The organism is Pseudomonas salomonii, from assembly GCF_900107155.1.
In the GTDB taxonomy this organism is placed as follows: domain Bacteria; phylum Pseudomonadota; class Gammaproteobacteria; order Pseudomonadales; family Pseudomonadaceae; genus Aquipseudomonas; species Aquipseudomonas salomonii.
Genome location: NZ_FNOX01000006.1, coordinates 1 through 57553, shown reverse-complemented (window position 1 = coordinate 57553; position 57553 = coordinate 1). Strand labels below are relative to the sequence as shown.

Below are 57553 nucleotides of genomic sequence, written 5' to 3'. Positions count from 1 at the left end.
CCGCGCGCAGCACAAAAAGCGCGCTTGAAACCGCTCTGGCCTGCCGCTTTGCGCTGAGGGCGGGCCAGACTTTCATCACTGAAAAGCCGATTTCGCGGGTGACGCAGCCGATTTCGCTGCATTGCGCTTTTTAACAGCGCAATTTGCGCTTTATGCACGGGGTAAACGACACAAAAAACGCACCACCATGAAGCATTCTCTGCTCCCAGCGATTCACTGCCCTGACATCAATTACAAAATATAGGGACTGTCACATGACTCCATTGCGATCACTCTTCGCCGCGTTGCTGTTGCCACTGTGCGCCAGCGCCGCCCACGCCCAGGACTGGAAAGAAATCCGCTTCGGCGTATTCCCCGAGTACCCGCCCTTTGAGTCCGTCGCCGCCGACGGCAGCCTGCAAGGTTTTGATATCGAACTGGGCAACGCCATCTGCGCCAGGCTTGAAGTCAAATGCACCTGGGTGCACAACGAATTCGACGGCATGATCCCGGCCCTGCGCGCGCGCAAGTTCGACGCGATCATGTCGTCCATGGCCGTAACCCCGTCGCGTGAGAAAGTCATCGACTTCAGCGACCGCCTGTTTCTCAGCCCCACCTCGGTGATCACCCGTAAAAACGCCGACTTCGGCGACACGCCGGAGTCGCTCAAAGGCAAGCAGGTGGGCGTGCTCCAAGGTTCGCTGCAGGAAGCCTATGCACGTGCCCACCTGGCCAGGCTCGGCGCGCAGATCAAGGCGTACCAGTCCCAGGAGCAGAACTACGCCGACCTGCAAAACGGCCGCCTCGACGCCACCCTGACCGACAAGCTCGAAGCCCAGCTCAACTTTCTGTCCAAGCCTGAAGGCGCCGACTTCAAGACCGGCCCGGCCTTCAAGGACCCGACCTTGCCGCTGGATATCGCCATGGGGCTGCGCAAGAACGACGCTGAACTGCGCGCGCTGATCAATAAAGGCATCGCCGCCGTGCAGGCCGATGGCACCTACGCACAGATCCAGAAGAAGTACTTCGGCGATCAGGATATCTACAACGAATAGGCCCACCCCGGCCCCTGTGGGAGCTGGCTTGCCTGCGATGGCGGTGGGTCAGCCACTGTAGATGTTGGAGGGTAGGCCGCCATCGCAGGCAAGCCAGCTCCCACAGTTAATCTCTGTGCTTGATCGAGATCCCCTCAATGAACGAACTCCTCAACCTGCAAGGCTACGGCCCGATGCTGGCCCAGGGTGCCTGGATGACGCTCAAGCTGTCGTTGCTGGCGCTGGCCCTGAGCCTCGCCCTGGGCCTGATCGCCGCCGGTGCCAAGCTTTCGAGCGTCAAATGGCTGCGCGTGTCCGCCACCCTCTACACCACACTGATCCGCAGCGTGCCGGACCTGGTGCTGATCCTGTTGATCTTCTACAGCCTGCAACTGTGGCTCAACGACCTGAGCGAAGTGTTCAGCTGGAATTACTTTGAAATCGACCCGTTTACCGCCGGGGTGATCACCCTGGGGTTTATCTACGGCGCGTATTTCACCGAGAACTTTCGCGGCGCCATTCTCAGTGTGCCGGCCGGGCAACTGGAAGCCGCCACCGCCTACGGCCTGAGCCGCTGGCAGCGCTTTCACCTGGTGCTGTTCCCGCAACTGATGCGCTTTGCCTTGCCGGGCCTGGGCAACAACTGGCTGGTGCTGCTCAAGTCCACGGCGCTGGTGTCGATCATCGGCCTGTCGGACCTGGTCAAGGCTGCGCAAAACGCCGGCAAGACCACCAATGAGCCCCTGTACTTCCTGATCCTCGCGGGCCTGGTGTACCTGCTGATCACCACCCTCTCCAACCGCCTCTTCAAGCGCCTCGAACGGCGCTACAACCTCGGCATCAAGGGGATGGCGCGATGATCGAACTGTTCCAGCAATACGGCCTGGCCTACCTGTTCAGCGATGGCTCAGGGTTGTCCGGGGTCGCCATGACGTTGTGGCTGTTTATCATCTCGGTGGTCGCAGGCTTTGTGCTGTCGATTCCACTGGCGCTGGCGCGCGTCTCGCAGCACGTGTGGTTGCGTTGGCCGGTGGAGGTCTACACCTACCTGTTTCGTGGCACGCCGCTGTATATCCAGTTGCTGATTTGCTACACCGGGCTGTACAGCCTGGAGGTGGTGCAGGACAACGCGCTGCTCAACCAGTTTTTCCGTAATGCGCTCAACTGCACATTGCTGGCGTTTGTGCTCAACACCTGCGCCTACACCGTGGAAATCTTCGCCGGGGCGATCCGCAATATTCCCCATGGCGAAATCGAAGCCGCGCGCGCCTACGGCCTGCACGGCTGGCGCCTCAACCTGTTTGTGGTGGTGCCCGCCGCGCTGCGCCGTGCGCTGCCGGCCTACAGCAATGAAATGATCCTGATGTTGCACGCCACTTCGCTGGCGTTTACCGCCACCGTCGCCGATATCCTCAAAGTGGCCCGTGACGCCAACGCCGAAACGTTCCTCACGTTCCAGGCTTTTGGCATCGCCGCCCTGCTCTACATGCTGCTGTCCTTTGCACTGGTGGGCCTGTTCCGACTGGCCGAACGTCGCTGGATGCGTTTTCTTGTTCCTACCCGAGGCTAACCCATGAATCAGTCCGCGCAGGCCCTGGCCGCTTACCCTGTCGACGAACCCGTTGCCCAACCGGCAAGCGCTGCGATCAAGCTTCAAGTCGAAGGCATCCACAAACGTTACGGCGACCACGAAGTGCTCAAGGGCGTGTCCCTCAACGCACGCAACGGCGACGTCATCAGCCTGATCGGCGCCAGCGGCTCGGGCAAAAGCACGATGCTGCGCTGCATCAACTTTCTCGAACAGCCGGATGCCGGGGTGATCACCCTGGACGGCATCAGCATTGAAATGCGCCAGGGCCGCGCCGGGGTCCGTGCCCCCCATCAAGAGCAGTTGCAAAACCTGCGCACGCGCCTGGCCATGGTGTTCCAGCACTTCAACCTGTGGAGCCACATGACTGTGCTGGAAAACATCACCATGGCGCCGCGCCGGGTGTTGGGCCTCAGCGCGGCCGAAGCGGAAAAACGCGCACGCCTGTATCTGGACAAAGTTGGCCTGCCCGGCCGCGTGGCCGATCAATACCCGGCCTTTCTGTCCGGTGGCCAGCAACAGCGTGTGGCCATCGCACGGGCATTGGCGATGGAGCCGGAAATTATTCTGTTCGATGAACCGACCTCGGCGCTGGACCCGGAACTTGTAGGGGAAGTGCTCAAAGTCATACAGACGTTGGCCGAGGAAGGTCGTACCATGCTGATGGTCACCCACGAAATGGGCTTTGCCCGCCAGGTGTCCAGCCAAGTGCTGTTTTTGCACCAGGGCCGGGTCGAGGAACAAGGCGGCGCCGAGATTCTCGACCACCCCAACAGCGAACGCTTGCAGCAATTTCTTTCCAACCGTCTGAAGTGAACTCATGGATACCAAGGCCCACGGACCCCATTCTTCCCCCTCGCTGGACCGCATCGATGAAGCCATCATCGACGTGTTGCGTCACCAGGGGCGTATCACCTACGAAAAGCTTTCATCTCTGGTGCACCTGACACCCAGGCCGTGCCTGGAGCGGGTGCGCAAGCTGGAGCGACGCGGGGTGATCCGTGGTTATGGGGCGATCATCGATGTGCAGATGGTCTCGCCGGGGCTGTCGCTGCTGGTGCTGGTGGCCTTGTCCAATCAGAGCGGGCGCTCGGCGCAAAAGGCCTTTGAGGCCTGCGTGAAAGCGTGCCCCCAGGTGTTCGAGTGCCAACTGATCAGCGGGCCGTTCGACTACAGCCTGCGCATGCGTTGCCGGGATATGGAGCATTACCGGGTGCTGACGGAGACCTGGTTGAATAACGATGAGTTGCACATTGATAAGTTGGTGGCGCATCCGGAGTTGGCGGTGGTCAAAAACACCGCGACCGAGCTGGCATAGAGCGATAGATCGTTCCCACGCTCCGCGTGGGAATGCATCCAGTGACGCTCCGCGTCACGACGTCAAAGCGGACGCGGAGCGTCCAGGGCGGCATTCCCACGCAGAGCGTGGGAACGATCATCGAGCCAGCTCCCCCATTTTTCAAGCGTGCCCGCTTGAGATTTTCTTGCCCGGCCTGGCCCCGATCAGCTTCGCCTGCCCATCCTTCTGCTTGCCCGTGCGCGCCTCGCTGATCAACCCCGGTATCAACTTGCCCTCCGGCAGATTCTTCCAGAACCGGCTGGGCAAATGCCCTTCCATCACCTTGGGGTTCAACCGCGCCGGGTTGAAGATATGGCTGTAATAGGTCAGCCACATCGCGCTGTGGGGGTCTTCGACATTCTGCGCCAGCTGTTGCCAGGCTTCAGGGCACTGGCGTTGATGAATCAACTGTTCACCGTCGTAATACACGCCGTCCAGGGGTGTTGCGATCATCCAGCGATGACGGCCCATGCGTCCGACAAAATGCTGGCTGGCGGATTTCAAGATGTCATGGGCCGGCTCATGCCACGCCACATACTCCGGCAGCTGTGGCCCAGCCTCCGCAGGTAGAGCAATAAACCGCACAAACGCATGCAAGTGATGGGCCTCGCGGCTGACCTGCTTGATGCGCCGTTGCAACTCACTGCCCAGCTTGTCCCCGGCCAGCATCGCAGTGCGGTCGCCGTGGCTGACACGCCACAACACTTCGTACAACAGGCTCCAGCGCTGATCACCGTGGTAACAGGCGGCCGATTCCAACAACTCCAGCAACGCCTTGGGGATTCGCGCCTGAAACGGCCCGAGCTGTTCAGGTACAGGCTCGTCCGTGGCAAACAGGTCCGCCACCTCGGCCTCGCCCCAGCTCACCTGGCTGGGGTCGACCTGATGGCTGAGCAGCCAGCGCGCCTGCTCGCGCCAGGTGCTGAAGAGGTTGTCGCATTCCAGGCTGATCATCCCCACAGCCCCATCTGTTGCGGCTGCGGGCGGTCGCGCAGTTGCTCGCGCAGCAGCACGCTGGTGCTGTCCGCCTGTTGCGGGTGGTAGTCGCTGGTGATGAAAAACGGCTTGGCCTTGGCCAGCACGCAACGCATGCGGGCCAGGTCTTCGAAACGGATCTTGCGTTCGCGGCGCAGGTCGACCAGGCGCTGGGTGGTGCGCAGGCCAATGCCGGGGATACGCGCGATCAGCGTGGGTTCGGCGCGGTTCAGGTCCAACGGGAACACCTCGCGGTGCTCCAGCGCCCAGGCCAGCTTCGGGTCGATATCCAGGGCCAGATGGCCGGGGCCTTCAAACAGTTCATTGGCGCTGAAACCGTAACTGCGCAGCAGAAAGTCGGCCTGGTACAGGCGGTGTTCACGCATCAACGGCGGCGCGGCCAGCGGCACACTTTTGGGGCTGTTGGGAATGGGGCTGAACGCCGAGTAATACACGCGCCGCAGCTTGTAATTGCCATACAGCGCCTCGGCGCCGTGCAGGATGGTGCTGTCATCGGTGTCATCGGCGCCGACGATCATCTGCGTGCTCTGCCCCGCCGGCGCAAAACGCGGTGCGCGCGGTTCGTTGAACACCGTCTGCTCGCCGGTGTAGATGGTCTGCATGGCTTGCTTGATCGAGCCGATCTGCTTCTCTGGCGCCAGGGTTTGCAGGCTGGCGTCGGTGGGCAACTCGATGTTCACGCTGAGGCGATCGGCATAACGCCCGGCTTCGGCGATCAGCGCAGGGTCGGCCTCGGGAATGGTCTTGAGGTGGATGTAACCGCGAAAGTCATGCTCTTCGCGCAACAGTTTGGCGACCCGAACCAGCTGCTCCATGGTGTAGTCGGCCGAACGAATGATGCCGGAGCTCAGAAACAGCCCGCTGACGCAATTGCGTTTGTAAAAGTCCAGGGTGAGGGTAACCACCTCCTCCGGGCTGAAACGCGCACGAGGCACGTCGCTGGAGCGGCGGTTGACGCAGTATTGGCAGTCGTACAGGCAGAAGTTGGTGAGCAAGACCTTGAGCAACGACACACACCGCCCGTCCGGCGTGTAGCTGTGGCAAATGCCCATGCCATCGGTAGAACCCAGCCCGGCCTTGCCCTCGGAGCTGCGCTTGGGCGCACCGCTGCTGGCGCATGAGGCGTCGTACTTGGCGGCGTCGGCGAGGATGCTGAGTTTTTCGATCAACTGCATGAAGGGCTACCGATACTGGTTTTTTGTACAGTATCAGGCAGCCCCACCAGTCACAAGTACAGCTTGTCAGCTGGCCGTGGCCAGCAGCAAATCCTGCACCGAGCGTGCCTTGCCACGGTGACGATCGTTTTCATACAGCGAGGCGGCAATTTCATCGGCCCGAATCGGCAGTACCGACAGCAAGGTGTCGCTCAACCCATGGCTGGCCTGGCTGAAGCCCTGGATATAGATACCGGCCTTGCAGCGCTCGTCGGTGACGATCCGATAGTCGCGCGCCACTTCGAAGTCGCCCATATAGGCTTGCAGGGGCGCCAGCAGTTCGCGATGCATCTGGCGCTCGTAGCCGGTGGCCAGGATCACCGCGTCGTAATGGCTGACGCTGGTGTCGCCGTTGGCGTTGTTGCGCAGTGCCAGTTCGATGCCCAGCGGCCCGGCTGTGGCTTTCTCGACCACGGTCATGGTGCGGAAGGCCTGGCGGTTGATGCCGGAGACTTTCTGGCGGTAGAAAATCCCGTAGATGCGCTCGATCAGGTCCAGGTCAACCACCGAATAGTTGGTGTTCTGGTACTCGGCCACCAGGCGCTCACGCTCGGCGCCGACTTGCTGGAACACCAGGTCGGTAAAGGCCGGCGAGAACACTTCGTTGACGAACGGGCTGTCATCCGCCGGTTTAAGCGCCGAACCGCGCAGGATCATGTCCACCTGCACCGACGGGAAGCTGTCGTTGAGGTCGATAAAGGCTTCGGCCGCGCTCTGCCCGCCGCCGATGATCGCAATGCGCATAGGCTTGCCCTCCACGCACGGCTGCCGGGCCATGCGCTCGAGGTATTGGGAATGGTGGAACACTCGGCCGTCTTCCTTGAGCGCGTTGAACGCCTCCGGCACACGTGGCGTGCCGCCGGCGCTGACCACCACCGAGCGGGTGGTGCGCACATGCTGTTCGCCCTGGGCATCACGGGAGATCACGCGCAGCGCTTCAACCTGCTGCTGGTGCAGGATCGGCTCGATGGCCAGCACTTCCTCGCCATACCGCGCCTGGGCCTGGAACTGCCCGGCGACCCAGCGCAGGTAGTCGTTGTACTCCATGCGGCACGGGTAAAAGGTGCCCAGGTTGATGAAATCCACCAGGCGGTCGTGGGCCTTCAGGTAATTGACGAACGAGTACGGGCTGGTGGGGTTACGCAGCGTCACCAGATCCTTGAGGAACGAAATCTGCAGTTCGCTCTGGGTCACCAGGGTATTGCCGTGCCAGCGGTAGTCGGCCTGCTTGTCGAGAAACACCACGTCCAGTTTGCCCTGGGCTTTTTCACGCTCCTGCAGGGCGATGGCCAGCGCCAGGTTCGAAGGGCCGAAACCGATCCCGATCAGGTCGTGAACCGCGGGCGAAGCAATTGCCTGTGTCATTCCAGTGTCCTCTGGATAAGCCCCTTGGCGGTGGGGCGGGAATACCTGCAAAGCCTGAACAACAGGCCATGTGTTGATAGGAAACGAGGACAATGAAATAAAATTTAACTAATCTGCGATCAGTGCGCGTCCCACTCGCGCATGCGCACCCGGCAATGCTTCATGGCATTAACGATATGTTTTTCCACCAGGCTGCGGGAAATGCTCAGGCGCTCGGCGATTTGCAGGTGAGAAAGGCCGTCGAGCTTGCGCAGCAGGAAGCTGTCGCGGCAGGCGCTGGGCAGCTCGGCCAGGGCTCGTTCGAGCAGGGCCAGGCGCTGGGCCTGATCGTGACTGGCGTGGGGCGAACAGGTGGCGAAGCGCTCTTCACTGTCCAGCACCTCCAGGGACTCGGACTGGCGCAAGGCATTGCGCCGATGGCCGTCGATCACCAGGTTCAGCGCAGTACGGTACAAAAATGCGCGCGGCTGTTCGATCGGCGTATCGCTGGCGCGCTCCAGCACCCGCACATAGGCGTCATGCACCACATCTTCGGCCACCTGACGGTTGCCCAGCTTGGCGTTGAGGAAACACACCAGCTCGCGATAGTAGTTTTCCAACATGACTCCCGACCGTCCTGGGGGGACGGCATCAGTTCCTTGAGTGCTAACGACGACAGGCCATGGATGATGGCAGTTTGAGTGTGTGCAATTTATAGTAATTCTCATCTACTTTTAAACAAGTCTTGCATCAACCGTCGATTTTTTTATTCGACAGAGCTGTTACTACCTATGTAAGCGCCTAAATCGTCGGGCAATTTTCTCGTATAACTGTCAGCCCTCCGCAACTGCGGCCCACATTCCCGGCTGGAAACAACGCATGAAACGCCCTCGCCCCGCCCGACGCGCCCTGCTGGTTGTCGCGTGCCTGATTCCCATCGCTGCACTGGCGGCCTGGCAGATATTGCCGCCGGGCCGCGACAGCCTCGCCACCGTCACCGTCACCCGTGGCAATATCGAAAACAGCGTCACGGCGCTGGGCACCCTGCAACCACGCCGCTATGTCGACGTGGGCGCACAGGCATCCGGGCAAATCCGCAAGATCCATGTCGAGGCCGGTGACCAGGTCAAAGAAGGCCAGTTGCTGGTAGAAATCGACCCCGCCACGCAACAGGCCAAGCTTGACGCCAGCCGCTATGCCATCGACAACCTCAAGGCCCAGTTGCAGGAGCAGAAAGCCCAGCACGAACTGGCGCGCCAGAAATACCAGCGCCAGCAGCGCCTGGTGGCCGGTAACGCCACCCGCGAAGAAGACGTGCAAACCGCCAGGGCCGAGCTGAGCGCCACCCAGGCACGGGTCGACATGTTCCAGGCGCAGATCCGCCAGGCCCAGGCCAGCCTGCGCAGCGACGAGGCCGAACTGGGCTATACGCGCATTTTCGCGCCGATGAGCGGCACGGTGGTGGCGGTAGACGCACGCGTCGGCCAGACCCTCAACGCCCAGCAGCAGACCCCGCTGATCCTGCGCATCGCCAAGTTATCGCCGATGACTGTATGGGCCGAGGTTTCCGAAGCCGATATCGGCCACGTCAAACCCGGCATGACTGCCTATTTCACCACGCTCAGCGGCGGCGGCCGGCGCTGGACCAGCACCGTGCGCCAGATCCTGCCGATCCCGCCCAAGCCCCTGAATGAAACCAGCCAGGGCAACGGCAGCCCCAGCAGCACCAGCAAAAGCGGGAGCGGCCGTGTGGTGCTGTACACGGTGCTGCTGGATGTGGACAACACCGACAATGCCCTGATGGCCGAGATGACCACCCAGGTGTTTTTTGTCGCCAGCCAGGTCAAGGATGTGCTCACCGTGCCGGTCGCGGCCTTGCTCGGCAGCCACGGCACCGACAAGCAAACCGCCCGCGTGGTGGCAAAAAACGGCTCGATCGAAGCGCGCGACGTGCGCCTGGGTATCAGTGACCGTTTGCGCGTCGAAGTGCTGGACGGCCTCAGCGAGGGCGATCACGTGTTGATCGGCCCAGCCGACGGCAACGGGGGTTGAGTTGACCACGCCGCTGATCGAACTCAAAAACATCCGCAAATCCTACGGCGGCGGCGACAGCCCGCAGGTCGACGTGCTGCGCGGGATCGACCTGTCGATCCATGCCGGGGAATTCGTCGCCATCGTCGGCGCTTCCGGCTCGGGCAAATCCACGCTGATGAACATCCTCGGCTGCCTCGACCGCCCTTCCGAAGGCGACTACCTGTTCGCCGGCGAAAACGTCGCGCACTTGGGCAGCGACGAACTGGCCTGGCTGCGCCGCGAAGCCTTTGGTTTTGTGTTCCAGGGCTACCACTTGATTCCGTCCGGTTCGGCCCAGGAAAACGTCGAGATGCCGGCGATCTATGCCGGTATCAGTGCCACCGAGCGGCATGCCCGCGCCAAAGCCCTGCTCACGCGCCTGGGCCTGGCCGACCGCACCGCCAACCGCCCACACCAACTCTCCGGCGGCCAGCAGCAACGGGTGTCGATCGCCCGCGCGCTGATGAACGGCGGGCATATCATCCTCGCCGACGAACCCACTGGTGCCCTCGACAGCCACAGCGGCGCCGAGGTGATGACCCTGCTGGACGAACTGGCGAACCAGGGCCATGTGGTGATCCTGATTACCCACGACCGCGAAGTGGCGGCGCGGGCCAACCGCATCATCGAGATCCGCGACGGGCTGATCATCAGCGACTCGGCGCACAGTGACACCCATGTGCCGGTCACCGCCAACAGCGACGCGCTGCAAGCCGTCGACCTGCGCCAGCGCCTGGCCGACGGGGCCGAGCACAATGGTGCCTGGAAAGCCGAACTGCTCGATGCCATACGCGCAGCCTGGCGGGTGATGTGGATCAATCGCTTTCGCACCGCGCTGACGCTGCTGGGGATTGTGATTGGCGTGGCGTCCGTGGTGGTGATGCTGGCCGTCGGCGAAGGCAGCAAGCGCCAGGTGATGGCGCAGATGGGCGCGTTCGGCTCCAATATCATCTACCTCAGCGGCTCCTCGCCCAACCCGCGCACGCCGCCGGGTATCGTGACCCTCAACGATGTCGCGGCACTGGCGATGTTGCCCCAGGTCAAGCGCATCATGCCGGTCAACGGCAACGACGCCGGGGTTCGTTTCGGCAACCTGGACTACCTGGCCTATGTAGGCGGCAACGACGTCAACTTCCCCGAGATTTTCAACTGGCCGGTGGTCGAGGGCAGCTATTTCACCCAGGAAGACGAGCGCGCCGGGGCGACCGTCGCGGTGATCGGTCACCGTATCCGCGAAAAGCTGTTCAAAAACGTCGCCAGCCCGATCGGCCAATACATCCTGATCGAAAACGTGCCCTTCCAGGTCATCGGCGTGCTCGCCGAAAAAGGCTCCGCCTCCGGCAATAAAGACAGCGACGACCGCGTAGCGATCCCCTACACCGCCGCCAGCGTGCGCCTGTTCGGCACGTACAACCCCGAATACGTGGCGATCGCCGCCGCCGATGCACGCAAGGTCCATGAAGCTGAAATGGCCATTGATCAACTGATGCTCAAGCTGCACAACGGTAAGCGTGACTACCAGTTGACCAACAACGCCGCGATGATCCAGGCCGAAGCCCGCACGGCCAACACGCTGTCGCTGATGCTCGGTTCGATTGCGGCGATTTCCCTGCTGGTGGGCGGGATCGGTGTGATGAACATCATGCTGATGACCGTGCGCGAGCGCACCCGCGAAATCGGCATTCGCATGGCCACCGGCGCGCGCCAGCGCGACATCCTGCGCCAGTTCCTCACCGAGGCGGTGATGCTCTCGGTGGTCGGCGGCTTGTTCGGCATCGCCCTCGCGCTGCTGGTGGGCGGCGTACTGATACTGGCCGAGGTGGCGGTGCAGTTTTCCCTGGTGGCGGTGTTTGGCGCGTTTGGCTGTGCGCTGGTCACCGGTGTCGTATTCGGCTTTATGCCGGCCCGTAAAGCTGCCCGGCTCGATCCGGTTAAGGCGTTGACCAGTGAATAAACGATCTTCCCTGCTGGGCGTGTGCCTGTTGCTCAACGCCTGTACCGGCAACCCGCCAACCGTCGACAGCGGCCTCGCACCGCCGCCCGCCTGGCAGTACGCCGAACGCGATGCCACCCAGGCGACCAACCAACGCTGGTGGACACACTTCGCCAGCCCGCCGCTCAACCGCCTGATCGATCAGGCGCGACGCGACAGTTATGACGTGGCCGCCGCCATGGCACGGGTGCGCCAGGCCCAGGCGAGTGCGGTAATTGCCGGGGCGCCGTTGCTGCCTGAGGTCAAGTTCAACCTCACCGCCAGCCGTGAAAAGCTGCTGCGCGGCAGCGGCAATGCCTCGTTGGACGCCACCGACAGCAACAAGACCGTCGACAGTTTCGGTGCCAACCTCACCGCCAGCTATGAACTGGACTTCTGGGGTGGCCGCGTTGCCGCCCGCGACAGCGCCCTGCAAAGCCTGCGCGCCAGTGAGTTTGACCAGGCCACCGTGGAGCTGACCCTGCTCGGCAACGTCGCCGACCGCTACGCGCAAACCCTCGCCGCGCAGCAACGCCAGCAGATCGCCGAGCTGAACCTGGCGAATGCGCGCAGTGTGTTGAACCTGGTGCAAACCCGCTACGACGCAGGCGCAGCCACCGCCCTGGAGCTGGCCCAACAGAAAAGCCTGGTGGCCGGCCAGCAACGGCAATTGCCGCTGATTGCGCAGGTGGCCGAAGAATCGCGGATCACCCTCGCCGCCCTGCTCGGTCAGCCGGTACAAGCCCTGGACCTGGGTACCGAGCCGTTCCAGGCGCTGACCTGGCCAACCATTGGCCCCGGCGTGCCGAGCCAATTGCTCAGCCGCCGCCCCGACCTGGCCCGCGCCGAGGCGCAACTGGCGGCGGCCAGTGCCGACGTCACCGTGGCACGCGCGGCGATGCTGCCCAGCGTGACCTTGGGCGCGACAGTCGGCTCCGGCGCCTATAAAGCTGAAGATATCCTGCGCAGCCCGTTCTACACCCTGACCTCGGGGTTGGTGGCGCCGATCTTCAACAATGGCCGTTTAAGCGCCGAACGCGACAAGGCCCGCGCCCGCCAGGACGAGCTGCTGCAAGCCTATCGCGGCGCCATCATCAACGGCTTTGCCGATGTGGAGAAAGCCCTCAGCAGCATCACGCGCCTGGACCAGCAACGCCAATGGCAGGCCGAAGAACTGCAACAGGCCCAGGCCGCCTTCCAGATCTCCGAGAGCCGCTACCAGGCAGGCGCCGAGGACTTGCTGACGGTGCTGGAAACCCAACGCACCTTGTTCGCCGCCCAGGACTTGAACGTGCAGTTGCGGCTGTCACGGCTGCAAGCCAGCATTGCCTTGTACAAAGCGCTGGGCGGCGGCTGGAATACGGATATCCGACAATAAAACTGTAAACTCCTACACAAAGCGTTTATTCGCCCTACATTCTTTGACCCTGGGTCCTTGGTAAAAAAGCCGCCCTCACACGGCAGCCCGGACCCTCTTGATGAAACCCAGCGTTCTGGTAAAAAACCTGGCGTGTATCGGCCTCTGGCTGCTCGCGGGCCAGGCGTTGGCCGAGCCGCTGATCGCGCCCACCGCGATCGACTGGCTGCTGGATTGCCCCTTCCCCGCCCAGGAGCGCCCGGACCCCGAGGTGCTGGAACGCACTCAATGCGCCAGTGTGAGCGTGCCACGCGACCATGCCGCGCCCAAACGCGGCAGCGTGCGCCTGGCCCTGACCCGCGTGGGCGCCCGCCAGCCGCTCAGCCGTGAAGGTGTGGTGTTTATCCAGGGTGGCGAGCCGCCAAAGGGCCAGGGCGCAACCTTCGCCCTGCACCTGACCAGCCGCTGGGAGTCCTATTCAACCCAGGCCTATCGCACCCTGACCAACCGCTATGACGTGATCGAACTGAGCCCCCGTGACCTGAGCCAAGCCAATGGCGTTGAGCAAGCGGCGCTCGACATGGAGTATGTGCGTGCCCAACTCGGGGAGGCCCAACTCAATTACCTCGGCAACGCGTTGGCCACCCGCCTTGGCAGTCGTTATGCCGCGCTGTTTCCCGAGCGCGTCGCACGCATGGTGCTGGTCAATGCCGAGCAGGCCGAGCCGGTCGCCGCCGGCATCGAGCAATTGCTGCTCAAGGAGCCGGCCCGCCCTGGCACCGGCGCCGGGTGCATCAACCGCTGGGTCGGCGATTTTCTCGTATTCGGGAAACAGCCGCCTGCTTCCACACGTTGCCTCGACCTCGGCAGCTGGGAATAACCCGCGTATTTGCGACCACCTCAGGCCGAAAACGACACCTTGCGTTGACGCTCCGGCTCAATCGTTATTAAGTGCTATTAATCCGCATTAATAGGATCAATAAAACAACATGCTCAGCCGCCCGCTACGACGCAAACGCCAGAAGCTGTCCGATGTGATTGTCGAGTCGGTCAAACGCTCGATCGTCACCGACGCGCTCAAGCCCGGCGACCGCCTGCCTACCGAGCGCGAGTTGATGGAAAGTTTCCAGTGCTCCAAAGGCTCGGCCCGTGAAGCACTCAAGGCCCTGGAAGTGGAAGGCTTGGTGAGCACACGCACCGGCCCCAGTGGTGGCGCGTACCTGAACCAGGCCGGCACTGAACCGGCCAGCCGCGCGTTGCGTAACTACCTGCACTTCCAGCACCTGGATGGCGAGCAGGTGTACCAACTGCGCAAGGTCATCGAGGTGGAGTTGGCAGTGTCGGTGCTGGGGCGCTTGAGCGAAGACGACTATCAAGCCCTGCAAGACAACGTGGATTTTTGCAGCGCCCCCGAAGACAGCGAAGCCGGCCAACGCGAACAGCGCCTGGCCGAGTTGGAATTTCACAACCTGCTGGCCAAGGCCTGCCCCAACCCGCTGCTGAGCTTTATGGCGCAGTTTCTCAACGACCTGCTACGCGACCTGGTGGTGCTGAAAAAAGCCTACAAGCCCAAGCGCAAACAGTTCGACGCGGCCAACCTCGATTACCACAAGCAGTTGCTGCTGGCCTTTCGCGCCGGGGATGAAACCGCCGTGCGCAACCTGATGCATGAACATATGTGCGACGCCGAACACCACATGACGGCGCTGGAAGGCGAGGTCAGCCCGCACTTTTTGCTGGAGTTTGATCACTCTTAAGAACACCCAGGATCCCAAACTGCAAACCCATTCATTGTGGGAGCCGGCTTGCCTGCGACGCGGGCACCTGGGTGTATCAGTTGAACCTGGCTGATGCCATCGCAGGCAAGCCAGCTCCCACATTTTGACCCGGTTCCAAGCGTTAGACCGTTTCACTCAATTCAATAACAGGCCTGCCCACAGGCCCTTGCTCCACCGTATCGCCCTTGCCGCTCCTGCCAATAACTAAACCAGGGAGTCACCCCATGCAGCGTCGTACGTTGTTGAAAGCCAGTCTCACCGCCGCCGCCGCGCTCAGCCTTCCGCTGAGTGTGCGCTCTGCATTCGCCGCCGAGCCTTTTACCTTTTACGGCCTCAAGTCCATGTCCGGCGCGTTTGCCAGCTATGGCAAATTTGCCGACATGGGTTCGCGCCTGGCGGTGGAACAGCACCCCGAGATTCTCGGCCGCCCGCTCAATTACAAGGTCATCGACACCGAAGGCAATGCCGGCAAAGCCGTGCGCAAGGTCCAGGAGGCGATCCAGCAGGACGGCGCACGGTTCTTCCAGGGCTGCACGCTGTCGTCCTCGGCACTGGCGGTGGCCAAGGAAGTCGACAAGGTCGGCGGCGTATTCATGACCCCGGTGGGCGCCGATGAAGTCACCGGCAAAGACTGCAACAAGGCGACCTTCCGCTGGTCGGTGCCCACCTACGGCGCGATCCGCGAAACCCTGCTGCCGCTGATCAAGCTGCTGCCCGACGCCAAGCGCTGGTACACCATCACGCCGCAATATGTGTTTGGCGAAGCCTTGCTCGAAGGCGCAAAAACCGTGCTCAAGGACAATGGCCTGGAACATGTCGGCAACAGCTATCACTCGCTGCAGGAACAGGAATTCTCCGGCTACCTGACCAACGCCATCGCCGCCAGGCCCGATGTACTGGTGCTGCTCAACTTCGGCAGCCAGTCGTCCAACACCCTGCGCCAGGCGGTGAACTTCGGGATCAAGGAGCGCATGAAAGTGCTGCTGGTATGGTCCGCCGGGCTCGACCAGTTCCAGGAACTGGGCAGCGACGTGCTCGAAGGCGTGTACCTCGGCGCCCAGTATTGGCACCAGGTCGACACCCCGCTCAACCGTGAACTGGTCAAGCTCACCCAGGCCAAATACGGTATCAACCCCACCTACCCGCTGGCGGCTGATTACATCAGCACCAAAGTCATGCTGGAAACCATCATCAGCACCGCCAGCTTCGACGGCCCGACCGTGGCCAAAGCCCTGCAAGGTTTGAGCTACGAAGGCCCGACCGGCAAGGAGTCGATCCGCGCCGGCGACCATCAGGTGATCAAGGATTACTACCTGCTGATCGGCAAAGCCGCCGGCGACATGGCCGACAAGGACGACCTGGCCAAGGTGCTCAGCGCCGGGCAATCGTTCCCGCCGGTCGAGGCGACGGGCTGCACGCTCGCCTGATCCTCTGAATTGCTTAGCGCAGGGCCGCGCGAGCGGCTGCCTGCCGAGGGTTACTGCATGCTTAATCTTTACCTGTTCCAGATCCTCAACGGCCTGGGGTTGGGGATGATCTATTTCCTGATCGCGGTCGGGCTGACGATCATTTTCGGCCTGCTCAACTTCGTCAACTTCGCCCACGGCGCATTCTTTCTGCTGGGTGCGTATATCTGCTACACCGCCGTAAGCCTCACCGGCAACTTCTGGCTGGCGCTGCTCATTGCACCGCTGGTGGTGGCCGCGCTGGCGTGGGTGATCGAGCGACTATTGATCCAGCGGATTTACCACTTGCCGCACATGTTCCAGATCCTGGTGACCCTGGGGATCGCGCTGATCATCCAGGAAGCCAGCGTGATGATCTGGGGCCCGGTGGGCAAAAGCGTCGCCGTGCCGGAACTGTTGCGCGGGGTACTGGTGGTGGGTGACTTCGTCTACCCCTACTACCGCCTGTTCCTCATCGTATTTTCCGCGCTGATCGGCCTGGCCTTGTGGCTGCTGCTGGAGCGCACGCGCTTCGGCGCCCTGGTGCGCGCCGGCAGTGAAAGCACCGAAACCGTGTCGCTGCTGGGCACCAATATCTTCCGGCTGTTTTCCATGACCTTTGCCCTCGGCGTGGCCCTGGCCGGTGTTGCGGGTGTGCTGTTTGCGCCCTTGCGCGGCGCGCAACCCTTTGTCGGCCCGGAGATCCTCGGGGTGGCCTTCGTGGTGGTGGTGATCGGCGGCATGGGCTCGTTCAGCGGTGCGCTGGTCGGCGGTTTACTGGTGGGCGTGGTGCAAAGCCTGATGACCACACTCTGGCCCCAAGGCGCGAGCCTGATGATCTACGGCGCGATGGCCGTGGTGATTCTGGTACGCCCTTACGGCCTGTTCGGGAGAGCCTGACATGAGCGAGAAAAACCCCCTGCCGTTTGCCAAGACCCAATCCAAGGCCATGTTGCTGTGGGTGCTGGCGGTGCTGATCGGCTTGCCATTGATTCTGCCCTCGGCGACCCTGGCCACCGAGATCCTGATCTTTGCCCTCGCCGCGCTGGCCTGCAACCTGTTGCTGGGCTACACCGGGCTGTTGTCGTTCGGCCAAGGCATCTTCTTTGGGGCCGGTGCGTATTGCGCGGCGCTGCTGATGATCCACCTGCAACTGGGCTTGTTCAGCGCATTGCTCGGCGCGGCCCTTGCCGGTGGTTTCCTGGCGTTTCTGGTCGGTGCGCTGGCGATCCGGCGCACCGGCATTTACTTCGTGATGCTCACGTTGGCGTTCAGCCAGATGGCCTACTTTGTCGCCTACACCTTGAGCGACTGGACCGGTGGCGACAACGGCCTGCTCAGCGTGCCGCGCCCGGAGATCCGTATCGGTGACACCGTGCTGCTGTCGCTGGCCGACGCCCGCGTGTTCTATGGCTTTGTGGCGGTGCTGTTCCTGTTGATCTTTATCGGCGCGCGCCGGGTGATCGCCTCGCCGTTCGGCAGCACCTTGATGGCGATCCGCGAAAACGAAACCCGCGCCTCGGCCATCGGTTATGACACGCGGCATTTCAAGATCCTGGTGTTCGTGCTGTCCGGCGCGGTCACCGGTATTGCCGGCGCGCTGTACGCCATGCTGCTGCACTTTGTGCCGCTGTCGAACATCGACCTGGCGATGTCCGAGAACATTCTGATCATGACCATCGTCGGCGGCACCGGCTCGCTGTTCGGCTCATTGCTGGGCGCAGGTTCCATCGTGCTCTTGGGGGACTTCCTCTCCGATCTGTGGCCGCGCTGGCTGATGTTGCTCGGCGTGATCCTGATCTTCGTGGTGATCTTCATGCGCGGTGGTTTGTGGGGCGGCCTCGCGTCGTTGTTCGAACGGGTACGCGGCAGCCGCAAGAGCGCCGTCGTCGCCAAGGAGGAAGGGCTATGAGCATCCTGCTGGAAACCAAGGACCTGGAACTGGCCTATGGCGCGTTCCATGCGGTCAACGGCGTCAACCTCAAGGTCGAAGCCGGCACCATTCACACCATTATCGGCCCCAACGGCGCGGGCAAGACCAGCCTGTTTCACTGCCTCACCGGCGAGCGCCAGGCCACCGCCGGAGCGATTCATTTTGGCGGCAAGAACCTGATGCGCAAACCGGCCCACGGCCGCGTCGGCCTGGGCATGGCGCGCTCGTTCCAGCTCACCAGCCTGTTCCAGAACCTCAGCGTGCGCGAAAACCTGCGCCTGGCCGCCCAAGGCCGCGACGGCGCGCGGGCGCTGAACTTCTGGCGCCGCGTCGACAGCAAGCGCGAGCATCTGGAGATGGCCGATCAAGTGTTGGAGCGTCTGCAACTCACCCGTCGCGCCGACACCCTGGCGGGCGAGTTGTCCCACGGCCAGCAACGGGTGTTGGAAGTCGGCATGTCGATCTGCTCCAAACCCAAACTGCTGATGCTCGACGAACCGACGTCGGGCATGGGCATCGATGACATTCCGATCATGACCCAGCTGATCAGCGACCTCGGCCGCGACCACACGGTGCTGTTGATCGAACACAACATGAGCATTGTCATGTCCATCAGCCAACGCATCACCGTGATGAGTCACGGGCAGATCCTGGTGGAAGGCACGCCGGAGTTTGTGCGTGCCGATGAGCGTGTGCGTACGGCTTATCTTGGGGAGGCTGCCTGATGCTGATTGTCGAGAATATCCATTCCTACTACGACAAGAGCCATGTGCTCGAAGGCGTGTCGCTCACGGTCAATCCCGGCGAACTGGTGACGCTGCTCGGCCGTAACGGCGCCGGCAAGACCACCACGCTGCGCAGCATCCTCGGGATTATCTGCCCGCGCCAGGGCCAGATTCACTTCAATGGCCAGGCGCTGGTGGGCCAGAAGATCTTTGAGATCGCCCGTCAGGGTTTGGCGCTGGTGCCGGAGAATCGCGGGATTTTCCGCCTGCTGACCGTTGAGGAAAACCTGCGTATCGCCGTGCGCAAGACCAGCCGCTGGCAGCTTGAAGACGTGTACGGCATGTTCCCGCGCCTCAAGGAGCGGCGTAAAAACGCCGGCCACGCGTTGTCCGGCGGCGAGCAACAGATGCTCGCCATCGCCCGTGCGCTGCTCAACGACCCCAAGCTGCTGATCCTCGACGAGCCCGCCGAAGGCCTCGCGCCGGTGATCGTCGACGAGTTGGTGAAGATCCTGCGCAAGGTCAAGGACGACGGCCTGCCGGTGTTGCTGGTGGAACAGAACCTGATGGTCTGCGACAAGCTTGCCGACCGCCATTACGTGCTCGAACAGGGCCGCGTGGTGTACGAGGGCAGCGCCGCTGACTTCCGCGCCGACCCGAGCATCAAGAACCGCTACCTGGCCCTGAGTGCCTGACCGGAGATTTGCACATGAATAGTTTTGCGCAACCGCTCAAGAGCAATGCCCCGCTGATCAACCGCGACCGCTTGTGGCAATCGTTGATGGACCTGGCCCAGCTTGGCGCTACGGCCAAAGGCGGCGTGTGCCGCCTGGCCCTTACCGACCTCGACCGCCAGGCCCGTGACCTGTTTGTGCAATGGTGCGAGGCCGCCGGGTGCAGCGTCAGTGTCGATGCCATCGGCAATATTTTTGCGCGGCGTCCAGGGCTTGATCCGACGCTGGCGCCGGTGATGACCGGCAGCCATATCGACACGCAGCCCACCGGCGGCAAGTTCGATGGCTGCTACGGCGTGATGGCCGGGCTGGAAGTGATCCGCACCTTGAATGACCTGAATATCCAGACCCAAGCCCCCATCGAGGTGGTGGTGTGGACCAACGAAGAAGGCTCGCGCTTCCCGCCGTGCATGATGGGTTCCGGGGTGTTTGCCGGCAAGTTCGACTTGCAGGACACCCTCGACAAACTCGATGACCAGGGCCTGTCGGTAGGCGCCGAATTGCAGCGCATCGGCTACGCCGGTTCGCGCGCGGTACTCGGCCACCCGGTTGGCGCGTATTTCGAGGCGCATATCGAGCAAGGCCCGGTGCTGGAAGACCGCGCCACCACCATCGGTGTGGTCATGGGTTGCCTCGGCCAGAAATGGTTCGACCTGACCCTCACCGGCGTCGAAGCCCACGCCGGCCCGACGCCCATGCACCTGCGCAAGGACGCCCTGGTGGGCGCCGCCGAGGTGATCAGCGCGGTCAACCGCATCGCCCATCAACAGCAACCCCACGCCTGCGGCACGGTTGGTTGCCTGAACCTGCACCCCGGTTCGCGCAATGTGATTCCCGGCCAGGTGCACATGACCATCGACCTGCGTCACCTGCAGGCCGACAAGCTGCAAGCGATGGTCGATGAAGTGCGCGGCGTGATCGAAGCCACGTCTGCCCGGCACGGCTTGACCTTTGAACTGACGCCCACTGCGGACTTTCCGCCGCTGGACTTCAACCCCGCCTGCGTCAACGCCGTGCGTGACGGTGCGCAGGCGCTGGGCTTGAGCCATATGGACATTGTCAGCGGCGCCGGGCATGACGCGATTTTTGTCGCCGAACTCGGCCCGGCCGGGATGATCTTTGTGCCGTGCGAAGGCGGCATCAGCCATAACGAAATCGAAAACGCCGCGCCGGATGACCTGGCAGCGGGCTGCGCCGTGTTGCTGCGCGCCATGGTCAACGCGGCGCAGGGAGAAGCGGCATGAGTGAGATTGGCCAACTGACGGCGGTGCAACTGCTGCAGCATTTTCGCGACAAGACCTTGTCACCGGTAGACGTCACTGAAGACGCTTTGCTGCGGATCGAGCGCTATAACCCGGTGGTGAACGCCTACTGCCATGTCGACCCGCAAGGCGCGTTGAACGCGGCGCGGGCCTCGGAACAACGTTGGCTCAAGGGCCAACCCTGCGGTGCCCTGGACGGCGTACCGGCCTCGATCAAAGACCTGACGCTGACCATTGGCATGCCGACGCGCAAGGGTTCGCGCACCACATCTGGCGAAGGCCCGTGGGATGTGGATGCGCCCTTCTCGGCCTTTATGCGCAAGGCCGGCGCGGTGTTGCTGGGTAAAACCACCACGCCGGAATTCGGCTGGAAAGGCGTCACCGATAACCCGCTGTACGGCATCACACGCAACCCGTGGGACACGCGCACCACGGCGGGCGGCTCGTCGGGTGGCGCCGGTGCGGCGGCGGCGCTGAACCTGGGCGTATTGCACCAGGGCAGCGATGCCGGCGGCTCGATCCGTATTCCGTGTGCGTTCACCGGTACCTTCGGCATCAAGCCGACCTTCGGCTATGTGCCGCAGTGGCCGGCCAGTTCCATGACGATTCTGTCGCATCTGGGGCCGATGACGCGCACCGTGGAAGACACCGTGCTGATGCTGCAAACCGTGGCGCAACCGGATGCGCGCGATGGCCTGATCGGCGCGCCGCGCAATACGCCGTGGTTGTCGGGCGCTATGGATTTGAAGGGCTTGCGTGTGGCCTACAGCCCCACGTTCGGCTATGTGGACGTGGACCCGCAAGTGGCCAACGTGGTTGCCCAGGCGGTTGAGGGTCTCGTGCAACTGGGGGCTCATGTCGAGCAGATCGACCCAGGCTTCAGCGACCCTCTGGAGGTGTTCAGCACCTTGTGGGCAGCCGGTGCGGCGCGCCTGACGGGCTCCATGAGTGATGCGCAAAAACAATTGCTCGACCCCGGTTTGCTGCGTATTGCCCAACGCGGCCAGCAGTTGAGCCTCGGCGCTTTCAACGATGCCCTTGAAGCACGCGCGGCGTTGGTGGCGAGGATGGCGGCGTTTCATGAGCACTACGACCTATTGGTCTCGCCGATGATGCCGATTACCGCCTTCGAGGCTGGGCATAATGTGCCGCCGGGTTCTTCGATGACAGAGTGGATGGAGTGGACGCCGTTTACTTATCCGTTCAATTTGACCCAACAACCGGCGGCGTCGGTGCCCTGCGGGTTAGCGGCGAATGGCTTGCCGGTGGGCTTGCATGTGGTGGGTGCGCGGTTTGCGGATGAGCAGGTGTTGAGGGTGTGTCAGGCCTATGCCAACGCCTTCCCTACCGAACACCTTGAAGCGCCGCGCGGGCTCTGAACCGTGCATGTGCGGTGGCATCGGGCTTATAATCCGCGCTTCATTTTTTGTTGCGCGGATTGTTTCAGATGCGATTTACAAGGACTTTTCTGGCGAGTGCAGTGCTCGCCGTCTTGCCGGCCATGGTCCATGCCACAGCGTTGGACTTGAGCTACGAAGCGCCTGAGCTTGAGGCAGTGCCACACGATGCGCCGGTAACGGCCAAATCGCTGTTTCCGGTTCAGACACAGGCGCCGGTGACGTTCGAGTACAAGTGCAAGGGGCCGCGTTGTCAGTATGAGGATGACCTGGAGCAGCGGCACGAAGACCAGACCACGCAAAGTTGGTCCATCGGTATTCACTAGGGTTCGGCCTGCCTTGAGCTGAAATGCAATCATCAATTGTGGGAGCAGGCTTGCTCGCGAATGCGGTGGGTCAGTCAATTCATCTATAACTGACATACCGCATTCGCGAGCAAGCCCGCTCCCACATTTAAACCGAGTTGCATCAGGTAGATAGGCTTTTGCTTTGCATTTGATCTGGCTCTTGATCTGAGGCGCCCCGTCAACCACGATGGCCGCACTCCGGCTTGAATCCGTGGGCCGTCGCGCTGGGCCATCCTTGGCTCAGCGTGGCTAACCCGGCGTATACACCCAGCACCCCAACACCCCCCCACACCCCAGTCCCAAGCACATTCCATTACACTGTCCCCCATTCATCCCCGGGGGCTTCATGGACATCGAACTGGCACGCACCTTCCTCGAAATCACCCGCTGCGGCAGCCTGGCCGCGGCCGCCGAGAAACTGCACGTCACCCAGACCGCCATCACCGCACGGGTCAAGAGCCTGGAGAGCCAGTTGGGCAGCACGCTGTTCGTGCGCAACCGCGCAGGCGCCAGGCTCACCGCCGATGGCGAAGCGTTTGTGGTGTACGCCAACCAATTGCTGCAAACCTGGGAAGCCGCCAAGCGCGACCTGCCGTTGCCCGATGGCTACCGCAATGTGCTGCATATTGGCGGCGAAGTCAGCCTGTGCAACCCATTGATGCTCGGCTGGGCCAAGGCCTTGCGCGAACAGATCCCCGGCCATGCGCTGCGCACCGAAGTGCGTGAGGGTGAATACCTGTTGCGCCAACTGGAACTGGGCGTACTCGATGCCGCGCTGGTATTCCAGCCGCAATACTGGCCGGGCCTGCAGGTCGAACAAGTGCTGGAAGAAAAACTGATCCTGGTGCAGTTAACCAGCAAACCCGCCCCTTACGTGTATATCGACTGGGGCCAGGGCTTTCGCCAGCAACACGACGCCGCGCTGCCCGACAAGGCCCGCGCCGCGCTGAGTTTCAACCTCGGGCCGCTGGCCTTGCAGTACATCCTGGAGAACGGCGGCGCCGGGTACTTTCGCACGCGGGTGGTGCAAAGCTACCTGGACAGCGGCGTCATGCAGCGCGTCCCGAAAGCGCCGGAATTCAGCTTCCCGACCTATCTGGTCTACTCACGGGCGCGGGATTCAGCGGTACTGCAGCAGGCGCTGGGGCTGCTGCGCGAAGTGGTCAAGGCCGAAAGCGACTGGTCACAACGCTGGGACCCGCTGATTTGAATCACCCTACGCCCGCGCGCATGCTAGCCTGCGGATGTTTCCCAGCGCAGCCTTACCGATGAACAAGAAAAAGTCCGTCACCATCAGCGACATCGCCAAACGGGTGGGCATGACCACCATCACGGTGTCCCGCGCACTGAGCAAGCCCGACCTGGTCAAGCCCGCCACCCTGGCGCGCATTCTCGAGGTCGCGCGCGAGCTGGACTACGTGCCCAATGCCTTCGCACGCGGGCTCAAGCGCAGTGAAAGCCTGATCATCGGCGTGATCACGGCGTCGGTCGACAACCCGTTCTACAGTGAGATGATCAAGGCGATTTCCCGCGAGGCGAAAAAGCACGGCTACACCATCATGCTGGTGGACACCGATGAGCTGGAAGAGCTCGAAAGCAAAGCCGTCGATACTCTGCTGGGCTATCGCGTGGCGGGCATCATCTTGTCGCCGGTCTCCGACGAGCCCAGCTACCAACCCGACTACCTGGAGCGCCTGGGCAACGGCAAAACCCCGGTGGTGCTGCTCGACCGCACGCTCCACGACAGCCCGTTCAGCCGCGTGGTGCTCGACAACTACCACAGCGGCATCCAGGCCGCGCACTACCTGTTGCGCCAGACACCCGACCTTAAACGTCTGCTGGTACTGACCGGCCCGGAGCATTCACGTATCACCGTGGAACGCCTCAAGGGCCTGCGCGAAGTGCTGGCTGAGCACCCCCATATTCAGGTCGAAGTGCAGGCCGGCGACTACACGCTGATGCCGTCTTACCTGCACACCCTCGATTACCTGGCCGAGCAGGCCGCGCCCGATGCGATCATGGGTTTTAACCAGCTGATCACCCTCGGCGCCCTGCGTGCCTTGCGCATGCACAACATCGCCCACGACAGCCTGACCATCTGCGGCATCGACCGCCTGCCCTTCGCCGATATCTTCGGCGTGCCGATCGCCTGCGTGGCCCACGACGCCTCACTCGCCGGCAGCAGCGCGGTACGCCTGCTGCTTGACCGCTTGCAGGACCCGCACAAGCCACGGGACAAAGTGGTGATCGCCGGCGTGCTGGAAAACGGCTAGCGGCTGGTGTAGCCCCCATCGATCGGCAGGCTCACGCCGCTGATCATGCTGGCGGCATCGCTGAGCAGGAACAGCACCGGCAGCGCGACTTCCACGGTTTGTGCGAAACGCCCCAACGGAATGGCCGCCAGCGCCGGGTCGCGTTTGGCCGGGTCAGACCAGGCCTTGGTCGCCATGGGCGTCAGCGTGACGGTGGGGTTGACGCTGTTGACGCGAATACCAAAGCGGCCCCACTCGGCGCACTGCACGCGGGTGATCGCGTCCAGTGCAGCCTTTGAAGCGCAGTAACCGAGGTGATCGTCCAGCGCCACCAGCGAGGCTTGGCTTGAGACATTGACGATGCTGCCGGCGATGTTGGCTTCGATCATTTTTGCCGCCACTCGGCTGGCGACCTGTGCGGCGGCGCGGGCGTTGACCTGCATGACTTGATCGAACGCATCAGCGCTGATGGCCACGGCGGGTTCCAGACGCGAGATGCCGGCGCAGTTGACCAGGCCGTGCAAGGGCGGCAAATCTGCCAGGGCTTTATCCAGGGCGATGCTGTCGGCGATGTCCAGGCATAGGCTGTTGCAGCCCAGCTGTGACAAGGCTTCGGCGTCGCGGCCAAGGGCGAACACCTCGGCACCGGCGGCAATCAGCTGTTGGGCGATTTCGCGACCGATGCCGCTGCTGGCGCCGGTGACGAGGATGCGCTGGCGGGTGAAGTTGAAGGTGGTGGTCATGGATCACAGTCTCGAAAAAAGTGGAGATCCAGTGTGGGAGCGAGCAAGTCCGCTCCCACTTTTGGACCGCGTGAATTCAGTTGGTTTGCAGGTTGTGCATGATCGGTTTGAGGGCTGGATACAGCTTCAAGTACTCGGCAAACGCCCGGTCATACGTCATGACATTCTCGCGTTTGGGCTGCGCCCGCAGTTCCAGCTGCACCCAGCCTTTGTCCATCTGGTCATCACTCACCAACCCCACCGTATGCGCCGCCAGCAACGCCGCGCCCAAGGGCGCTTCCACCTCCTGCACGATGGTGTAAACCGGGTAGCGGGTGACATCGGCAATAATCTGCATCCACAAATCCGAATGGCTCGCGCCGCCCACCACAATCAAGCGTGGGTCCAGTGAATGTGCGCCCTGGGTACCGGCTTCAATGTTGTGACGCAGGGCAAAACTCACGCCTTCAAGCACCGCGCGGTACAGGTGAATACGGCTGTGGTACAGGTTCAGCCCGACGAAACTGCCACTGGCGCGGTCATCCCACACCGGGCTGCGTTCGCCCATCAGGTACGGCAAAAACAACAAACCTTCGCTGCCCGCCGGCACCTGGGTGGCGCTCTGTTCCAGCAACACCAGGCTGTCCTGGCCGCTGGCCTGGGCCTGCTGTTCTTCGGCCTGGCAGAACTGCTCGCGAAACCAGCTGACCGACGCCCCGGCGGTGATCGCGCCGCCAAAGATGTACAGGTCCCGATGGCCGTTGTAGACGTGCGGCATGCTCACCAACCCATGGTGTGCGTCCACGTGCTGGTTCAAGTAACCCCAGCACATGCTGGTGCCGATCATCGCCACATGGTTGCCCGGCTGCGTAACACCCGCCGCCAGCGTCGCCATGGCTGCATCCACACCGCCGGCCAGGATTGGCGTACCGGCCTGCAAGCCCAGGCGCGTGGCCCAGCTTTCGAGCAAACCGCCCACCACGTCACCGGAGTACACCAAGCGCTCGGGCATCATGGCCTGTGGAATGCCCAGCGCATCGAGCATCTCGGCAGACCAGCCGCGCGCCTTCACGTCGTAAACCCCGCCAATATTGCCGGCGCTGCTATGGTCCACCGCCAATTCGCCGGTAAGGCACCAGTTGATATAGCTGTTGGGCGGCAGCAGGTAGCGCGTGTCAGCCCACACCTGCGGCTGATGCTGCTTGAGCCAGAGCATCTTGGTGAAGCCGTAGTAGCTGTCCACCGAGTTGCCGGTGATTTCGAACAAGCGCTCCAGATCCAGGTGCTCACGCACCCACGCCACCTGCTCGCCCGCGCGGCGGTCCATCCAGATCAGGCACGGGTGCAGCGGCGTCATCTGCGCGTCAACGGCGATCCCCGAACCGCCGTACAGGCTGCTGATGCACAGCGCCTTGACCTGCCCGGCCGCCACGCCGGACTTGGCCATGCACTGCGCCACACACGCCTCCACCGCCTCCAGCCACACCTGCGGCCATTGCTCGGCCCAGCGCACTTTCGGGGTATCGACGCGATACCCCTGGCTGTGCTGGGCAATGATCGTACCTTGACCATCCACCAGCAGCGCCTTGGTGCTCTGGGTTCCTATGTCGACACCCATTACATAGTTCATAGATCAAATCACCGGTTTCAACAGCACCTTGATCGACTTGGTTGAGTTGGCCAACGCGAAGGCCTCGGCGAAATCATCCAGCGGGAAGTCATGGGTCACGATGCCCTTGGACGTCACCAGGCCGCGCTCGAACAGGTCGATAGCGATCGGGTAGCAATACGGGCCCAGATGCGCGCCGCGCACGTCCAGCTCCTTGCGGTCGCCGATGATCGACCAGTCGACGCTGGTTTCGGCGCCAAACACACTGAACTCGACAAAACGCCCGAGCTTGCGGATCAGGTCCAGGCCTTGGGTCACGCCCGCCGGCACGCCGGTGGTTTCGATGTACACGTCGCAACCATAGTTATCGGTGAGGCCATTGATGATCTCGCGGGCATTGTCGCGGGACGGGTTGATCACCACGTCGGCGCCGAACTGCTTGGCCAGCTCCAGGCGCTCGTCGACCATGTCGATCACCACCAGTTTTTTCGGGGTTTTCAGCGCGGCGACCTGGACCATGCACAGCCCCAGCGTACCGGCACCGGCGATCACCACCACGTCGTCGAGCTGGATTTCGCCACGGTTGACGGTGTGGATCGAACACGCCATCGGCTCCACCAGCGCCGAGTCTTCCAGCGACACCGACTCGGGAATCCTGTGCACGATGGCAGTCTTGGGGATGCGCATGTACTGGGCCATGCCGCCTTCGGCGACTTCACGCTGGAAGCCGAAGATATTGTGCACTTCGCACATCCAGTACTTGCCCGACTTGCAGAAGCGGCACTTGCCGCACGGTACGATCTGCTCGGCGATCACCTTGTCGCCCACCGCCACTTCAAAGTGCTCGCCGGCGCCCTCGCCCACTTCCTCCACGTAGCCGAAAAACTCGTGGCCCGGCACCACCGGCGCCTTGACCCACGGGTTGTCGCCGCCCCAGAACATCGCCGCGCCGGAGTGGCATTTGCAGTCGCTGGCGCAGATGCCGCAGGCGGCAATGCGGATCACCAGTTCATTGGGGCGCGCCTTGGGTTTGCCGATGCGCTCCAGGCGGTAGTCTTTGGGGCCGTGGCAGACGACGGCTTGCATCTCGGTGTGCTTGTCCATGTGTTCGGTCCTTTCTTGTCAGGTGTTTATTTATGGCGCTGACGGCTGATGAAAATCGCCAGCAAAATGATCCCGCCCTTGATCACGCTCTGGACGTAGGGCGAGACCCCGAGCATGTTCAAACCGTTATTGAGTACGCCCAGCAGCATGGCGCCGAGCAAGGTGCCGACAATCACCCCGCGCCCGCCGGCAATCGACGCACCGCCGAGTACCACGGCCGCAATCGCATCCAGCTCGAACGACACACCGGCATTCGGCTGGCCGCTCATCAAGCGTGAGGTGAGCACCAGCCCGGCAATCGCTGCGGTCAGGCCGCTGATGCCGTACACCAGCAACTTGAAGCGCGCCGCCCGTACGCCCGACAAACGCACCGCTTCTTCATTGCCGCCGATGGCGTAGATGTAGCGGCCGATACGCGTGTGTTGCAGCAACACATAGGCGGCAAAGTAGGTGACCAGCATGATCAGGATCGGCACGTCGACGCCGAACAGGCTCTGGCGGCCGAAGAAACCGAACCACTCCGGCAACCCCGAAATCGGGTAGCCGTCGGTGTACATCAGGCCCAGGCCACGGGCGATGCCCATGGTTGCCAGGGTGACGATGATCGGCGGCATGTGCAGGTAGGCGACGAACACGCCATTGCCGATGCCGAAGGCCACGCCGATCAGCAGGCCGGCGCCAATCGCCAGGCCCGGCGGCAGGCCTGCGACCATAAGGCCTGCGGTCAAGGTGCCCGACAGTGCCATCACCGGCCCCACCGACAGGTCGATGCCACCGGTGAGAATCACGCAGGTCATGCCCACCGCGATAATCGCGTTGATCGACACCTGGCGCGCAATGTTCGACAGGTTGCTGGTGGTGAGGAAGTTGTCGCTGGCGAAGATCATCACCAGGGTCACCACCACCAACCCCACGAAGGGATAAAACGCCGGCGAGCGCAGCAGCCGCGCCAGGTTCAGGCGCAGACGGCTGGTGTCGGCGGTATTAATGGACCTGTTCACTTGAGCCCCCTGTTGCATGGCGCATGACCTCTTGTGGGTTGACGGCGGCCGCTTCCAGCAGCTTGACGATGGCGCCCTTGTGGAACACGGCGACGCGGTCGCACATGCCGATGACTTCGGGCAGTTCGGAAGAAATCATGATGATCGCGTAGCCTTGTTCGGTGAGGCTGCGCATCAGCGCGTAGATCTGCGCCTTGGCGCCGACGTCGATGCCGCGTGTGGGTTCATCGAACACCAGCACGTCGCAGTGGTGGTTGATCCAGCGTGCGATCACAACCTTTTGCTGGTTGCCGCCACTGAGGTTGAACACCCGGCTTTCGCCGCTGGGCGCCTTGATCGACAGCTGGCGCATCAACGCCTCGACGCTCGCGCATTCCTTGGCCTTGTCGATCAGGCCCGAGGCGTTCTGGTACTTGGGCAGGTTGTTCAGGGAGATGTTTTCGCGAATGCTGAAATCGGTGATCAGCCCTTCGCTCTTGCGGCTTTCCGGCAGCAGGCCGATGCCGTGGGCCAGAGCCTGCGCCGGGTCATCGAGGGTGACTTTCTCGCCGCGCAACCACACGTCTTTGCTCACCGACGGCAGCGCGCCCATCATGCCCAGCGCCAGCTCGGTACGACCGGAGCCGACCAGCCCGGCAAAGCCGAGGATCTCGCCCTTGTGCAGCTGAAAGCTGTTGTGCGGACCATTGCGTACCAACTGGATGTCCTTGACCTCCAGCAACAGCGGGCCACGGTCTTTCGTGGGTTTGGGTGGAAAACTGTTTTCCAGGCGCCGGCCGACCATCATTTCGACGAGCCGGTCGATATCACTGTCGGCCACATCGGTCACGCCGACGTTACCGCCATCGCGCAATACGCTGATGCGGTCGCACACCTGGAAAATCTCCTCCAGGTGGTGAGAGATAAAAATCACCGCCACGCCCTGGCGCTTGAGTTCGCGCATGATCTCGAACAGCAGTTCGGCTTCGCTGGGTGTGAGGGTGGCGGTCGGTTCATCGAGTACCAACAGGCGTGCATCCAGGGCCAGGGCCTTGGCAATTTCGACGAATTGCTGCTCGGCCACGCTCAGGTGCTTGACCGCGCATTGCAGGTCGATACTCACACCCAGGCGCTTGAATAACGCCTGGCTGGCCTCGACCATTTCGCGCTTGCGCAGCAGGCCGAAGCGGTTGCTGAGCTCATGGCCGAGGAAGATGTTTTCCACCGCCGTGAGGTAGGGAATCAGGCTGAATTCCTGGAACACGATGCCAATACCGGCAGCGATCGCGTCGCGGTAAGTGGCAAATTTTTGCGCCTGGCCGTCGATCAAAATTTGCCCTTCGTCCTGATGCTCGACACCGCCGAGGATCTTCATCAGGGTCGACTTGCCCGCGCCATTTTCACCCAGCAACGCATGGATTTCGCCGCGCTCGACCTGCAGGTTGATGGACTTGAGGGCCTGTACGCCCGGGTAGCGCTTACAGATATTTTCCAGCTTCAGAAGACTGCTCATACCGCCGACCTCGTATTCAGAAGGAGACCTCAAGCCCCACGGTTCACGTGGGGCCGGGGCGATTTACCAGCTGAAATCCTTGGCCTTGGCCTGGTCGATCAAAGTGATGTCGACGGGAATGGTGGTCGGCACTTGCGAGCCCCACTTCTTGGCCAGGGCGATGCCCAGGGCCAGGCGAATCTGATCGCGCGGGTATTGCGCCGAGGTGGCGATGAACTTGCTGCCGGGCTTCTGGATCGCCTTGATGGCTTCCGGCGCGCCGTCGACGCTGACCAGTTTCACGTCCAGGCCGCTGGCTTCGATGGCCGACAGGGCGCCGAGCGAGCCGTTGTCATTCACGCTGAAAATACCCTTGAGGCCCGGCTGGGCCTGCAGCATGTTTTCGGTGACGGTCAGCGCCTGGTCACGTTCCTGCTTGCCGTTCTGGATGCTGACAATCTTGATGTCCGGGTGCTTGGCCACCGCCTCTTTGCAGCCGCGCACACGCTCAAGGATCGGCACCACGGCGATGCCGTCGAGGATCGCGATATTACCTTTGTCGCCGATGTTCTTGGCCAGGTATTCGCAGGCCTGGAAGCCGGCGTCGAAGTTTTTCGAACCGACGAAGGAGTCCAACGGGCCGTCGGCCTGGGCGTCCACCGCGACCACCACCACACCCGCAGCGTGGGCAGATTTGACCGCCGATTGCACGCCGACCGAGTCGGTGGGGTTGATCAGCAGGATATCGATGCCCTTTTGCAGCATGTCTTCGACATCGCTGACCTGCTTGGACACGTCGTGGCGGGCATCGGTGATGATCAGCTTCGCACCGATAGTCGCGCCGGCTTCTTCCAGGGCGTTTTTCATGGTGACGAAATAAGGGTTGTTGATTTCCTGGAAGGAGGCGCCGATGCGGATCGGTTTGGCGGCGTCGGCAAACGCTGTAGTGGTGGCGCCGAGGGTGATGCTGACAGCCAGTAAACACAGGGTTTTCGGGAGCATTTTCATGGCGTGGTTCTCTGTTTTGTTTTTATTTTTAGAGCAAATGTTATCGTTAACATTTTGCGAGAAGCTAACAAGTAAATGGGGGCTGTGCAAGCCCCCGTTGGTCGCCCACGGTTCAAGTGTGGGAACTGGCTTGCCTGCGATAGCATCTACTCGCTCTACCTGACACACCGAGGTGTCTGCATCGCAGGCAAGCCAGCTCCCACAAAAGCCTGTTTCCACACAAGCCAGCTCCCACACTTGAACCACGTACCGCGCAAAAACTCGCACTATCTCGCGTACCAACTAAGCTCAGGCTCCAACAAAAAACCCGAGCGTGCCGCCATGGCCCACCCCACCGAGACCTTCCGCGCCGGCTACCGCGCCGCCGTGAGCGCCCGTTACAACCCCTGGCTGCACGCCGGTTTCGTGCTCGGCTACGGCCTTGTCTGCATCGCCCTGGCCTGGTCCTCCACCGCGCACATCACCGCGCTCCAGTGGCTGACCGTGCCGCTGACGCTGGTGTTCTTCAACCTGTGCATCTACCTCGTGCACCGCCACCTGGGTCATCACAAACACAGCCTGGCCCGGCTGTTCTATGCGCGGCACACGGGTGACCACCACAGCTTTTTTACTCCCGGCCACATGACCTACGACAGCCCGCGAGACTGGCGGGTGATTCTGTTCCCGGCCTGGCTGATCGTGCTGCACAGCCTGGCGATCACCCTGCCCGCCTGGTGGCTGCCCAAACAATTGAGCCCCAACGTCGCCGGACTGTTTGCCGGGTGCATGATCCTTGGGTATTTACTTTACGAAGTGTTTCACGCCTGCGAGCACTTGCCCGCCGAGCACCCGGTGGCGCGCCTGCCATGGATTCGCCAGATGCATCAGTTGCACGCCCTGCACCATCGCCGTGAGCTGATGCAGGGGCGCAATTTCAATATCGTCCTACCGCTGATGGATTACCTGTTCGGCACCCTGCACTGGGAACCGAACGCCCACGACAACCAGGAATAGTCATGAGTACCCGTCCCAAAAAATTGCGCCACTTGCTGTTCGTACTGCTGCTTGCAGTCATCGCTTTTCTGCTGCTGATGCCGACCAACGTGCAACCGGTGAACTGGTCGCCGCCCACGGCGCCCTCGCTGAAAAACGGCGCCTACGCCGAGAACCAGCGGCTCAAGGGCATTGAAAAAATCGGCGCCCAGGACATCGCCGGCCCCGAAGCCTTGCTGCTCGACCCCCAGGGTTTTCTGATCAGCGGCCTGCAGGACGGGCGCATTATCCGCACCTCGCCAAACAGCCACACCCTGGAGGTGCTCGCCAACACCGGCGGCCGCCCGCTCGGCCTGGCGTTACACCCGGATGGGCGCTTGATCATTGCCGACGGGGTAAAAGGGTTGCTCGCCTTGGATGCCAACCGTCAACTCAAACTGTTGAGCAGCAGCGCTGACGGCGTGCCCTTTGGTCTCACCGACGATGTGACCGTCGACGCCGGCGGGCACTATGCCTACTTCAGCGACGCATCGAGCCGCTGGGGCTACGGCCAGGACGGCACAGCGGTGATCGAGCATGGCGGCGACGGCCGGTTGCTGCGCTATGACTTCAGCAACGGCCGCACCGAGGTGTTACTGGACCGGCTGCAATTTGCCAATGGTGTGACCCTGGGCCCGGATGAAAACTACGTACTGGTGAATGAAACCGGCGCCTACCGCATCAGCCGTTACTGGCTCAAGGGCGAGCGCAGCGGCACCCATGACCTATTTATCGACAACCTGCCGGGCCTGCCGGACAACCTCAGTTTCAACGGGCGCGATCGCTTCTGGGCCGCCCTGTATTCGCCACGCAACCCGTTGCTGGATGGTTTCGCCGGCTACCCACTGTTGCGCAAGGTGATGGTGCGCGCACTGATGGTGGTGCCCAAGCCCATCGAGCGCAAAGCCTTCGTACTGGGGCTGGACACCGATGGCAAGGTCATCGCCAACTTGCAGGATGGCAGTGCGGGCAATTACTCGCCGGTCACTACCGCACGCGAATACGGCGACTGGTTGTACCTGGGCTCGCTCACGAGCACCAGCATGGCGCGCCTGCCCTTGAAGCTGGCGCTGGCCGGCGAATAACAAAAAGGGGCAGTCTGTTCAGGCTGCCCCTTCTGATTTACATCACGGTATCAATGGATGATGTTTTGGGTGCAGATGTGCCCAAAGGTCACATATTGCACATTGTCACCGCCGACACCCACGCCCGGGAACTCGTCCAGCTCAATACGCCAGCCGCCGAAGTTGAAGGTGGTGTCCCAGGTGTACTGCACGCCGGTGCTGCTGTCCGGGTACTGCACGCGGTTATCGCCAAAGCAGGTACCGAGCGCGGCACTGGCCTGGGACGTGCCGGCACTGTTGGTGGTGGCCTTGAAGTCGGTCCAATGGAACTCGGTGCCCTCAAAGCGTTTGTCGACACGCAGCACAGGTGTGACGCCGAGCAGTGGCGCGCCTGTGGAATCGGACCAGTTGGTGGTCCAGTTCAATGTGCGCCCCGCCTGAGTCGCCATCCAGAATATCGACGCCGGCACCCGCACGATGTTGTCACCGGTTACCTGCGAGCTATTCAGGCGTGGCGCAGAGCCGAGGCTCAATTTGTAGTACTTGCTCGGGTCCTGCGTCACGGCCGGGTTGGCCCGCACACGCACCTTGACGGTGGTACCCGGCGTGACGCTCGGGTAAGTGGAGGTAGAGCCGGCTGGCACGACGATCCAGTTGACGCCATCAAAGCGCTCGAAGATCCACTGGTTACGGCTGCCACTGTCATCGCCTGCCAGGTACATGCTCACGGCCTGGCCACGCACGGCCTTGAAGTCGAAGTAATCGACGTCGTTGGCGTTGTCGAGGTTGCCGCTCACCTTGTTCATGGTGTCCGGCAGCGCAAAAGCATCTTGCGCCGTGTCGTTGGGCTCGAAGGCATCGATGTTGGTGTCTGCCGCCACGCCAAAACTGAACTGCGCATTGGTTGCGGTCTTGGCCACCATGTACCAGTAGTAGTCACCGGCCGGCAGCACGCCGTCGATGTATTCATCGGCATTGCCGGCGTTATCGGCGGTGGCCAGCAGTTGCAGGTTGCCTTGGCCGTCATCGCGGAACAGGCTCAGCGACATGTCGGCGCCGGCACTCTGGTTGATCAACTGCACCAGCACCCGCGCGCTTTTTGGCAGGTTGAAGTGGTAAGGGAAATCCTGGCCCGTTTGCACTTCGCTGATGGTGTAGAGGGTGTTGATATCCAGGGTCGGAAACAGCGGAACAAAGTCGGCGACTGCGGCACTTTTCAGCTCGCTCTGACTCGGCTTTTTCAACGTGCCGATAACGGTGTTGAACGGTGCGGATTTGGCAGCCTTGGTAACCGCCTTGGCCTTGCCGTCCCGTGCATCCAGCAGCTTTTGCCGCAGCGCCTCCGACATCGGCACCGCAGTGAGCGTGCCGCCAGGTTTGAGCGCGTCAATCTCGCTTTGGCTGACCGTGCCGGGGGTGAGTTTGGGAAGGTTCAGGTCGGCCAGGGCAGAGGCCGAGATAAAGCAGGAGGCCATCATGGCCGCGCCCAGCATAAGAGCTTTGGTTGGTTTCATTTTTTATCCATCCATAGTTAAAAAATTGATGCTCAGGTGAGCGGTGACATCCGGTCACCTGGGATGGAATGTAGAACAATACTGTATGCATGAACAGTATTTTTTAGAAAAAAATTAACCTCCTTCAAATAGGTAGGTCACCCCACCTGCGCCAAACGGACCAGACCACGGTTGTGATCAGCCAGATAAACCCCCAGGTAATAAGGCCATACCACCCAACGTTTGAGCGCCAAAGGCACAGACGCCAGTTCGTCCTCGGTCACAACACCGGCTTTCACGTGGCGCTTTGAATCGGACAGGAACTCAAAAATCAGCAACATGCGGTACTGCCTGTCTATCCACTCCTTTCGTCTCCAAAAACGTTTATTGCCACCAACCCTCCCGTTTCCACACGCCTCTTTGATCTCAAATCCTTTGCGTCTACAGCCAAGTGCCCCAATAGCCCCAACTGATCGACCAAAACATCACAAGGCGATAGGGCCAAACGGCCCAACGCTTGAGTGTTAATGGAATGGCGGCTAATTCAGCCTCGGTCACAAGACCTTCTTTCACGGAGTGTTTAGGCCTGCGAAGAATGTCAATCATCAGGCCCATGCGATTGAACCTGACGAACCGCTGGTTAGGTCGCCAGCGTTGCTGATATTTGCGCACCTCTGCGTTTTCACTGAAGTAGCTTTCGAGTGCTTCGAGCTTTGTGCAGCCAGCAAATAGCATCAGCCCCAAAACGATGAACGTTCCAACAACCATCACAGCGGTATAGACGAGAAAATAATCCATGGTTAAGCGCCCTCCGGCTGGAATATCAAATCACCATCGTTTTCTATGATCGTACCGCCCAACCACGCCCCACCATCACCGACTTTACTGCCTCCTAAATATCCTCCCGCAGCACCGCCAATTACTCCGCAACTCAGGGCGCCGCTCCCTCTAGTCGCAATACCCAAAAAAAAGGTGCATGCGCGACGCGTTAATTCAGCGCCTAAAATACCGCCGCCAGCCGCGCCCACTACCCCGCCTACCAAACGCCCACTCTCCACATACTTCGCCCGCCTGCACTGCGCCTCCCTTCCCGTCATACACGCCTCCTTGACCTCCAATCCTGTTACCCCCACATCCATGGCCAACCCCACATAAGTCCCCTTCCCCAACCACTTCGACACCTGCGCCACCGCCCCGACCCGCTGCGCATACCCCGCAATCTCACCTTTATGCAGGTAGCTTCTGGTCGAAATCCCCAACACCTTCTTCAACGATTGATTGCCCCGCAGCCCCGTGCCAAACCGCGCCGCGCCTTGCAGTTGCCCGTCCAACTGCCGAAACAGCCCTTGGCGCTGACGAGCAAACTCATCTCGGTCCAACCCCCCGCCCTTCAACCTCTGATGCAAGCGCTCAATCGCCTCCAGGGTCTGCGCCACCTCATCCAGATGCCGCGCCCACGCCGACGTGGCGCTGCCGATACCGATCGAGCCATTCGCCAGCAAACTCTGCAGCAAGTCGTAGTTATTGATCACCGCCGAGCCGGCCGATGGCTCCAGCCGCCAGCGGATCTGCTCGCCATAACGCATCAACCAGGCTTCTTCACTGCGGCAGCTGAAGCTGAAGTCGTCAGGGATAATCACCAGTTGCCCAGGAGTCACCAGGCCAGTACGCAAGTGCCGGTTCAACACGTCAAAGTGATCAGAACGCTGACGATTTGGCGCCCCGCCCATCGCCCTGGATTTCAGACTGTTGTAGTCCGTTGTGCGGTCATTGATAAATCCCTGCGCCATGCCTTCCATCCCGGATGCAATGAAGATGGCGTCGGAATATAGGCAAGTGAAGGCGGCCCGCACACAAGGGCAGGCGCGGGAAATCACATTTGGGAAGTTGCCTACTCGGCAGAGAAAAATCGCCTACAAAAAACCGCGATTAATAGCCGGTCATTTCCAGATACCCCACACCACCGTCAAACTGCACCGGCCCTTCCCAGTACGGAATACTGAGGTTCATCCATGCCTTCGGGTTGACGGCCTGGGGCGTAATGTCCAGTTGTTTGCCGGGAATTTTCAATGACCAGCGCGTGGGCACAATGCGCCCGTCAACCTCGGTGGTGGCCAGCGGTGTGAGCTGAATATCGGCGTTATGCAGGGTCTGCGTGTGCCCTTGCTGGTCGATCCAGGTGCCGGTCAGGTAACCCGCGCCGTCCTTTTGCCGCACGCGAAACAGCATCAACTGCTCGCCACGGTCCAGGTGCAGGGAGAACCAGTCCCAGCCGGTCTGGCTGGCGGCCAGCGGTTGGCTGCTCCACTCGCGGTCGAGCCAGGCCGGGCCGCTGACCTGGTAGGTGGTGCCGTCGATACGGACGCTGCCCGTCGCCGTGAAAAACGGCTGGCTGTAGTAGTAGGACGCCTGGCCTTGGTCGGATTTGCGGCTGTAGCCGTTATCGCCTTGCAGCACCAGCGGGCGGCTGGAGGTCAGGTGCAAATCGTAGGCGAACTGTGGGCCTGCGGCCTTGAGTTGCATATCGGCCAAGGCGCTGGCGGAACCTGGTCGGGTGGCAAAACGCCAATCGTCGAGCCAGGCCGTGAACGGCGCTGCCTGGGCGCCGGCCTGGCCAACGCCGCCACGGGCGTAGCGCTCAGCAGCGTAATGGCGGGTGGCGGAGGTGACGGCGGCATGGCCCAGCCAGATCGTCGCGTCGCGCCAGCCCGCCTGTACCGGCCCGGCCTTCAGCGCGTTGCGAAACAATGTCCATTGCACACCGAACACACGGCCTTGCTCGTCCTTGAGGTTGGCGGTGACGTACCACCATTCGATGCGAAAGCCGGGGTGCGGGCCGTGGTCTTCGGGAAAGCTGAAGACCTTGCCAGGCACCACCTGGGCAAAATCCGCCGCCTCGCTGCCAAGGCCGGCGAAGCTTTCCGGCGGCGCGGGGGCTTTGTCGCAGGCCGTCAACAGCAATACGGCGGCCCAGCACCAGGGGTTAATCTTCATTGGCAAAGGTCCTCAGCAAATCCGCCGGGCGACTGCGGTACAACTGCCACAGTGGCCAGGCCGAGGCCAGCAGCGTGGCAAGCATGGCCAGCCCCAACAATTGCGCCAGCTGCCACGGAAACACTTGCAAGGGCAAGCGCCAGCCGAACGCCTGCACATTGATCACCGCGTCCAGGCACCATGCCAGCAGCAGGCCCAAGGGCAAGGCGAGTACCAGCGTCAACACCGCCAGCAGCCAGGTTTGGCCGAGGTTGAGCAACATCAGTTGCCGGCGCGTCACGCCCAGCGCCCACAGCGGTGCGAGTTGGCCAAGGCGGCTTTGGCTCTGGGTCAGCAGGCTGATAAACAGCGCCACACCGGCGACACCCAACGTCAGGCTGTTGAGTGCGGCAGTGGCGGCGAAGGTGCGTTCGAACACCTGGCTCGACCAGCCTTTGAGCTGCTGCTGATCGACGATGCGGCTGTCCTCCAGGGCAAAGGCGCGCCGCACCTCCTGCACCAGCGCCGGTACATTGCCGGGCAGTACGCGCAGGTTGAAGCGTGCCGGTGCCAGGCCCGGCCAGTGCGCCAGCAGGTGTTGCGAATTAACCAGCAGATGGCCCTTGGGGTTGCCGTAGTCGGCGTAAACCCCCACCACTGTTGGCGACCAGACGCCTTGCGGCGTGGGGAGCTGGATGGCGTCGCCCAGCCGCACATTCAGGCGGCGTGCCAATTGCTCGCTGAGCATCACGCTATCGCCCTGCAGCAGTTGGTCCCAAGGCGCGCTCGCCGCTTGCAGCAACGGCCAGTGCTGGCGATAGGTCGGGTCATCGACCACACCGAACACATCTGCCGGCCAGCCCTGCAATTGCACCGCCACCTGCCAGGTCGGCAGCACCGCCTGCACCAGCGGTTGCTGCGCCAACCAGCTGGAAAGCTGCTCGGCCTGGGCCGGATTCTGCGGGTTGAGGTACAGCTCGGCGGTAAGGCGTTGTTCCAGCCAGTTATTGAACGTCTGGCGAAACCCCGAAGTCATGGAGCCCGCGCCGATGTTCGCTGCCAGCGCCAACAGCAACGCCATCAACGCCAGGCTCAAGGCCGGCAACTGCTGGCGGCAGTCGGCAAGGAACCACTGGCCCAATACTGAGCGGCTGCGTCCGAGCACCGCCGTCAACAAGCCATTGAGCACCACCGGCAGGCCAAGCGCCGCGCTCAGCAGCAAGGCGGCCATCAGCACAAACCCGGCGGCGAGGCTGTTGCCCCACCACAGCGCCAGCAGTGCAATCGCCAGCGCGGTAGCCGCCACCCCACCCTGACGGCGCAGCCAGCGCCCATGCGCCTCGTGCCAGGCCTGGGCATTGGCCAGGGCCAGCAAGGGCAAACGGGCCGCACGCCACAGGCTGCCGGCACCGGCAAGCAGTGCGCCGAGCAGGCTCAAGCCCAAGCCGGCCAGCCACCACCACGGGCTGAGGTTCAACTGGCCCGCCACCTCGGCGCCATACAGGCCGCGCAGGCTGGCGGCCACGTCCGGCAGCAACAGGCTGGCCAGCAGGTAACCACTGATCACCCCCAGCACGCCGCCCAGCAACGACAACACCCCCAGCTCAACCGCCAGGCTGACGATCAGCAGGCGCGCGCTGACCCCGCAGGCACGCAAGGTGCGCAGCAAACCACGGCGTTGCTCCAGGGCCAGGCCGATGGCGGCGTGGACAATAAACAGGCCGACCACAAAGGATAAAAAGCCCAAGGCATCGAGGTTCAGGTGAAAGCTTTCGGTGAGGCGCGAAAGGTTGTTGTCCTCGCCTTGCTTGAGTTGCAGCGCGGCAGGCGGCGTCGGCTGGGTGGCGGCAAAGGCCTTGTCCACCAACAGGCGCGACAGGCGCCCCGGCATGTCCAACAGTGGCTGGGCGAAGCCGATATCGGTCAGCAACAGCCCGGGGGCCATGTCGGGCTGAACCTGTAAAGGTGGTAACCGTTGCCCGCTGACCGTCAATGGCTGCTCACCGGCCTGCAACCCCAACGCCTGCAAGGTTTGCGCAGCGATCCAGGTTTGCCCCGGCGGGTTGAAAAACCCGAGCATCTGCGCCTGGCTCAAGCGCTGCCCCGCCACCGCACCGCCACCGGGCAAGGACAACGGTTCGATGCCCATCAATTGCAGGCGCAGCTCTTCATGCCCCTTGAGCTGCAGCCGCCCCTGCACCACCGGCGACACCGGCCAGCCGGCACGGCGCAGTTCGGCAAACAGCGCCTGCGGGAAACTCGCACCGTCCGGCGCACTCAGGCTGGCTTGGGGTTCACCGCCGATCAATTGGCTGGCACGTGCATAGCTGTCACGCGCCTGGCTGTTAAGGGCTTGCACGCCGGTCAACAGTGCGGTGGCGAGCCACAAGCCGGTGAGCACGCTGAAAAACTGCACCGGGTGCCGCCGCCAATGGCTCAACAGTGCGCGCAGTGCCCAATAAAATACCCTCATCTCACGCGACCACACGGCCATGCCGCAACACCACCTGGCGGTCCAGGCGTGCGGCGATGCGCGGGCTGTGGGTCACCATCAACAGGCTGGTGGGGCTGTCTCGCAGCAGGTCCAGCAGCAATTGCAGCACGTCATCGCTGGTGGCCTCGTCGAGGTTGCCGGTGGGTTCATCCGCCAGCAACAAGCCGGGGCGCGAGGCCAACGCACGGCCCACCGCAACCCGCTGCTGTTGGCCGCCGGAGAGTTGTTCGGGATAACGCTTGAGCAAGTCGCCCAGGCCCAGGCGCTCAACCAGCTGCGCCTGCCATTGCGGGTCGAAGCGCCCGGCCAGGCGGGCCTGGAACGCCAGGTTGTCGTCGACACGCAAGCTGCCGATCAGGTTGAACTGCTGGAACACCAGGCCGATTTGGGTACGCCGCCAATGGGCCAGTTGCGCCTCGCTCAGTTGGTCCAGGCGCTGCTCGCCCACCTGGACAGTGCCGCTGTCCACGCGGTCGAGCCCGGCGACCAGATGCAACAACGTGCTTTTGCCACTGCCCGACTCGCCCATCAGCGCCAGGCTGCTATGTTCGCCCAGGTACAGGTCGACACCCGCCAGCACCGGCAGTGGACCTTGCGGGGTGGCGTAGCTCTTAACAACACCTTGCACCTGCAACATAAACACGCTCGTTTAAAGGACTGCAAACGAGCATAACGGCTGGTTGACGACCCCATGCAAATTTTTCACATCGATTTCACTGCTTGCCCACCCTCACCCCTCTAAATTGCCCCCCAGTATCGATAGTCGGCAACTTGTTAGTTGCCGCCCACGGCAACTTCTAACGGCTGGGTGTTCAGCCAAAAGACAGCAGCGCTATGACACGCTCCGCTTCAACTACGGGCATCCGTCAGTGCGTTGCGCCTATTTGAATAAAACACTGAAGACAGTGCCCATGGTGAATGATGTGGTTGACCTTACCCTGACCAAACCGCGCTCACGCCGGGGCTATCTCAAGCGCCTGCGAAAGTGGTGGGCGGGCCTTGCCGTTATCGGCTTGCTGCTCGCCGGTTTCCTGTTTTGGCCGTTCTCGCCGCGCGACCTGAGCGTCGATAACCGCCTGCTGACCTCACAAGTGCTGCCGGCCTGGCGCGATGGCGACCTGATCGTGCTGGTGCGTCACGAAGAGCGCTGCGACCGCTCGGCCAATGCCTGCTTCGGCGCACCTGAAGGCCTGACGACCGTCGGCACCCAGCGCGCCGAAGAAGTGGGCAAGGCCTTCAAACTACTGGGCCTGGAAAACACCGACATCGTTGCCAGCCCGGCCTTGCGCACGGTACAGACCTCGCACTTCATGTTCGGCAAAGCCGAGCTGACCCCAGGGGAAAAGACCATCTGCGGCGAGGACATCGATGAAGAACTGCTCAGCCGCAAACGGTCTGGTCGCAACCTCGTTTTTGTCACCCACAGTGGCTGTATTGCCGACTTCGAAAGCGCCCTGGGCTACCCCCGCGCAACGTTTGCCGAGTACGGCAGTGCCCTGTTCGTACGCGTACTGGGCAACGGCAAATTCGAGACGCTTGGCATCATGAAAGGCCCGGCCTGGTCCGCCGTACTTAAAAAGCTATAGACACTTTTTTACCTATAACTTTCTTCATGTTCAGCAAAACGACAGCCCTCTTCTGGCATGTTCAACTACGCCCGCTACTATTGGACGTCATGATTTTTTTCATCGACTTAGTGAACTTTGTGATTCTTCCTACAAACTTTTACATATCTGCTTACTTCACCATTAAACGTCAAGGAGTGACGTTTTCATGACTCGACTGCTTAAACCCTTACCTCTATTGCTATTGGCCTTCGCGGTGTTCTATCTACTGCCCATGGGCCTGCACGGTTTATGGATCCCGGATGAAACCCGCTATGCCCAGATCAGCCAGGAAATGCTGCAGAGCGGCAATTGGGTCGCACCGCACTTCATGGGTGTGCGCTATTTCGAAAAACCCGCCGCCGGCTATTGGCTGATCGCCCTCGGGCAGGCGGTGTTCGGCGAAAACCTGTTCGGCGTGCGTGTGGCGTCGGCCTTGACCACCGGCCTGAGCGTGGTGCTGGCCTACCTCATCGCCCGCCGCTTGTGGAACGACCCGCGCAAAAGCTTCGCCTGCGCCCTGCTCTACATGAGCTTCGGGCTGGTGGCCGGGCAGGCGGGGTATTCCAACCTCGATCCGCAATTCACCTTCTGGGTCAACCTCAGCCTGGTAGCGCTGTGGTTTGCCCTCGACAGCCGCACGCCGCGTGCTCGTCTGGGTGCCTGGGCAGTGCTGGGCGTGGCCTGCGGCATGGGCTTTATGACCAAGGGCTTTCTGGCCTGGCTGTTGCCCGTGCTGATCGCCGTGCCCTACATCCTCTGGCAGCGCCGCCTGGGTGAACTGCTGTGCTACGGGCCTTTGGCGATTGTGGTCGCCGCCATCGTGTGTGTGCCGTGGGCCCTGGCCATTCACGTGCAGGAGCCTGATTACTGGCGCTTCTTCTTCTGGCACGAGCATATCCGTCGCTTCTCTTCCGCCAATGCCCAGCATGCGCGGGCCTGGTGGTTCTTCCTGCCGATCATGGTGGTCGCCTGCCTGCCCTGGGCGGCGTTGCTGCCGGCCACACTGATCAAGACCTGGAAAGACAAAGCCCAGCCGGCCATCGTGTTCCTGGCCCTGTGGCTGCTGTTGCCCCTGGCCTTCTTCAGTATGAGCCGCGGCAAATTACCCACCTACATCATGCCGTGCCTGCTGCCGCTGGCCTTGTTGATGGGCCATGCGCTGATCGACTTGATCCGGCAAGGCAAGGCCCGCGCGATCCTGATCAACGGGCTGGTCAACGCCGTGATTGGCCTGGCGGCGATGGTGGCGTTGATCTACCTGCAAATCTGCAACCCGATGTACGGCAACAGCCACGCGGAGATGTTCAGCCTGTCGCTGGCGTTTATCGTATTGCTGGCCTGGATCCTTGCCAACCTGCTGCAAGCGCTGCGCCCGCTGACCCTGTGGGCAATGCCGGCGCTGGGCATCGGCTTGCTGGTGGCGTTACTGCCGGCGGGCATGCCGGCGATGATCACCGATACCGAAATGCCCGACCAGTTCGTGCTTGAGCATCTGGATGAATTGCAACAAACCCATGCTTTGATCAGCAACGAGCTGGGCTCGGCGTCGGCCTTGTCCTGGCGCCTGGGCCGCACGGAAGTGGCGTTTTACGACACCGAAGGCGAGCTGCGTTATGGCCTCCAGTACGCCGACTCGGTGCACCGCAAGGTCGACCTGGACAGCGTGCAGAGCTGGCTTGCGCAGGCGCGTCAGCAAGGCTCGGTCGGTGTGCTGATGCGCGTGCGCAGCACCAGCGAACACCGCGAAGAAGGGCAACTGCCACCGGGTGGCAAACGCTATCGCAAAGGCGCCCTGCTCTTGATTATCTATCCGCAGCTTCCCTAACGTTACGTCTGCCTTGAGAGCCGCCCATGAGTGTTTTCAAAACCGAACGCGGCGCCCTGGTGCTGCTGCTGGGCGTCTCGGCGCTGCTCCTGCTGCTGGGCCTGGGCAGTCGCGACTTGTGGGGGCCGGAAACCCGCTGGGCCAACATCGCGTTGCAGATGCTGCAAAGCGGTGACTACTTCGACCCCTACCTCAAGGGCGCGCCCTACTACGACAAACCCCTGCCCTCTTACTGGCTGATCACCGGCTTCGCCAACCTGATGGGCGGGCTCGGGCCCTGGTCACTGCGCCTTTCGTCGGTGATCGCGGCATGGCTGAGCATCTGGCTGGTGTACCTGATTGGCGAACGCCTGTTTCGCAAAGGCACCGGGTTGATTGCCGGCTGGATGCTCGCCACCACCTTCTACTTTCTGTTCTGGGCGCGCGTGGCCACGGCCGATATCCTCACCGTGTGCGGCGTGCTGGCGGCGGTGTGGTGGTATTGGCGCGGGCCGGACGACACGCGGCTGGGGCGTTACACGGTATTTTTCCTGCTGCTGGCGGCCACTTCGCTGTTCAAAGGCCTGATCGGTTTTGTGCTGCCGGGCCTGGTGCTGCTGCCGCACCTGCTCAGCGAGCAGCGCTACAAGCGCCACCTCAACCTGCGCCTGCTGCTGGCCATGCTGATTGCAGCGGCGTTTTACGCGATTCCCTTCGTGCTGTCCCACCTCTACGGCGCGCCGACTTACGGCGAGAGTGGCCTTGAACTGGTGTTCAAGGAAAACGTGGTGCGCTTCTTCGACCCGTTCGACCACATGGGGCCGATCTACACCTACCTGATCTACCTGCCCGCCTACACCTTGCCTTGGGCACCTTGCTGGTTGCTGGGCCTGTGGCTGGCGCTGCGCAACTGGCGCCAAACGCCGCCGAACGTGCGCTGGCTGGTGTGGGGCCTGGGCCTGCTGTTCGTGTTCTTCACCGCCAGCGGCAGCCGACGTAGCTACTACGTGTTGCCGCTGGTGCCTTTTGCCCAACTCTTGGCCGCCTGGTGGTTGAGCGAGCGCCTGGAGCAAAAAACCGCCAGCTGGCCACGTTGGCAAAAAGGTTTCGGCTTAACGGCAGGCTTGCTGTTGCTGGTACTCGGCGGCATCTATCCCTGGGTCACCGGCAATGGCGGCGTGACCCGCTTCGCCGATGATGTACAGGCCGAAGCGGTCAAAACTGCGCCGTGGGCTCACTGGCAGATGGTGATGGTAGAAGTCGACAACAAGGTGCCGATGTACCTGCAAAATGGCGGCAAGCCGTTCTACTACGTCAGCGAAACCCAGGACTTCCCCCGCCAGGGCGACAGCGCGGCATTCATGGCCTGGCTGGAAAAAACCAGCGGCCAGGGCTTCGACCCGCAACGCACCATTATCGTCGCGCAGTATTCCAAGGAAGACCCGACGCCGCTGGCCTACCTGGGCGCGGATCACAGGGTGATTACCACGCAGCCGGACAATGGCGAGCGGTTGTTCCAGAAGCGCTCGGGGGGCAGTGTGGCGTTTGTTCCAACGCCACGCTGACGGCATTATCGGCGTCACCCTGGCTGGAATGCCGCTAGCGCTTCTCAAACACGGCATAACCGACATAAGCAAAATCCGACAACCGCCGTGCTTCGGAACCGGGGTACGTGAAATGCTCGCGCGTCAGGTAAGGCGCAGGAAGATCAGGAACGTCTTCCACCTTTCCGTCTATTTCGCCGTTACTGGCAGTGGAATGGGCGCCGCCTTGCTGGTCAATGAATTCAAGGACGTGTTCAGCCTTCGCGGCACTGGCTGCGCGCACATCGGCGGGTAAGCGGGGGTCGTTCCAGTCACCGCCTACGAGCACCTTGAAGGCGAGCCGTTCGTTCCCGTCGAGCACATCATCAAGTGCCTTGAACAAGGGATTCACCGTGATTGCCTGCACCAAGCGTCGGTCACCTGCTGCACGCCCGTGGGGCGCTGGCCTGGGCCAGATGACCCCGCGATTGCCCTCCCCGAGCACGCGGTAACCTTGCTCGGCGAATTGAGTCAGGCGGTCCACCTCGGACGCAAACCCCTTCATACCCTGCACGTCCAGGTGCCCATCACCTGGATAACTGCCTTTGACCCGGCGCAGGCAGGGGTCGTTGTCAATGTGGTGGATCACCCGCGCCAGGCGATACATGGCGTTGGCACGTGACACCGGGTCTGGGTTGGCGGCGGTAAAGTCGCCCACCTGTCGCTTCAAGTGGGTGATCAATCGGGTTTGGCGCTGACGCCTTTGCGGGTTCCAGCCAAAGGCGCGGGACATGATGCCCGTGCCCAGCATGGGGTTGTCCTTGTAGATTTGCGTGGCTGAGCGCAGATCGTCCGCCGGCCGTGTTTGCCCGCGCGTCGGCAGGCTGGAGGTGTCGGCCTCCGTGCGAGGAGCAGGCAACGTCGGCAAGCGCGCCTGTATGAAAGGCTGAAAGTGTCCAAGCGTTGGGGTCATGAGCCACGTTGTCCATCAAAATCCAACAGCGTCGAAGGGCTGACGTTTCAGGCGAAACTGCACAGTGTGTTGGTGGCGACGGCGCAAAAGGTTCCATCGAAACCTGCGGTTGATGGCCTTTGGTGATCGTTCCCATTGCGCACGTGCGACGCGGAGCGTCGCGGGCTGCATCCCCACGCGGAGCGTGGGAACGATCAAATCGGAACCTGCGGTTGATGGCGTTTGGTCATGGTTTGTAAAAGGCCAGCAAGGCGTGTCCCTTTTAATTGCAGGACGTTTCCTAGACAATCCCTGCCGCCTTGTGCCTGTTGGAATCGATGGCTAGTCTGCGATCCGTCACTGCTTATCAGTGATCGGGTTTAGTCGCCCGACCTTCCAACGCGTGCATGGTCCTCCATGAGGTTTTATGGTGGCTGTGCGCAGGGCACCTTCGGGTGCGCCGGATTTTGCGTGTTGGGCCGGTCGACTAACCTGCGTACAGCCGCCACCCTCGTTTAGTCGCGAAGGGTGTCGTCCCTAATCCGACACGAAGGTACACCATGAAAAAAGTCGTCCCCGACCCACCCCGCAATTCCGCCAAAGACCGCGCCGCTTTCAATCGCGCCATCGACCATTACCTGCCCTCCAAAGGTGTTCAAATCGAAGACCTGAGCTTCGAAGATGCCCTGCTCTACACCGCCAGCTTGCTCGACAGCGCTTCAGCGACCGCGCTCAATTGCGGTGATCTGCTGGCCAGCCCCCAGCGGGCGAAGATTCTGGCGGTGTGGCATTTGCTTGAGGTGGCCAAGACCACGGTGGACCGGTCTATCGAGTGCCTGAACCCCTCAAAACCAACTGCCTGACTGTGTCTAAAAGTGTGGGAGCTGGCTCCCACATTGCCCACCTCCAGGCTTCAGATCCGCCGGCGGCGGTTGAGTTGGGGGATCGCGGTGTGCGGCACCTCCACGCGCTCCACTTGCGCAGTGGTGCAGGCCGCCAATTGCGCCAACGTCGGCTGGCTGAACAGGGTGCGCGCATCCACCTCCAACCCAGCCTTGCGCATCCGCGCCACCAGGGTCACCGCCAGCAATGAATGCCCGCCCAGCTCGAAGAAGTGGTCGTGACGCCCTACCCGTGCAAGCTTCAACACGTCGGCCCAGATGCCCGCCATCAGGGTTTCCACCTCACCCAGCGGTGGCTCATAGGCACGACTCACCACCGCCTCCAACCCAGGCGCCGGCAGGGCCTTGCGGTCGAGTTTGCCGGCCGGGTTAAGCGGCAGTTCATCAAGCTGCACAAAGGCCGCCGGCACCATGTACTCGGGCAACTGTTCCAGCACATACGCACGCAAGGCTTCCAGGCCGGGCGTTTGCCCACGCAAGGTAAAGTACGCCACCAAACGCTCATCACGCATCAGCACCGCCACGTCCCGCAGCGCCGGGTGCGCGGCCAGGCGTGATTCGATTTCGCCCAGTTCCAGGCGCACGCCCCGCAGCTTGACCTGAAAGTCATTGCGCCCCAGGAACTCAAGGTTGCCATCGGGCAAGTAGCGCACCAGATCGCCGCTGCGGTACAGCCGATCACCGGCCACAAACGGGCTGTCTATAAAGCGCTCGGCGGTCATCTGTTCCAGGCCCAGATAACCCCGCGCAACGCCGACGCCGCCGATGTGCAGTTGGCCGCTGACGCCCATGGGCACCGGCGTGTCATGTTCATCCAGCACATACAGACGGGTGTTGTTGATCGCCCGGCCAATCGGCAATTGCACGGCCGGCACGGCGGCGCCGGGTTCCAGGGTCCAGGCGCTGCTGTCCACCGTGGCTTCGGTGGGGCCATAGACGTTATGCAAGCGCACGTTGGGCAGCCGCGCCTGCACGCCTCGGGCCAGGGCTTGCGTGAGTTCGCCACCGCCACACAGCACGTCGGTGAGGCTGGTGCACAGCGCCGACGCTTCCAGTTCCAGAAACTGCTGCAACATCGCCGGCACAAACTTGATCACGCTGATGTGTTGCTCGCGGATCACCTGGGCCAGGTACGCCGGTTCACGGTGCCCATCGGGCCGTGCGAGCACCAGGCGCATGCCATTGGTCAGCGGCCAGAACAGCTCCCACACCGAGCCATCGAAGCTGAACGGCGCACGTTGCAACAAGGCGCCGCCCTGGGCATGCGGGCACAGCCGGGAGCCCCAGTGCATGAGGTTGCTTAAGCCGCGATGCTCGATCATCACGCCTTTGGGCGTGCCGGTAGAGCCGGAGGTGTACATCACGTAGGCCAGGTTGGCGACGCTCAAACCGGGCACCAACGGGTTGCCGACAGGTGCCTGGTTCCAGGCGCAGCGGTCGAAGTCGATCACGGGCATCGACACCTCGCCGGGCAAGTCACGGGTGGCCGCGTGCACCAGTAACGCCACGGGCTGACTGTCGCTGAGCATGTAGGCCAGGCGTTCGCGCGGATAGCCCGGGTCCAGCGGCACATAGGCGCCACCCGCCTTGAGGATCGCCAACAACCCCACCACCAGCTCCAGCCCGCGCTCGACGCACAGCGCCACACGCGAATCCGGCCGGACGCCGCGCTCGCGCAGGTGAAAGGCGAGCTGGTTGGCGCGCTCATTGAGCTCGCGGTAGGTCAATTGCCGTTCGCCGGCCTGCACCGCAATGGCATTGGGAATCTGCCGCGCATGGGCTTCGAACAGGGCTTGGACGGTGAGGGTTTCGGGGTAGTCGGTGTGGGTCGCATTAAAGTCCAGCAACAACCTTTTCAGTTCGCTGGCCGGCAGCACCTGTACTTCGCGCAGGGGTGTGGTCGGCGCCTGTTCAAGGGCATCCGCCAGGCCATGCAACACCGTCTCGAGATAACCCAGCAACCGCTCGGCACCGACCTTGCGCGGCGCCTTGGCCGTGAGGCGAAAGCCGCTGGCGATGTCGTCGACCGTGAGCATCAGCGGGTAGCTGAGGATGTCTTCACTGCTGAGCAGGGCAATGCCCGGCACCAGGTTCAGGTCTCGGTCTGCCGCCGTGTGCCGATAGTTAAGCAGGCTGTTGAACAACGGCGATGTGCCGCTGCAACGCTGGGCCAGCGCCAGGGAGGCCTGTTCATGGGCGACCAGCGCGCTCAGTTGCGCATGGGTGTCTGCCAGCGCAGCGACCACGCTTTGCCCGGCCAGACGCAGGCGCAGCGGCAAGGTGTTGATGAACATGCCGAGGGCTCGATCAGCGCCCTCGCCGGCTTGCAAACGGCCGAGTAACACGGTGCCGAATACCACATCATCGCGGCCCGCCACCCGGCTGAGCACCTGGGCCCAGGCCAGGTGAAACAGGCTCGCGGCACTCACCCCAAGCGCTCGCGCTAGAGCGCGCAGGCGCAGGTTGAGGGCGTCGGTCAGGGGCCGTTCGGCTGCTTCGATGTCGCCGCGATTGGCCTGGCGCTCCTGCAAGCCGAACGCCAGGGTCGGCTCGTCAACGTCGGCCAGGCGCTCGCGAAAGAACGCTTCATGGGCCGCCTGGCGCGCTGCCGAACGGGTCTGCGCGACCACGTTGCGGTAAGGCACCGGTTCCGGCAATTGCGCCTGTTGGCCCAGCAGGTGGGCGCGAATTTCATCCACCAGCACGGTGGTCGAGGTGGCGTCATTGACCAGGTGATGGAAGCGCAACCTGGCGACCCAACGCTGGTTGTGCGGCTCCTCGGCGTAATCGAGCGCCATCAGCGGCGCCTGGCGCAAATCCAGCGGTGCGTGTTGAGCGTGCAGCGGTTCGACGCGCAACTGCGCCTGGCGCCACACCACTTGCATCGGTTGTTCCAGCGCATCCCACACCAGGCTGGTGCGCAGGATGTCGTGACGGTTGATCACCTGCTGCAACGCCTGGGCAAACGCCTCCACCTGTTCGCGACGGGCAAAACTGAACAGCGCATGTTGCTGGTAGGGGTCGCGCTCGTCCGTGAGGTGGTGGTACAGCAAGCCCTCCTGCAACGGCGCCAGCGGGTAGATTTCCTGCACATTGGCCGCGCCTGCGGGGATACCGGCGACGATACGGTCCAGGCTCGGCTGGTCGAGTTCGGCCAGTGCGAGCATGTCCGGGGTGATGTGGCTGCAACCTGGCGCAATACGATTGCCCGGCACCTGGACCTCGCTGCCGCCACTGACCGCCGCCAGCGCGGCAAGCGTCGGCTGGCCGAACAACACCTGCACATCGGCATGCAAGCCCACTTGGCGCATGCGCTGCACCAACTGCACCGCCAACAGCGAGTGGCCGCCCAGTTCGAAGAAATGGTCGTGGCGCCCCACTTGCTGCACCTGCAATAACTCAGCCCAGACCTGCGCCAGAAGGGTTTCCGCGCCCTCGTGCGGCGCCTCGAACAGCCGCGTGACAAAGGCGTGTGGCGTGGGCGCGGGAAGCGCCTTGCGGTCGAGCTTGCCGTTGGCGGTCAGGGGCAACGCGTGCAACTGCACATAGGCCGCCGGCAGCATGTAATCGGGTAGCGAAGCGTGCAGATGAGCACGCAACGCTTCGATTTCGACGCTGTGCCGGGCGACAAACCAGGCCAGCAGTTGGCCTTCGCGACACTGCACCACCGCTTCCTGGACCGCCGGATGGCCGGCCAGCGCAGATTCGATTTCCCCCAGCTCGATGCGCACGCCACGGATTTTCACCTGGTCGTCATTGCGGCCCAGGTACTCAAGGTTGCCCTCGGGCAGCCAGCGCGCCAAATCGCCGGTGCGGTACATCCGGCCCGCGTTGAACGGGTCATCCACAAAGCGCTCGGCGCTCAGTTCAGGCTGGTTCAGGTAACCCCGCGCCACACCTTTGCCGCCGATATACAGCTCGCCCGCCACACCAATCGGCACCGGGCGCTGCTGTTCATCGAGCAAGTACACCGTGGCATTGTCGATCGGCGCGCCGATATGCAGCCCCTGGCCCGCCGCGACGAGCCCGGAAGTGGCGACCACCGTGGCTTCGGTGGGGCCGTAGTTGTTGATCACGTCATAGGTTTGCGCGCGGCTGAAGCTGCGCAGGCGGTCGCCGCCGATCAGCAGAGTGCGCAAGGTCGGGTGTTGCAGGCGCTGGCTGAAGGCATACTCGGCCACCGGGGTCGGCAAAAAGCACACGTCCAACGGCTGCGCACGCCACCAGCCGAGCAGCGCATCAATGTCCTGGGCATCGTCCTGGACGGGCGCCAGGTGCAAGGTCGCGCCCACACACAACGCCGGCCAGACTTCCCAGGCCATCGCGTCAAAACCGAAGCCGGCGACGCTGGCCGTATGGCTGCCCGCGTGCAGGTTGAAGGCGCGGCAGTGCCAGTCCACCAGGTTGGACACGGTGTGGTGCTCGACCATCACGCCTTTGGGCAAACCGGTGGAGCCTGAGGTGTAGATCACATACGCAAGGTTCGACGGCGTGACCGCCACCGGTGGGCTGTCGCTGCGGCCATGGGTCGGCAGGTCCAGGCGGATTATCGGCACGTCGAGCATCGGCAGGCGCGCCAGCAAGTCGTGCTGGGTCAGCACCGCCACCGGTGAACTGTCGTGCAACAGGTAGTTCAGGCGCTCGGCCGGATGGGCCGGGTCCACCGGCACGTAGCAGGCGCCGGCCTTGAGGATCGCCAGCAACCCGGTCACGGTTTCGAGCCCGCGCCGCGCCACAATGGCCACGCGGTCATCCGCCTGCACGCCATGTTCGAGCAGTTGGTGGGCCAGGGCATTGGCCTGCTGATCGAGCTGGGCGTAGGTCAATTGCCGGCCCAGATGCGCCACCGCGATGGCGTCGGGCGTGCGCACCGCTTGCGCCTCGATGCGTCGATGCAGGGTTTGCGTACCGGCATGCGCGTGTGCGGTGGCATTCCATTGCTGCAACCGGAGCTGTTCGGCCGGCGTCACCAGGGCGAATTCAGCCAGCGGCAACGCGGTATTGGCCAACCCCTGCTCCAGCAGCCAGGTGAAGCGCCGCGCCAACGCCTGCACCTCGTCCTCGCGAAACCACGCTTCGTTGTACACACAGTGCAGGCACGCGGTGTCCTGATAACGGTTGCTGCGCAGGTGGAAGGCAATCGGCAGCAACTCGTGGTGGTTGGAAACCTTGATCGCGCGGGCCTGGACCTGGCCGAAACGCAGGTCGTGATCGTCCTGCTCAAAGGACACCGACAAATCAAACAACTGGCCGCGATCGGTACGGCGCAGGCCCAGCTCTCGGTTCATCTCGCTCAGGGGAAAACGCTGGTGGCGAAAATCCTGCTTGAGCTGGTCACGCACACCGCGCACCAGCGCGCTGAACGGCAAGTGCGCGGCGAACTGAAAGCGCACCGCACTGACCTGGGTGAACAAGCCCACGGTGGAACGAAAACGTGCGTTGGAACGGTTGAGGATCGGCAGCCCCACCACCCATTCATCACGCTGGCTGGTGCGGGTGAAATACACGTACAGCGCCGCCAGCAGCACATGGAAGGCCGAAGCCTGGTAACGGTTGGCGACTTGTTCCATGCGATTGAGCAGCGTCACCGCAAACGGCTCCACCCAGGTGTTGCTCGGCGCCGGGGCGTTGTGGCGCGGCGTCAGTAACGGCTCGGGCAACACCTGGTATTTGTCCAGCCAGTAAGCGCGGTCGCGGGCGTAACGGGCCGACTCCTGGTAACGCTGGTCGGTGTCGATAAAGTCGATATACGACGGTGCGTACGGCTCCGGTTGCCGCCCCTGCTCAAGGTCGGTGTACAGGCGGGCCAGGGATTGCAGCATCTGGCCAAAGCCCCAGCCATCGAGGATCAGGTGATGGGCCTGGGTGCCGAGGCGGTAGTGATCGTCATCGAGCTTGACCAGGAAAAACCGGAACAGCGGTTCGCCACTCATTGCGTAGGGCCGGGCCATTTGCGCCTGCATCAGCGTCTGGCTTGCCGCCTGTGGCTCTTGCAGCGCACAGAAGTCGTGCCGTTGTACCTGCACCGTCAGCGCAGCGTCGAAGGTCTGTCGCGGCAAGCCATAGGCATCGCTGTGCAACTGGGTGCGCAAGGCATCGTGCCTGGCCACCAGCAACTCGACGGCGCGCTGGATCAGTTCCGGCATCACGGGCCCGGCAAAATCGACATAGCCGCCAATGTTGTACAGCGGTGAGTCGCCCGCTCGCAGTTGGTCGAGCCAGATGTCCTGCTGGGCGGCAGTGAGGGGGAAGCTTGGGGAATGCTTCATAAGATCCTTCTCAATAGGAGTCAGGCACGGCCGTGCACGGGCCCATTTCGCCAAAATTGCCGGATTTGAGCATGCAGCTCCGAGGGTGTCTGACCCCAGAAACCCGGACATTCAAATGGATAGAAACGGGCTTGGCTGATGGTTGACGGCTGAAACGATTAAAGCGCTGTAGGAAATTGGCTACATCTGGCCGTGGCCAGTTTTTCCAGGCCTGTCGCAATCATTAACATTTACTTTAAATATCAATAGCTTAAATAAATCTAATGTTGAGTCACGGCTCTTCGTAGGCGGAATACTTCGTCTGAAGCGTCGAATTAATGACGTGGATTTTATGGCAGCTTGTGTCCCTCGTTTCCGCTACATACGTAGGACAAATCGCTATGGCTAAATGAAATCTCGAACGCCGAATGACGTTAAAGAAAAGTCACGTTCAAGGAGTACGGGCCGCCCCACACAGACCCAGGGCACCCGATGACGGTTTTCCACATCAAGGATGAGATGGCTATGAGTCTGACTTCTACTATTGGCGGCGCCCACAGCCCGCAGTTCTACGCCGAAATGGGTGAATTGATTTCAAACAGCGGCCAGGAACATTTCGCCGCCAACATGCTGCATCTGGTGGATAAATGGGTACCGATCCACTTGGTCGACCTGAGTGAATGGACCCTGGACGAATTACGTGACAGCGCGGTCGATATCCAGCTGCTGGGCAGCGCCGGGTTGAAAAAACACCTGCCGGCGCCCCAGCCGGTGCATGCGCTCAATGACCACCCGCTGCTGCGGGAAATGCTGCGCATGCAAGACCCGTTGCTGATCCAGATGAAGGCCAAGGCGAACGGCGCGCACCCGCGCGGCACCTCGCACCAGTGCAACCTGGTGTCGCGCCAGGGCAACCGACGCTGCGTGATTTCGTTTTACCGCCCGCCGACCCAACAGGGCTTTTCACTGGCTGAGTTGTCGTTTCTCAAGTGCTTGTCGGACACCCTGTTGCCTTTGCTGGAACGGCACGCGCAGATTGTGCGCCAGGCCCCCCACAGCCAGGCCGAACCGGACCACAGCCAGCTGGAACAGTCACATTTACAACGCGAGTTCTACAAGCGTCTGTCCCTCAGCGATATCACCCTGTCGGCGCGTGAACAGGAGGTGTGCCTGGGCCTGTTGACTGGCGGCACCGTGCCGCAAATGGCGGAAAAGCTCAGTGTTAAAAACAGCTCGATCGAGACCTACCTCAAGCGCGCCGCCGCCAAGCTCGGCGTGAGTGGGCGCCATGGCCTGGCCAAATGGATGGTTGGCGCCTGATGAAAAAAGCCACCCTCTCCACCCTTGGCATGGCCTGGATGCTCGGCGGTTGCTCGCTGATCCCCGAGTACCAGCGGCCCGCTGCGCCGGCAAGCGCCAGAAAGTACCGGGCGATCTGACCGGCACCGTTACCGCAGCGGCGTGGACAGCAACCTGACGTTCCTGGATGCACAGCGTTCGTTATTCAGTTCGCAGCAGGCGCTGATCGTCGATCGGCTGGCGCAACTGGTCGCGAAGGTCAACCTGTACACGGCACTGGGCGGCGCCTGGAGCGTCTACCCAAGCCCGACTGCCGCAGCCGATATTTCCCCGGTGGCACCTGCGCATAACGAAGGAAAAGCCGGCTGAAATACGCCGCCGTTGTTCGGGTGTGGGTGCGAGTGACCGGTTATTACTGGTAGGGAATAAGGCGATCCCGGTCCAGGTCGCGCATCATTTCACTGAGCATTTCACTTTCGCTGCGCGGCTCGGTCATGGGGATGTACCAGGTCGTAGCCGTCCAACCACCACGCTTGTAGGCGTAGGTCTTCAACAGCTGACCGTCCTTGTACAACGAGCCGTGCAACTGACGCTCGTAGGTATAAGGCACAGGCACGGTCAGCAGCGTTAACGCACCGAGCAGTGCCGGTAGCACGCCGGCCCCTTTACCGCCGCCCTGATCCACCAACAGGCTGTAGCCGGTCTTGCTGAAGCCGCCATCAAGGAAGCTGAAGGCACCGGTATCACGCAAGCGCTGTATGACTTCGCGCTGCTGTTGCTGCTCAAACCGCGACGCGGGCGATGGCATAGTGACGCTCATCGGTACATAGGCGCGCTCGGCCTTGTAATCCAATGGTTTGAGGGCGGTGCTGCAACCGCCAAGCACGAGCACGACAGCCAACACAGAAGCTCTGATCATTGTGCATGCTCCTCAGGCAGCAGGCCGTCGCGCTGTACATCTTCGGCAAAGGCGCGTGCGACGCGGTGGACGTTTTGCTGCTCCATTGCGCCGGGGCCATCCAGCAGCCAAGAGTATTTATGGGTGACGTTGCGGTAACTGTATTGCTTGAGCTGCTTGCCATTATGTTGCAGGGAAAACTCAGTGGTGGTGTCGACGCTAACCGACAAGGGCAGCAGGAACAGGGTTGCCGCGCTCAGCAGTACCAGAGGAAAAGGCGGCATGTCGCGCTGAACATTGAACCGGACCCACACCGAATAGTCCTCGGGGTTGCCCCGGCCACTTTCGACAGTGCGAAACACCCCGGTTTCACGCAGTTGGTTACGAAATTGCGCAGCATTGAGCGGGTCATCGATCATGACGTGGATCGGCTTGAGGTATTCCTTGCCGTCAGGCAAAGCCCGTTCAGGCAGCGTGTGGGTGGTTGCACACCCCGTCAGCAGCGCCACGGCGCTGAGGGTAACAAGACGGTTCATGGACGAGTCTCGTGCAGGGTGTTCTGGTCCGCGCCGACAGGTAACGGCGCGATGATATAAGGGGCGGCGCTGCGATAATCCAGGGCCAGTACCTTCAGGCTCGGCAAGCCCGGAACGTACTGGCGCGCGAGGGGTTCATCGCGGCCTTGTTGATCGCGCCAGCGAAAGGCGCACAGGGAAGCACCGAGGCACAGCGAACGAAACTCTCCGAGGTAATAGGCCTTGCCGGCCTGCAAGCGCAGCGGCAGGTTGAACTTTTCTCGCGCCTGGACCGAGGTGTAGGTGGTGCCAAGGGTGGGGGAATAGTTACTGGAGAAGAACTGAAAATCGTAAAATTCATAATCTCCAGGTTTGAGCGTCAGCACGAACACGCTGGCGGCACCGGCTGCGTCTTTCACATCCTGAGGCGTTTGCTGCCCCATACCGACCCATACCGACGCAGCGCCGAACTCAGAACCGCGCTTGCGAAACAGCAGGCGCTGGTTAGGTGCGGGGGAAGCGTTGAAGTTCTGTGGGCCGATTGACCCGACCAGATAAGCCACCGGTTCCTGAGGGCCAGGTTGCAACGGTTGACTGACCAGCGACGCGGACTGAGTGCCGCACCCCGTCAGGGCTAATGCCATTAAGAACAAGGCCTGGGGCCTGGGGAAACAAAACATGTCGGATCCTGAACACGGGCAAAAAAATAACTGCAGGCGGTCAGGGCAAACATGGGATGAGCCTTCCTGGCGCTGCACCTCGCGTCACTGCGAGGGGGCGAATGGTACGGGGGCATTCGCGGTTTGACTACTGCTGACGAGCAACACCGCTCGCCATTCGAAAAACCGTGTTCAGATCACCGCTTCCGCCTCGATCTCGATCAACCACTCAGGCAACGACAGCCCGCTGACGATAATCCACGAAGACGGCGGCGGGTTGTGCGGGAAGCGCTCACGCAGCGCCTGGGCTATGGGCTCCTGCTGCTCACGGACGGACTCGACGATGTACAGACGCAGCATGATCACATCGGCCAGATTGCCGCCGACCTCGGCCAGCACCTTTTCGATATTATCCAAGGCGGTGGTG

51 protein-coding genes and 1 pseudogene (1 of these 52 cut by a window edge) are annotated in these 57553 nt (G+C 62.2%); 29 read left to right on the top strand and 23 right to left on the bottom strand.

The annotated features are described in order from the left end of the window. The 6 genes from BLV67_RS14775 to BLV67_RS14750 form a co-directional block, all read left to right on the top strand. Positions 1-28, top strand: partial view of an ornithine cyclodeaminase gene (locus BLV67_RS14775; protein WP_065931140.1) — the end only. 1019 nt of this gene lie to the left of the window's left edge; only the last 28 of its 1047 coding nucleotides appear in the window; the start codon falls outside the window, past its left edge; it ends in the stop codon at positions 26-28. Between the two features lie 226 nt (positions 29-254). Further along, complete coding sequence (locus tag BLV67_RS14770) at positions 255-1034, top strand: ABC transporter substrate-binding protein (protein ID WP_069788314.1); 780 nt, start codon at positions 255-257, stop codon at positions 1032-1034. A 137-nt stretch (positions 1035-1171) separates the two neighbouring features. Continuing rightward, complete coding sequence (locus BLV67_RS14765; protein ID WP_069788315.1) at positions 1172-1873, top strand: ABC transporter permease; 702 nt, start codon at positions 1172-1174, stop codon at positions 1871-1873. Then, positions 1870-2583 (top strand): ABC transporter permease, encoded by a 714-nt coding sequence (locus tag BLV67_RS14760; protein ID WP_065931143.1) that lies wholly within the window; start codon positions 1870-1872, stop codon positions 2581-2583. The genes BLV67_RS14765 and BLV67_RS14760 overlap by 4 nt, the downstream gene beginning before the upstream one ends. Positions 2584-2586: 3 nt before the next feature. Continuing rightward, entirely contained in the window at positions 2587-3417 is an 831-nt protein-coding gene (locus tag BLV67_RS14755; RefSeq protein WP_065931144.1) for an ABC transporter ATP-binding protein, read from the top strand. 4 nt (positions 3418-3421) lie between these two features. Next, positions 3422-3919 (top strand): Lrp/AsnC family transcriptional regulator, encoded by a 498-nt coding sequence (locus tag BLV67_RS14750; protein WP_056861351.1) that lies wholly within the window; start codon positions 3422-3424, stop codon positions 3917-3919. 141 nt (positions 3920-4060) lie between these two features. Here BLV67_RS14750 and BLV67_RS14745 read toward each other — a convergent pair whose 3' ends face one another. The 4 genes from BLV67_RS14745 to BLV67_RS14730 all read right to left on the bottom strand — a co-directional run bounded on the left by BLV67_RS14745 (position 4061) and on the right by BLV67_RS14730 (position 8117). Next, entirely contained in the window at positions 4061-4894 is an 834-nt protein-coding gene (locus BLV67_RS14745) for a TIGR03915 family putative DNA repair protein (RefSeq protein ID WP_056861350.1), read from the bottom strand. Beyond that, a complete protein-coding gene (locus BLV67_RS14740; protein WP_056861349.1) occupies positions 4891-6111 on the bottom strand; it encodes a putative DNA modification/repair radical SAM protein in 1221 nt (406 codons plus the stop codon). Before BLV67_RS14740 ends, BLV67_RS14745 begins: the two co-directional genes overlap by 4 nt. A 66-nt stretch (positions 6112-6177) precedes the next feature. Next, positions 6178-7515 (bottom strand): lysine N(6)-hydroxylase/L-ornithine N(5)-oxygenase family protein, encoded by a 1338-nt coding sequence (locus BLV67_RS14735; protein ID WP_069788316.1) that lies wholly within the window; start codon positions 7513-7515, stop codon positions 6178-6180. A 119-nt stretch (positions 7516-7634) separates the two neighbouring features. Further along, positions 7635-8117: a sigma-70 family RNA polymerase sigma factor gene (locus BLV67_RS14730; protein ID WP_065931146.1), complete on the bottom strand. Its 483-nt coding sequence runs from the start codon at positions 8115-8117 to the stop codon at positions 7635-7637. Positions 8118-8373: 256 nt separating this feature from the next. Between BLV67_RS14730 and BLV67_RS14725 the strand changes: the two genes are divergently transcribed. The 15 genes from BLV67_RS14725 to BLV67_RS14655 all read left to right on the top strand — a co-directional run bounded on the left by BLV67_RS14725 (position 8374) and on the right by BLV67_RS14655 (position 24790). Then, complete coding sequence (locus BLV67_RS14725; protein WP_065931147.1) at positions 8374-9546, top strand: efflux RND transporter periplasmic adaptor subunit; 1173 nt, start codon at positions 8374-8376, stop codon at positions 9544-9546. 1 nt (position 9547) lies between these two features. Further along, the gene (locus tag BLV67_RS14720; protein ID WP_058422322.1) at positions 9548-11521 is read left to right on the top strand and encodes a MacB family efflux pump subunit; all 1974 of its coding nucleotides are present in this window, start codon (positions 9548-9550) and stop codon (positions 11519-11521) included. Next, positions 11514-12917, top strand: a complete 1404-nt coding sequence (locus BLV67_RS14715; protein ID WP_069788317.1) for an efflux transporter outer membrane subunit — start codon at positions 11514-11516, stop codon at positions 12915-12917. The genes BLV67_RS14720 and BLV67_RS14715 overlap by 8 nt, the downstream gene beginning before the upstream one ends. Before the next feature lie 100 nt (positions 12918-13017). Further along, positions 13018-13776, top strand: a complete 759-nt coding sequence (locus BLV67_RS14710) for an alpha/beta fold hydrolase (RefSeq protein WP_065931150.1) — start codon at positions 13018-13020, stop codon at positions 13774-13776. A gap of 109 nt (positions 13777-13885) precedes the next feature. After that, the gene (locus BLV67_RS14705) at positions 13886-14653 is read left to right on the top strand and encodes a FadR/GntR family transcriptional regulator (RefSeq protein ID WP_017136273.1); all 768 of its coding nucleotides are present in this window, start codon (positions 13886-13888) and stop codon (positions 14651-14653) included. A gap of 245 nt (positions 14654-14898) precedes the next feature. Next, a complete protein-coding gene (locus tag BLV67_RS14700) occupies positions 14899-16101 on the top strand; it encodes an ABC transporter substrate-binding protein (protein ID WP_069788318.1) in 1203 nt (400 codons plus the stop codon). A 57-nt stretch (positions 16102-16158) separates the two neighbouring features. Next, positions 16159-17019 carry a branched-chain amino acid ABC transporter permease gene (locus BLV67_RS14695; RefSeq protein WP_056861341.1) on the top strand — a complete coding sequence of 287 codons (861 nt, stop codon included), beginning with the start codon at positions 16159-16161 and terminating at the stop codon, positions 17017-17019. A 1-nt stretch (position 17020) separates the two neighbouring features. Continuing rightward, positions 17021-18031 carry a branched-chain amino acid ABC transporter permease gene (locus BLV67_RS14690; RefSeq protein WP_069788319.1) on the top strand — a complete coding sequence of 337 codons (1011 nt, stop codon included), beginning with the start codon at positions 17021-17023 and terminating at the stop codon, positions 18029-18031. Further along, positions 18028-18777 carry an ABC transporter ATP-binding protein gene (locus BLV67_RS14685; RefSeq protein WP_069788320.1) on the top strand — a complete coding sequence of 250 codons (750 nt, stop codon included), beginning with the start codon at positions 18028-18030 and terminating at the stop codon, positions 18775-18777. The genes BLV67_RS14690 and BLV67_RS14685 overlap by 4 nt, the downstream gene beginning before the upstream one ends. After that, on the top strand, positions 18777-19472 hold the full coding sequence (locus BLV67_RS14680) for an ABC transporter ATP-binding protein (RefSeq protein ID WP_069788321.1): 696 nt from the start codon (positions 18777-18779) through the stop codon (positions 19470-19472). Before BLV67_RS14685 ends, BLV67_RS14680 begins: the two co-directional genes overlap by 1 nt. Positions 19473-19486: 14 nt before the next feature. Further along, positions 19487-20755 carry a Zn-dependent hydrolase gene (locus tag BLV67_RS14675; protein WP_069788322.1) on the top strand — a complete coding sequence of 423 codons (1269 nt, stop codon included), beginning with the start codon at positions 19487-19489 and terminating at the stop codon, positions 20753-20755. After that, positions 20752-22152 carry an amidase gene (locus BLV67_RS14670; RefSeq protein ID WP_069788323.1) on the top strand — a complete coding sequence of 467 codons (1401 nt, stop codon included), beginning with the start codon at positions 20752-20754 and terminating at the stop codon, positions 22150-22152. Before BLV67_RS14675 ends, BLV67_RS14670 begins: the two co-directional genes overlap by 4 nt. A gap of 101 nt (positions 22153-22253) precedes the next feature. Continuing rightward, positions 22254-22496, top strand: a complete 243-nt coding sequence (locus BLV67_RS14665) for a hypothetical protein (protein ID WP_176727937.1) — start codon at positions 22254-22256, stop codon at positions 22494-22496. A 367-nt stretch (positions 22497-22863) separates the two neighbouring features. Beyond that, positions 22864-23727 (top strand): LysR family transcriptional regulator, encoded by an 864-nt coding sequence (locus BLV67_RS14660; protein WP_058421059.1) that lies wholly within the window; start codon positions 22864-22866, stop codon positions 23725-23727. A gap of 58 nt (positions 23728-23785) precedes the next feature. Next, positions 23786-24790 (top strand): LacI family DNA-binding transcriptional regulator, encoded by a 1005-nt coding sequence (locus BLV67_RS14655; RefSeq protein WP_065931190.1) that lies wholly within the window; start codon positions 23786-23788, stop codon positions 24788-24790. On the opposite strand, the gene BLV67_RS14650 is transcribed toward BLV67_RS14655, so the two are convergent. From BLV67_RS14650 to BLV67_RS14625, 6 genes are all read right to left on the bottom strand, one after another. Beyond that, a complete protein-coding gene (locus BLV67_RS14650; protein ID WP_069788325.1) occupies positions 24787-25512 on the bottom strand; it encodes an SDR family oxidoreductase in 726 nt (241 codons plus the stop codon). The two genes, BLV67_RS14655 and BLV67_RS14650, sit on opposite strands and share 4 nt — an antisense overlap. Before the next feature lie 76 nt (positions 25513-25588). After that, positions 25589-27121, bottom strand: a complete 1533-nt coding sequence (locus BLV67_RS14645; protein ID WP_069788326.1) for an FGGY-family carbohydrate kinase — start codon at positions 27119-27121, stop codon at positions 25589-25591. A gap of 3 nt (positions 27122-27124) precedes the next feature. Further along, positions 27125-28204, bottom strand: a complete 1080-nt coding sequence (locus BLV67_RS14640; RefSeq protein WP_065931161.1) for an alcohol dehydrogenase catalytic domain-containing protein — start codon at positions 28202-28204, stop codon at positions 27125-27127. A gap of 26 nt (positions 28205-28230) precedes the next feature. Further along, complete coding sequence (locus BLV67_RS14635) at positions 28231-29223, bottom strand: ABC transporter permease (RefSeq protein WP_069788327.1); 993 nt, start codon at positions 29221-29223, stop codon at positions 28231-28233. Next, entirely contained in the window at positions 29189-30697 is a 1509-nt protein-coding gene (locus BLV67_RS14630; protein ID WP_069788328.1) for a sugar ABC transporter ATP-binding protein, read from the bottom strand. Before BLV67_RS14630 ends, BLV67_RS14635 begins: the two co-directional genes overlap by 35 nt. A gap of 63 nt (positions 30698-30760) precedes the next feature. Next, positions 30761-31684 carry a substrate-binding domain-containing protein gene (locus tag BLV67_RS14625; protein ID WP_069788329.1) on the bottom strand — a complete coding sequence of 308 codons (924 nt, stop codon included), beginning with the start codon at positions 31682-31684 and terminating at the stop codon, positions 30761-30763. A 321-nt stretch (positions 31685-32005) separates the two neighbouring features. Between BLV67_RS14625 and BLV67_RS14620 the strand changes: the two genes are divergently transcribed. Then, the gene (locus tag BLV67_RS14620) at positions 32006-32677 is read left to right on the top strand and encodes a sterol desaturase family protein (protein ID WP_069788330.1); all 672 of its coding nucleotides are present in this window, start codon (positions 32006-32008) and stop codon (positions 32675-32677) included. Between the two features lie 2 nt (positions 32678-32679). Beyond that, entirely contained in the window at positions 32680-33780 is a 1101-nt protein-coding gene (locus BLV67_RS14615; RefSeq protein WP_069788331.1) for an SMP-30/gluconolactonase/LRE family protein, read from the top strand. A 50-nt stretch (positions 33781-33830) separates the two neighbouring features. Here the strand turns inward: BLV67_RS14615 and BLV67_RS14610 are convergent, their stop codons facing one another. The 7 genes from BLV67_RS14610 to BLV67_RS14580 form a co-directional block, all read right to left on the bottom strand. Next, the gene (locus BLV67_RS14610) at positions 33831-35273 is read right to left on the bottom strand and encodes a hypothetical protein (RefSeq protein ID WP_069788332.1); all 1443 of its coding nucleotides are present in this window, start codon (positions 35271-35273) and stop codon (positions 33831-33833) included. 137 nt (positions 35274-35410) lie between these two features. Further along, entirely contained in the window at positions 35411-35593 is a 183-nt protein-coding gene (locus BLV67_RS14605; RefSeq protein ID WP_240035009.1) for a hypothetical protein, read from the bottom strand. Positions 35594-35693: 100 nt separating this feature from the next. Then, positions 35694-36050 carry a hypothetical protein gene (locus BLV67_RS14600; protein WP_065931167.1) on the bottom strand — a complete coding sequence of 119 codons (357 nt, stop codon included), beginning with the start codon at positions 36048-36050 and terminating at the stop codon, positions 35694-35696. A gap of 2 nt (positions 36051-36052) precedes the next feature. After that, positions 36053-37042, bottom strand: a complete 990-nt coding sequence (locus BLV67_RS14595) for a hypothetical protein (RefSeq protein WP_069788346.1) — start codon at positions 37040-37042, stop codon at positions 36053-36055. 139 nt (positions 37043-37181) lie between these two features. Beyond that, complete coding sequence (locus BLV67_RS14590; protein ID WP_069788333.1) at positions 37182-38246, bottom strand: lipocalin-like domain-containing protein; 1065 nt, start codon at positions 38244-38246, stop codon at positions 37182-37184. Further along, positions 38236-40698 carry an ABC transporter permease gene (locus BLV67_RS14585; RefSeq protein WP_069788347.1) on the bottom strand — a complete coding sequence of 821 codons (2463 nt, stop codon included), beginning with the start codon at positions 40696-40698 and terminating at the stop codon, positions 38236-38238. The genes BLV67_RS14590 and BLV67_RS14585 overlap by 11 nt, the downstream gene beginning before the upstream one ends. Before the next feature lies 1 nt (position 40699). After that, the gene (locus BLV67_RS14580; RefSeq protein ID WP_069788334.1) at positions 40700-41356 is read right to left on the bottom strand and encodes an ABC transporter ATP-binding protein; all 657 of its coding nucleotides are present in this window, start codon (positions 41354-41356) and stop codon (positions 40700-40702) included. A gap of 274 nt (positions 41357-41630) precedes the next feature. Between BLV67_RS14580 and pmrG the strand changes: the two genes are divergently transcribed. From pmrG to BLV67_RS14565, 3 genes are all read left to right on the top strand, one after another. Further along, entirely contained in the window at positions 41631-42305 is a 675-nt protein-coding gene (gene pmrG / locus BLV67_RS14575) for a lipopolysaccharide core heptose(II)-phosphate phosphatase PmrG (protein ID WP_065931169.1), read from the top strand. 187 nt (positions 42306-42492) lie between these two features. Next, the gene (gene arnT, locus BLV67_RS14570; protein WP_069788335.1) at positions 42493-44151 is read left to right on the top strand and encodes a lipid IV(A) 4-amino-4-deoxy-L-arabinosyltransferase; all 1659 of its coding nucleotides are present in this window, start codon (positions 42493-42495) and stop codon (positions 44149-44151) included. Positions 44152-44177: 26 nt separating this feature from the next. Beyond that, the gene (locus tag BLV67_RS14565; RefSeq protein WP_069788336.1) at positions 44178-45695 is read left to right on the top strand and encodes an ArnT family glycosyltransferase; all 1518 of its coding nucleotides are present in this window, start codon (positions 44178-44180) and stop codon (positions 45693-45695) included. A 34-nt stretch (positions 45696-45729) separates the two neighbouring features. On the opposite strand, the gene BLV67_RS14560 is transcribed toward BLV67_RS14565, so the two are convergent. After that, a complete protein-coding gene (locus BLV67_RS14560; RefSeq protein ID WP_141722766.1) occupies positions 45730-46626 on the bottom strand; it encodes a hypothetical protein in 897 nt (298 codons plus the stop codon). 539 nt (positions 46627-47165) lie between these two features. Here BLV67_RS14560 and BLV67_RS14555 point away from each other — a divergent pair. Beyond that, complete coding sequence (locus BLV67_RS14555; RefSeq protein ID WP_065931173.1) at positions 47166-47468, top strand: DUF6124 family protein; 303 nt, start codon at positions 47166-47168, stop codon at positions 47466-47468. Between the two features lie 50 nt (positions 47469-47518). On the opposite strand, the gene BLV67_RS14550 is transcribed toward BLV67_RS14555, so the two are convergent. After that, a complete protein-coding gene (locus BLV67_RS14550) occupies positions 47519-53776 on the bottom strand; it encodes a non-ribosomal peptide synthetase (RefSeq protein WP_069788338.1) in 6258 nt (2085 codons plus the stop codon). Positions 53777-54280: 504 nt separating this feature from the next. Between BLV67_RS14550 and BLV67_RS14545 the strand changes: the two genes are divergently transcribed. Next, a complete protein-coding gene (locus BLV67_RS14545) occupies positions 54281-55075 on the top strand; it encodes a helix-turn-helix transcriptional regulator (protein WP_069788348.1) in 795 nt (264 codons plus the stop codon). 120 nt (positions 55076-55195) lie between these two features. Beyond that, positions 55196-55423: pseudogene (locus BLV67_RS14540) on the top strand (TolC family protein); the annotation flags it as partial. A 43-nt stretch (positions 55424-55466) separates the two neighbouring features. On the opposite strand, the gene BLV67_RS14535 reads toward BLV67_RS14540, so the two are convergent. The 4 genes from BLV67_RS14535 to BLV67_RS14520 all read right to left on the bottom strand — a co-directional run. Next, positions 55467-55973 carry a hypothetical protein gene (locus BLV67_RS14535; protein ID WP_065931176.1) on the bottom strand — a complete coding sequence of 169 codons (507 nt, stop codon included), beginning with the start codon at positions 55971-55973 and terminating at the stop codon, positions 55467-55469. Beyond that, on the bottom strand, positions 55970-56488 hold the full coding sequence (locus BLV67_RS14530) for a hypothetical protein (protein WP_056861314.1): 519 nt from the start codon (positions 56486-56488) through the stop codon (positions 55970-55972). Before BLV67_RS14530 ends, BLV67_RS14535 begins: the two co-directional genes overlap by 4 nt. Continuing rightward, entirely contained in the window at positions 56485-57111 is a 627-nt protein-coding gene (locus BLV67_RS14525) for a hypothetical protein (RefSeq protein ID WP_244160718.1), read from the bottom strand. The genes BLV67_RS14530 and BLV67_RS14525 overlap by 4 nt, the downstream gene beginning before the upstream one ends. 207 nt (positions 57112-57318) lie before the next feature. Beyond that, on the bottom strand, positions 57319-57553 hold a 235-nt coding region (locus BLV67_RS14520; RefSeq protein WP_244160717.1), incomplete at its 5' end, for a Rid family hydrolase.

Excerpts from the sequence above, each read along its gene's own strand:
- BLV67_RS14770 (WP_069788314.1), top strand. The coding sequence starts at position 255 with ATGACTCCATTGCGATCACTCTTCGCCGCGTTGCTGTTGCCACTGTGC.
- BLV67_RS14765 (WP_069788315.1), top strand. The coding sequence starts at position 1,172 with ATGAACGAACTCCTCAACCTGCAAGGCTACGGCCCGATGCTGGCCCAG.
- BLV67_RS14760 (WP_065931143.1), top strand. The coding sequence starts at position 1,870 with ATGATCGAACTGTTCCAGCAATACGGCCTGGCCTACCTGTTCAGCGAT.
- BLV67_RS14755 (WP_065931144.1), top strand. The coding sequence starts at position 2,587 with ATGAATCAGTCCGCGCAGGCCCTGGCCGCTTACCCTGTCGACGAACCC.
- BLV67_RS14750 (WP_056861351.1), top strand. The coding sequence starts at position 3,422 with ATGGATACCAAGGCCCACGGACCCCATTCTTCCCCCTCGCTGGACCGC.
- BLV67_RS14745 (WP_056861350.1), bottom strand. The coding sequence starts at position 4,894 with ATGATCAGCCTGGAATGCGACAACCTCTTCAGCACCTGGCGCGAGCAG.
- BLV67_RS14740 (WP_056861349.1), bottom strand. The coding sequence starts at position 6,111 with ATGCAGTTGATCGAAAAACTCAGCATCCTCGCCGACGCCGCCAAGTAC.
- BLV67_RS14735 (WP_069788316.1), bottom strand. The coding sequence starts at position 7,515 with ATGACACAGGCAATTGCTTCGCCCGCGGTTCACGACCTGATCGGGATC.
- BLV67_RS14730 (WP_065931146.1), bottom strand. The coding sequence starts at position 8,117 with ATGTTGGAAAACTACTATCGCGAGCTGGTGTGTTTCCTCAACGCCAAG.
- BLV67_RS14725 (WP_065931147.1), top strand. The coding sequence starts at position 8,374 with ATGAAACGCCCTCGCCCCGCCCGACGCGCCCTGCTGGTTGTCGCGTGC.
- BLV67_RS14710 (WP_065931150.1), top strand. The coding sequence starts at position 13,018 with ATGAAACCCAGCGTTCTGGTAAAAAACCTGGCGTGTATCGGCCTCTGG.
- BLV67_RS14705 (WP_017136273.1), top strand. The coding sequence starts at position 13,886 with ATGCTCAGCCGCCCGCTACGACGCAAACGCCAGAAGCTGTCCGATGTG.
- BLV67_RS14700 (WP_069788318.1), top strand. The coding sequence starts at position 14,899 with ATGCAGCGTCGTACGTTGTTGAAAGCCAGTCTCACCGCCGCCGCCGCG.
- BLV67_RS14695 (WP_056861341.1), top strand. The coding sequence starts at position 16,159 with ATGCTTAATCTTTACCTGTTCCAGATCCTCAACGGCCTGGGGTTGGGG.
- BLV67_RS14690 (WP_069788319.1), top strand. The coding sequence starts at position 17,021 with ATGAGCGAGAAAAACCCCCTGCCGTTTGCCAAGACCCAATCCAAGGCC.
- BLV67_RS14685 (WP_069788320.1), top strand. The coding sequence starts at position 18,028 with ATGAGCATCCTGCTGGAAACCAAGGACCTGGAACTGGCCTATGGCGCG.
- BLV67_RS14680 (WP_069788321.1), top strand. The coding sequence starts at position 18,777 with ATGCTGATTGTCGAGAATATCCATTCCTACTACGACAAGAGCCATGTG.
- BLV67_RS14675 (WP_069788322.1), top strand. The coding sequence starts at position 19,487 with ATGAATAGTTTTGCGCAACCGCTCAAGAGCAATGCCCCGCTGATCAAC.
- BLV67_RS14670 (WP_069788323.1), top strand. The coding sequence starts at position 20,752 with ATGAGTGAGATTGGCCAACTGACGGCGGTGCAACTGCTGCAGCATTTT.
- BLV67_RS14660 (WP_058421059.1), top strand. The coding sequence starts at position 22,864 with ATGGACATCGAACTGGCACGCACCTTCCTCGAAATCACCCGCTGCGGC.
- BLV67_RS14655 (WP_065931190.1), top strand. The coding sequence starts at position 23,786 with ATGAACAAGAAAAAGTCCGTCACCATCAGCGACATCGCCAAACGGGTG.
- BLV67_RS14650 (WP_069788325.1), bottom strand. The coding sequence starts at position 25,512 with ATGACCACCACCTTCAACTTCACCCGCCAGCGCATCCTCGTCACCGGC.
- BLV67_RS14645 (WP_069788326.1), bottom strand. The coding sequence starts at position 27,121 with ATGAACTATGTAATGGGTGTCGACATAGGAACCCAGAGCACCAAGGCG.
- BLV67_RS14640 (WP_065931161.1), bottom strand. The coding sequence starts at position 28,204 with ATGGACAAGCACACCGAGATGCAAGCCGTCGTCTGCCACGGCCCCAAA.
- BLV67_RS14635 (WP_069788327.1), bottom strand. The coding sequence starts at position 29,223 with ATGCAACAGGGGGCTCAAGTGAACAGGTCCATTAATACCGCCGACACC.
- BLV67_RS14630 (WP_069788328.1), bottom strand. The coding sequence starts at position 30,697 with ATGAGCAGTCTTCTGAAGCTGGAAAATATCTGTAAGCGCTACCCGGGC.
- BLV67_RS14625 (WP_069788329.1), bottom strand. The coding sequence starts at position 31,684 with ATGAAAATGCTCCCGAAAACCCTGTGTTTACTGGCTGTCAGCATCACC.
- BLV67_RS14620 (WP_069788330.1), top strand. The coding sequence starts at position 32,006 with ATGGCCCACCCCACCGAGACCTTCCGCGCCGGCTACCGCGCCGCCGTG.
- BLV67_RS14615 (WP_069788331.1), top strand. The coding sequence starts at position 32,680 with ATGAGTACCCGTCCCAAAAAATTGCGCCACTTGCTGTTCGTACTGCTG.
- BLV67_RS14610 (WP_069788332.1), bottom strand. The coding sequence starts at position 35,273 with ATGAAACCAACCAAAGCTCTTATGCTGGGCGCGGCCATGATGGCCTCC.
- BLV67_RS14605 (WP_240035009.1), bottom strand. The coding sequence starts at position 35,593 with ATGTTGCTGATTTTTGAGTTCCTGTCCGATTCAAAGCGCCACGTGAAA.
- BLV67_RS14600 (WP_065931167.1), bottom strand. The coding sequence starts at position 36,050 with ATGGATTATTTTCTCGTCTATACCGCTGTGATGGTTGTTGGAACGTTC.
- BLV67_RS14595 (WP_069788346.1), bottom strand. The coding sequence starts at position 37,042 with ATGGCGCAGGGATTTATCAATGACCGCACAACGGACTACAACAGTCTG.
- BLV67_RS14590 (WP_069788333.1), bottom strand. The coding sequence starts at position 38,246 with ATGAAGATTAACCCCTGGTGCTGGGCCGCCGTATTGCTGTTGACGGCC.
- BLV67_RS14585 (WP_069788347.1), bottom strand. The coding sequence starts at position 40,698 with ATGAGGGTATTTTATTGGGCACTGCGCGCACTGTTGAGCCATTGGCGG.
- BLV67_RS14580 (WP_069788334.1), bottom strand. The coding sequence starts at position 41,356 with ATGTTGCAGGTGCAAGGTGTTGTTAAGAGCTACGCCACCCCGCAAGGT.
- pmrG (WP_065931169.1), top strand. The coding sequence starts at position 41,631 with ATGGTGAATGATGTGGTTGACCTTACCCTGACCAAACCGCGCTCACGC.
- arnT (WP_069788335.1), top strand. The coding sequence starts at position 42,493 with ATGACTCGACTGCTTAAACCCTTACCTCTATTGCTATTGGCCTTCGCG.
- BLV67_RS14565 (WP_069788336.1), top strand. The coding sequence starts at position 44,178 with ATGAGTGTTTTCAAAACCGAACGCGGCGCCCTGGTGCTGCTGCTGGGC.
- BLV67_RS14560 (WP_141722766.1), bottom strand. The coding sequence starts at position 46,626 with ATGACCCCAACGCTTGGACACTTTCAGCCTTTCATACAGGCGCGCTTG.
- BLV67_RS14555 (WP_065931173.1), top strand. The coding sequence starts at position 47,166 with ATGAAAAAAGTCGTCCCCGACCCACCCCGCAATTCCGCCAAAGACCGC.
- BLV67_RS14550 (WP_069788338.1), bottom strand. The coding sequence starts at position 53,776 with ATGAAGCATTCCCCAAGCTTCCCCCTCACTGCCGCCCAGCAGGACATC.
- BLV67_RS14545 (WP_069788348.1), top strand. The coding sequence starts at position 54,281 with ATGAGTCTGACTTCTACTATTGGCGGCGCCCACAGCCCGCAGTTCTAC.
- BLV67_RS14535 (WP_065931176.1), bottom strand. The coding sequence starts at position 55,973 with ATGATCAGAGCTTCTGTGTTGGCTGTCGTGCTCGTGCTTGGCGGTTGC.
- BLV67_RS14530 (WP_056861314.1), bottom strand. The coding sequence starts at position 56,488 with ATGAACCGTCTTGTTACCCTCAGCGCCGTGGCGCTGCTGACGGGGTGT.
- BLV67_RS14525 (WP_244160718.1), bottom strand. The coding sequence starts at position 57,111 with ATGGCATTAGCCCTGACGGGGTGCGGCACTCAGTCCGCGTCGCTGGTC.